General features: G+C 62.8%; 57 protein-coding genes (1 of these 57 only partly in view). 16 read left to right on the top strand and 41 right to left on the bottom strand.

Annotated features, from left to right (window positions below):
- From mnmH to SB753_RS32830, 8 genes are all read right to left on the bottom strand, one after another.
- Window positions 1-260, bottom strand: the start of a protein-coding gene (mnmH, locus tag SB753_RS32865; RefSeq protein WP_410804073.1) for a tRNA 2-selenouridine(34) synthase MnmH. The gene continues 808 nt to the left of window position 1, outside the view; the window shows 260 of its 1,068 coding nt (coding positions 1-260); it begins with the start codon at window positions 258-260; its stop codon lies beyond the left edge, outside the window.
- Between the two features lie 126 nt (window positions 261-386).
- A complete protein-coding gene (gene selD / locus SB753_RS32860; RefSeq protein WP_204523123.1) occupies window positions 387-1,451 on the bottom strand; it encodes a selenide, water dikinase SelD in 1,065 nt (354 codons plus the stop codon).
- A 111-nt stretch (window positions 1,452-1,562) separates the two neighbouring features.
- Window positions 1,563-1,883 (bottom strand): DUF1330 domain-containing protein, encoded by a 321-nt coding sequence (locus SB753_RS32855; RefSeq protein WP_410804070.1) that lies wholly within the window; start codon window positions 1,881-1,883, stop codon window positions 1,563-1,565.
- 110 nt (window positions 1,884-1,993) lie between these two features.
- Window positions 1,994-2,995, bottom strand: a complete 1,002-nt coding sequence (locus tag SB753_RS32850; RefSeq protein ID WP_410804068.1) for a transketolase family protein — start codon at window positions 2,993-2,995, stop codon at window positions 1,994-1,996.
- Window positions 2,992-3,837: a transketolase gene (locus tag SB753_RS32845; protein WP_027780300.1), complete on the bottom strand. Its 846-nt coding sequence runs from the start codon at window positions 3,835-3,837 to the stop codon at window positions 2,992-2,994. The genes SB753_RS32850 and SB753_RS32845 overlap by 4 nt, the downstream gene beginning before the upstream one ends.
- Window positions 3,838-3,875: 38 nt before the next feature.
- Window positions 3,876-5,204: an MFS transporter gene (locus SB753_RS32840; RefSeq protein WP_410804066.1), complete on the bottom strand. Its 1,329-nt coding sequence runs from the start codon at window positions 5,202-5,204 to the stop codon at window positions 3,876-3,878.
- A 76-nt stretch (window positions 5,205-5,280) separates the two neighbouring features.
- Window positions 5,281-6,030 carry an SDR family NAD(P)-dependent oxidoreductase gene (locus SB753_RS32835; protein WP_410804064.1) on the bottom strand — a complete coding sequence of 250 codons (750 nt, stop codon included), beginning with the start codon at window positions 6,028-6,030 and terminating at the stop codon, window positions 5,281-5,283.
- A gap of 209 nt (window positions 6,031-6,239) precedes the next feature.
- Window positions 6,240-7,136 carry a LysR substrate-binding domain-containing protein gene (locus SB753_RS32830; protein WP_087752993.1) on the bottom strand — a complete coding sequence of 299 codons (897 nt, stop codon included), beginning with the start codon at window positions 7,134-7,136 and terminating at the stop codon, window positions 6,240-6,242.
- A gap of 234 nt (window positions 7,137-7,370) precedes the next feature.
- Between SB753_RS32830 and SB753_RS32825 the strand changes: the two genes are divergently transcribed.
- On the top strand, window positions 7,371-7,598 hold the full coding sequence (locus SB753_RS32825) for a hypothetical protein (RefSeq protein WP_410804061.1): 228 nt from the start codon (window positions 7,371-7,373) through the stop codon (window positions 7,596-7,598).
- 45 nt (window positions 7,599-7,643) lie between these two features.
- Here the strand turns inward: SB753_RS32825 and SB753_RS32820 are convergent, their stop codons facing one another.
- The 16 genes from SB753_RS32820 to SB753_RS32745 form a co-directional block, all read right to left on the bottom strand.
- Entirely contained in the window at window positions 7,644-9,473 is a 1,830-nt protein-coding gene (locus SB753_RS32820) for an ABC transporter ATP-binding protein (protein ID WP_020071355.1), read from the bottom strand.
- A 129-nt stretch (window positions 9,474-9,602) separates the two neighbouring features.
- Entirely contained in the window at window positions 9,603-10,184 is a 582-nt protein-coding gene (locus SB753_RS32815) for a DUF3005 domain-containing protein (RefSeq protein ID WP_410804059.1), read from the bottom strand.
- 254 nt (window positions 10,185-10,438) lie between these two features.
- On the bottom strand, window positions 10,439-11,491 hold the full coding sequence (locus SB753_RS32810) for a TadG family pilus assembly protein (RefSeq protein WP_410804057.1): 1,053 nt from the start codon (window positions 11,489-11,491) through the stop codon (window positions 10,439-10,441).
- Between the two features lie 59 nt (window positions 11,492-11,550).
- A complete protein-coding gene (locus tag SB753_RS32805) occupies window positions 11,551-12,027 on the bottom strand; it encodes a TadE/TadG family type IV pilus assembly protein (protein WP_088175883.1) in 477 nt (158 codons plus the stop codon).
- 63 nt (window positions 12,028-12,090) lie between these two features.
- Window positions 12,091-13,047: a type II secretion system F family protein gene (locus SB753_RS32800; RefSeq protein WP_087752999.1), complete on the bottom strand. Its 957-nt coding sequence runs from the start codon at window positions 13,045-13,047 to the stop codon at window positions 12,091-12,093.
- Window positions 13,048-13,087: 40 nt separating this feature from the next.
- Complete coding sequence (locus SB753_RS32795) at window positions 13,088-14,071, bottom strand: type II secretion system F family protein (RefSeq protein ID WP_410804054.1); 984 nt, start codon at window positions 14,069-14,071, stop codon at window positions 13,088-13,090.
- A 41-nt stretch (window positions 14,072-14,112) separates the two neighbouring features.
- On the bottom strand, window positions 14,113-15,480 hold the full coding sequence (locus tag SB753_RS32790) for a CpaF family protein (RefSeq protein WP_410804052.1): 1,368 nt from the start codon (window positions 15,478-15,480) through the stop codon (window positions 14,113-14,115).
- A gap of 19 nt (window positions 15,481-15,499) precedes the next feature.
- The gene (locus SB753_RS32785) at window positions 15,500-16,711 is read right to left on the bottom strand and encodes a CpaE family protein (protein WP_204523114.1); all 1,212 of its coding nucleotides are present in this window, start codon (window positions 16,709-16,711) and stop codon (window positions 15,500-15,502) included.
- A gap of 72 nt (window positions 16,712-16,783) precedes the next feature.
- Window positions 16,784-17,128 carry a hypothetical protein gene (locus tag SB753_RS32780; RefSeq protein ID WP_410804050.1) on the bottom strand — a complete coding sequence of 115 codons (345 nt, stop codon included), beginning with the start codon at window positions 17,126-17,128 and terminating at the stop codon, window positions 16,784-16,786.
- A 21-nt stretch (window positions 17,129-17,149) separates the two neighbouring features.
- Window positions 17,150-18,877, bottom strand: coding sequence for a type II and III secretion system protein family protein (locus SB753_RS32775; protein ID WP_410804048.1), 1,728 nt, complete (start codon window positions 18,875-18,877; stop codon window positions 17,150-17,152).
- 78 nt (window positions 18,878-18,955) lie between these two features.
- Window positions 18,956-19,792 carry a Flp pilus assembly protein CpaB gene (gene cpaB / locus SB753_RS32770; protein ID WP_410804046.1) on the bottom strand — a complete coding sequence of 279 codons (837 nt, stop codon included), beginning with the start codon at window positions 19,790-19,792 and terminating at the stop codon, window positions 18,956-18,958.
- 39 nt (window positions 19,793-19,831) lie between these two features.
- Window positions 19,832-21,217, bottom strand: coding sequence for an ATP-binding protein (locus tag SB753_RS32765; protein WP_410804044.1), 1,386 nt, complete (start codon window positions 21,215-21,217; stop codon window positions 19,832-19,834).
- Between the two features lie 89 nt (window positions 21,218-21,306).
- Window positions 21,307-21,831: a prepilin peptidase gene (locus tag SB753_RS32760; protein WP_410804042.1), complete on the bottom strand. Its 525-nt coding sequence runs from the start codon at window positions 21,829-21,831 to the stop codon at window positions 21,307-21,309.
- A 94-nt stretch (window positions 21,832-21,925) separates the two neighbouring features.
- On the bottom strand, window positions 21,926-22,099 hold the full coding sequence (locus tag SB753_RS32755) for a Flp family type IVb pilin (RefSeq protein WP_027805140.1): 174 nt from the start codon (window positions 22,097-22,099) through the stop codon (window positions 21,926-21,928).
- A gap of 109 nt (window positions 22,100-22,208) precedes the next feature.
- A complete protein-coding gene (locus tag SB753_RS32750; RefSeq protein WP_020071341.1) occupies window positions 22,209-22,382 on the bottom strand; it encodes a Flp family type IVb pilin in 174 nt (57 codons plus the stop codon).
- A gap of 84 nt (window positions 22,383-22,466) precedes the next feature.
- A complete protein-coding gene (locus SB753_RS32745; protein ID WP_256972090.1) occupies window positions 22,467-22,859 on the bottom strand; it encodes a hypothetical protein in 393 nt (130 codons plus the stop codon).
- A 529-nt stretch (window positions 22,860-23,388) separates the two neighbouring features.
- On the opposite strand from SB753_RS32745, the gene SB753_RS32740 reads away from it, so the two are divergent.
- Complete coding sequence (locus SB753_RS32740) at window positions 23,389-24,351, top strand: ABC transporter substrate-binding protein (RefSeq protein ID WP_410804039.1); 963 nt, start codon at window positions 23,389-23,391, stop codon at window positions 24,349-24,351.
- A gap of 36 nt (window positions 24,352-24,387) precedes the next feature.
- On the opposite strand, the gene SB753_RS32735 is transcribed toward SB753_RS32740, so the two are convergent.
- The 5 genes from SB753_RS32735 to SB753_RS32715 all read right to left on the bottom strand — a co-directional run bounded on the left by SB753_RS32735 (window position 24,388) and on the right by SB753_RS32715 (window position 28,889).
- A complete protein-coding gene (locus tag SB753_RS32735) occupies window positions 24,388-24,786 on the bottom strand; it encodes a hypothetical protein (RefSeq protein ID WP_410804037.1) in 399 nt (132 codons plus the stop codon).
- Between the two features lie 11 nt (window positions 24,787-24,797).
- Window positions 24,798-25,466, bottom strand: coding sequence for an RraA family protein (locus tag SB753_RS32730; protein WP_410804035.1), 669 nt, complete (start codon window positions 25,464-25,466; stop codon window positions 24,798-24,800).
- Window positions 25,463-26,503, bottom strand: coding sequence for an amidohydrolase family protein (locus SB753_RS32725; protein WP_410804033.1), 1,041 nt, complete (start codon window positions 26,501-26,503; stop codon window positions 25,463-25,465). The genes SB753_RS32730 and SB753_RS32725 overlap by 4 nt, the downstream gene beginning before the upstream one ends.
- A 36-nt stretch (window positions 26,504-26,539) precedes the next feature.
- Window positions 26,540-27,862 (bottom strand): MFS transporter, encoded by a 1,323-nt coding sequence (locus tag SB753_RS32720; protein WP_410804031.1) that lies wholly within the window; start codon window positions 27,860-27,862, stop codon window positions 26,540-26,542.
- 127 nt (window positions 27,863-27,989) lie between these two features.
- On the bottom strand, window positions 27,990-28,889 hold the full coding sequence (locus SB753_RS32715) for a LysR family transcriptional regulator (protein ID WP_087753012.1): 900 nt from the start codon (window positions 28,887-28,889) through the stop codon (window positions 27,990-27,992).
- 79 nt (window positions 28,890-28,968) lie between these two features.
- Between SB753_RS32715 and SB753_RS32710 the strand changes: the two genes are divergently transcribed.
- Complete coding sequence (locus tag SB753_RS32710; RefSeq protein ID WP_410804029.1) at window positions 28,969-29,688, top strand: haloacid dehalogenase type II; 720 nt, start codon at window positions 28,969-28,971, stop codon at window positions 29,686-29,688.
- Between the two features lie 14 nt (window positions 29,689-29,702).
- Here SB753_RS32710 and SB753_RS32705 read toward each other — a convergent pair whose 3' ends face one another.
- The 7 genes from SB753_RS32705 to SB753_RS32675 all read right to left on the bottom strand — a co-directional run bounded on the left by SB753_RS32705 (window position 29,703) and on the right by SB753_RS32675 (window position 36,424).
- On the bottom strand, window positions 29,703-31,178 hold the full coding sequence (locus SB753_RS32705) for an NAD-dependent succinate-semialdehyde dehydrogenase (RefSeq protein ID WP_410804027.1): 1,476 nt from the start codon (window positions 31,176-31,178) through the stop codon (window positions 29,703-29,705).
- A 282-nt stretch (window positions 31,179-31,460) separates the two neighbouring features.
- Complete coding sequence (locus tag SB753_RS32700; protein WP_087753014.1) at window positions 31,461-31,790, bottom strand: hypothetical protein; 330 nt, start codon at window positions 31,788-31,790, stop codon at window positions 31,461-31,463.
- A gap of 86 nt (window positions 31,791-31,876) precedes the next feature.
- The gene (locus SB753_RS32695; protein ID WP_410804025.1) at window positions 31,877-32,095 is read right to left on the bottom strand and encodes a hypothetical protein; all 219 of its coding nucleotides are present in this window, start codon (window positions 32,093-32,095) and stop codon (window positions 31,877-31,879) included.
- Between the two features lie 136 nt (window positions 32,096-32,231).
- Window positions 32,232-33,590 carry an MFS transporter gene (locus tag SB753_RS32690; RefSeq protein ID WP_020071329.1) on the bottom strand — a complete coding sequence of 453 codons (1,359 nt, stop codon included), beginning with the start codon at window positions 33,588-33,590 and terminating at the stop codon, window positions 32,232-32,234.
- A gap of 349 nt (window positions 33,591-33,939) precedes the next feature.
- Window positions 33,940-34,284, bottom strand: coding sequence for a cupin domain-containing protein (locus SB753_RS32685; RefSeq protein WP_020071328.1), 345 nt, complete (start codon window positions 34,282-34,284; stop codon window positions 33,940-33,942).
- Between the two features lie 35 nt (window positions 34,285-34,319).
- Complete coding sequence (locus tag SB753_RS32680) at window positions 34,320-35,309, bottom strand: succinylglutamate desuccinylase/aspartoacylase family protein (protein ID WP_410804023.1); 990 nt, start codon at window positions 35,307-35,309, stop codon at window positions 34,320-34,322.
- A gap of 32 nt (window positions 35,310-35,341) precedes the next feature.
- A complete protein-coding gene (locus tag SB753_RS32675) occupies window positions 35,342-36,424 on the bottom strand; it encodes a tartrate dehydrogenase (protein WP_027780318.1) in 1,083 nt (360 codons plus the stop codon).
- 135 nt (window positions 36,425-36,559) lie between these two features.
- On the opposite strand from SB753_RS32675, the gene SB753_RS32670 reads away from it, so the two are divergent.
- Window positions 36,560-37,483: a LysR substrate-binding domain-containing protein gene (locus SB753_RS32670; protein ID WP_410804020.1), complete on the top strand. Its 924-nt coding sequence runs from the start codon at window positions 36,560-36,562 to the stop codon at window positions 37,481-37,483.
- Window positions 37,484-37,489: 6 nt separating this feature from the next.
- Here SB753_RS32670 and SB753_RS32665 read toward each other — a convergent pair whose 3' ends face one another.
- The 4 genes from SB753_RS32665 to SB753_RS32650 form a co-directional block, all read right to left on the bottom strand.
- On the bottom strand, window positions 37,490-37,987 hold the full coding sequence (locus SB753_RS32665) for an Lrp/AsnC family transcriptional regulator (protein ID WP_020071324.1): 498 nt from the start codon (window positions 37,985-37,987) through the stop codon (window positions 37,490-37,492).
- 53 nt (window positions 37,988-38,040) lie between these two features.
- Complete coding sequence (locus SB753_RS32660) at window positions 38,041-39,462, bottom strand: aspartate aminotransferase family protein (protein ID WP_410804018.1); 1,422 nt, start codon at window positions 39,460-39,462, stop codon at window positions 38,041-38,043.
- Window positions 39,463-39,647: 185 nt separating this feature from the next.
- Window positions 39,648-40,574, bottom strand: a complete 927-nt coding sequence (locus tag SB753_RS32655) for a 2-hydroxyacid dehydrogenase (protein ID WP_020071322.1) — start codon at window positions 40,572-40,574, stop codon at window positions 39,648-39,650.
- 6 nt (window positions 40,575-40,580) lie between these two features.
- On the bottom strand, window positions 40,581-41,459 hold the full coding sequence (locus tag SB753_RS32650; RefSeq protein WP_179214184.1) for a GNAT family N-acetyltransferase: 879 nt from the start codon (window positions 41,457-41,459) through the stop codon (window positions 40,581-40,583).
- 267 nt (window positions 41,460-41,726) lie between these two features.
- On the opposite strand from SB753_RS32650, the gene SB753_RS32645 reads away from it, so the two are divergent.
- From SB753_RS32645 to SB753_RS32595, 11 genes are all read left to right on the top strand, one after another.
- The gene (locus tag SB753_RS32645) at window positions 41,727-41,951 is read left to right on the top strand and encodes a hypothetical protein (protein WP_410804015.1); all 225 of its coding nucleotides are present in this window, start codon (window positions 41,727-41,729) and stop codon (window positions 41,949-41,951) included.
- Window positions 41,952-42,032: 81 nt separating this feature from the next.
- The gene (locus tag SB753_RS32640) at window positions 42,033-42,701 is read left to right on the top strand and encodes a haloacid dehalogenase type II (RefSeq protein ID WP_088175860.1); all 669 of its coding nucleotides are present in this window, start codon (window positions 42,033-42,035) and stop codon (window positions 42,699-42,701) included.
- Between the two features lie 27 nt (window positions 42,702-42,728).
- Window positions 42,729-44,003 (top strand): NAD(P)/FAD-dependent oxidoreductase, encoded by a 1,275-nt coding sequence (locus SB753_RS32635; protein WP_410804013.1) that lies wholly within the window; start codon window positions 42,729-42,731, stop codon window positions 44,001-44,003.
- A gap of 70 nt (window positions 44,004-44,073) precedes the next feature.
- Window positions 44,074-45,690 (top strand): ABC transporter substrate-binding protein, encoded by a 1,617-nt coding sequence (locus SB753_RS32630; protein ID WP_410804011.1) that lies wholly within the window; start codon window positions 44,074-44,076, stop codon window positions 45,688-45,690.
- Between the two features lie 143 nt (window positions 45,691-45,833).
- Window positions 45,834-46,787, top strand: a complete 954-nt coding sequence (locus SB753_RS32625) for an ABC transporter permease (RefSeq protein WP_020071316.1) — start codon at window positions 45,834-45,836, stop codon at window positions 46,785-46,787.
- A complete protein-coding gene (locus tag SB753_RS32620; RefSeq protein WP_087753023.1) occupies window positions 46,784-47,731 on the top strand; it encodes an ABC transporter permease in 948 nt (315 codons plus the stop codon). The genes SB753_RS32625 and SB753_RS32620 overlap by 4 nt, the downstream gene beginning before the upstream one ends.
- The gene (locus SB753_RS32615; protein WP_027780328.1) at window positions 47,731-49,575 is read left to right on the top strand and encodes an ABC transporter ATP-binding protein; all 1,845 of its coding nucleotides are present in this window, start codon (window positions 47,731-47,733) and stop codon (window positions 49,573-49,575) included. The genes SB753_RS32620 and SB753_RS32615 overlap by 1 nt, the downstream gene beginning before the upstream one ends.
- Window positions 49,572-49,886, top strand: coding sequence for a (2Fe-2S)-binding protein (locus tag SB753_RS32610; protein ID WP_020071313.1), 315 nt, complete (start codon window positions 49,572-49,574; stop codon window positions 49,884-49,886). The genes SB753_RS32615 and SB753_RS32610 overlap by 4 nt, the downstream gene beginning before the upstream one ends.
- Complete coding sequence (locus SB753_RS32605) at window positions 49,871-51,286, top strand: FAD-dependent oxidoreductase (RefSeq protein ID WP_410804009.1); 1,416 nt, start codon at window positions 49,871-49,873, stop codon at window positions 51,284-51,286. The genes SB753_RS32610 and SB753_RS32605 overlap by 16 nt, the downstream gene beginning before the upstream one ends.
- Window positions 51,283-52,452, top strand: coding sequence for an NAD(P)/FAD-dependent oxidoreductase (locus SB753_RS32600; protein ID WP_204523095.1), 1,170 nt, complete (start codon window positions 51,283-51,285; stop codon window positions 52,450-52,452). Before SB753_RS32605 ends, SB753_RS32600 begins: the two co-directional genes overlap by 4 nt.
- A complete protein-coding gene (locus SB753_RS32595) occupies window positions 52,449-52,859 on the top strand; it encodes a helix-turn-helix domain-containing protein (protein ID WP_410804006.1) in 411 nt (136 codons plus the stop codon). The genes SB753_RS32600 and SB753_RS32595 overlap by 4 nt, the downstream gene beginning before the upstream one ends.
- On the opposite strand, the gene prpR is transcribed toward SB753_RS32595, so the two are convergent.
- Window positions 52,816-54,873, bottom strand: coding sequence for a propionate catabolism operon regulatory protein PrpR (gene prpR / locus SB753_RS32590; protein ID WP_410804004.1), 2,058 nt, complete (start codon window positions 54,871-54,873; stop codon window positions 52,816-52,818). The two genes, SB753_RS32595 and prpR, sit on opposite strands and share 44 nt — an antisense overlap.
- A 178-nt stretch (window positions 54,874-55,051) precedes the next feature.
- Between prpR and SB753_RS32585 the strand changes: the two genes are divergently transcribed.
- Window positions 55,052-55,374 (top strand): citrate/2-methylcitrate synthase (locus SB753_RS32585; RefSeq protein ID WP_410804003.1); only part of this gene is annotated, 323 nt, incomplete at its 3' end.

Here is a 55,374-nt window from a genome sequence, read left to right as displayed (position 1 = left end):
CAGTTGCGCGGCCGGTCGGCGAACGTCGTTTCCAGATGAAGCGCGATATTGCGGGCCACCAGCGCCGCGCCCACCTTCGTGGCTTCGAACGGCGACACCTGCTTGTACATCGTGCCGACCAGCACGCGTTCCTCGTTGCTGAGCACCGGCGCGTTCATCGCGCCCGGAATGTGGTCTTCGGCAAACTCGAGAGGCGTGCGTACGTCGATGATTTCATCGAAATCACCTGCTTGATCGAGGCTGACGAGTAGGTTTTTCAAGGGCGTACGGAGGAAAAGCGGACAAAGCGGTGCCGGATAGACCGAAATTATCGCATGCGGCGCGATTGGCGGCAGCGCGCGGCTTTCTGCAGCCTTTCACCGCGCCTTGTCAGCCGCCGCCTTCTTTCAGATCACTTCTACGCGCCCTTCGCCTGCAACCATTTCGCCGATCACGCGAGCGTCGCCGAAACCGTCGGCGTGAAAGAGCGCCAGCACGTCGTTCACAGCGTCGGGTGAACACGAAACCAGCAGGCCGCCTGAGGTTTGCGGGTCCGTGAGCAAGGTGCGCGCGCTCGGCGGCAATGTCGCCGGCAACGAAATATCTTTACCGTAAGCATCCCAGTTGCGACCGGAGGCGCCCGTGAAAACGCCGGCTTCGGCAAAGTCGACTACGCCCGGCAGCCACGGCAGGTCGGCGTAACGCACGCGCGCGGTGAGCTTCGAGCCGCGCGCCAGTTCCAGCGTATGGCCGAGCAGGCCGAAGCCCGTGATGTCGGTGAGCGCGTGCACGCCGTCGAGCCCGGCGAGTTGCGCACCCGGCCGGTTGAGCTTGGTCGTCGCGCCGATCATGGCGGCGTAGCCGTTCGCGTCGAGCCGGTCTTTCTTCAGCGCAGCCGAAAGCACGCCGACGCCGAGCGGTTTGCCGAGAATCAGCACGTCGCCAGCCTGCGCGCCCGCGTTGCGCTTCACGCGCCGCGGATCGACCACGCCGATTGCTACGAGGCCGTAGATGGGCTCGACCGAGTCGATCGAATGTCCGCCCGCGAGCGGAATGCCGGCGTCCGCACACACCGACTCGCCGCCCTTCAGCACTGCCGCAATCACGTCGTGCGGCAGCACGTTGATTGGCATTCCGACGATGGCGAGCGCCATCAGCGGTTTGCCGCCCATTGCATAGACGTCGGAGAGCGCGTTGGTCGCCGCAATGCGGCCGAAGTCGAACGGATCGTCGACGATCGGCATGAAGAAGTCTGTGGTCGCGACGATCGCCTGCTCGTCGTTCAGCTTGTAGACGGCGGCGTCGTCGGCGGTATCGTTGCCGACTAGCAGGTCTGGAAAGAACGGCAGCGGCGCGCTGCGTTTGAGCAGGTCAGCGAGCAGGCCGGGGGCGATTTTGCAGCCGCACCCGCCGCCGTGCGACAGGCTGGTGAGGCGGGGCGAGGAGCTTGCTTGGGCTTGAAGGTCGATCATTGTGGCGCGAATTTGTGGCTTCGAATGATCGCATTATGAGGGTTGTCGACTCCGTGCGCTTCGGAGTTCCCCGCTGCGGAACCGCGGTGCCGGCCGAATTCGACGCGGAATTCAACGCAGAATGTCGGTCGCTTTGTGATGCCCGTCCACGCCTTCCACGAGGATTACCGGTCCGCGAGCATGCCGCATGCGCAACGGCAGGATGCGCCGGTACGCGTCCGACGCGTACCAGGCGCGCGCCGTCGGAAGGTCGGGAAACTCAATCGCGATCAGGTCGCCGTGCCACTCGCCTTCCACGACGTGCGGCCGTGCGCCGTGTACGATGAATCGGCCGCCGAATGGCGTAAGGGTTGCGTCGATACCCTCGAGGTACTCGACAATCTCAGCGCACATTTCAACGTCGTGCAAATGGGCAATCGCATACGCAGTCATGTTCACTCCTCCATGCATGAAGAAACCGGAACTTGCATGCTGCGTATGATTGCCCTCGCCCGGAGGCGCGTCGATTACCTCGCAGGTAATGGAATCCGCAATGTGCGGATCTAACCGAGCCAGCCCTTGATCGACTCGATCATCGCGGAGGTCGAAATACCATAGCGGTCGTGCAGTGTCGGCAGTGCTCCCGCAGCGAGGAATGCATCGGGCAGCGCCATCTGCCTGAACGGGCACGACACTCCGGCGCGCATCAGTTCGGCCGCAACGGCCTCACCCAGACCGCCAATCGTCGTATGGTTCTCCGCCACCACGACGAGCCTGCCCGAACGCTTTGCTTCGCGCACGATTGTCTGCGTGTCGAGCGGCTTGATGGTCGGCACGTGCAGCACGCCCACGCCGATGTTCTCGCGTTCCAGCGCTTTCGCGACTTCGAGCGCACGCATGGTCATGATGCCCGACGAGATCACGAGCACTTCGGCGCCGTCGCGCAGCATCTTTGCCTTGCCGAGTTCGAACGTGTAGTCGTATTCGTCCAGCACCGCAGGCACGTTGCCGCGCAAAAGACGCGCATATACAGGGCCCTTGTGTGCGGCAATGGCCGGCACCATCTGTTCGATGTCGAGCGCATCGCAAGGATCGACAACGGTCATGTTCGGCATCGCGCGCATCAACGCGAGGTCTTCCGCGGCCTGGTGGCTAGGACCGTAGCCAGTGGTGAGCCCCGGCAGCGCGCAGACGATCTTCACATCGAGGTTGTCTTCGGCAATGGCCTGGTGCATGAAGTCATACGCACGGCGCGTCGCGAACACGGCGTAGGTAGTCACGAACGGCTGCGCGCCTTCGTGCGCGAGGCCCGCCGCTGCGCCCATCAGCAATTGCTCCGCCATGCCCATCTGGTAGTAGCGCTCGGGGAATTCCTTCGCGAAGATATGCAGGTCCGTGTACTTGCCGAGATCGGCCGTCATGCCGACAACGTTGGTTTTCTGCCGAGCCAATTCGACGAGCGCGTGACCGAAAGGCGCCGAGCGCGTGAGCTGGCCTTCGCCCGCAATGGACGCGATCATCGCCGAGGTCTTCAGGCGCGGTTTGCTCATGGTTGCGTTGCTCATGCTTGTCTCCCTGCTTCGAGTGCTTCGAGCGCCAATTGCCATTCGTGCGCATCGACGCGGATAAAGTGGTTCTTCTCGCGCTCTTCGAGGAACGGCACGCCGCAACCCATGCGCGTATCGGCCACGATCATGCGCGGCTCCTTGCCGGGATGCTTGCGGGCCGCGTCGAACGCGGCGGCCACGGCGCCGATATCGTTGCCATCCACACGTTGCGTGAACCACCCGAATGCTTCGAGCTTCTCGACTAGCGGTTCGAACGCCATGATCTGTGTCGACGGTCCGTCGGCCTGCTGGTTATTCACGTCTACAACGGCGATCAGGTTGTCGAGCTTCCAGTGGCTCGCGGACATGATGCCTTCCCAGATCGCGCCTTCGTCGAGTTCGCCGTCGGAGAACAGCGTGTACACGAACGACTTCGAGCCCTTGCGCTTGAGTCCGAGACAGCGGCCGACGGCAATCGTCAGGCCGTGTCCGAGCGAGCCGCCGGACATCTCCATGCCGGGCGTGTAGCTCGCCATGCCGGACATGGGCAGACGGCTGTCGTCGCTGCCGTAGGTCTCCAGTTCTTCGGCGGGAAGAATGCCTGCTTCGAGCAGCGCCGCGTACAGCGCGATTGCATAGTGTCCGTTCGAGAGCAGGAAGCGGTCGCGCTCTTCCCACTCGGGATCTTCCGGGCGATAGCGCATTGCGCCGAAGTACGCGACGGCCAGTACATCGGCGATGTCGAGCGCTTGCCCGATATAACCCTGGCCCTGCACCTCGCCCATTAAGAGCGCGTTTCTGCGGATGCGGTAAGCGTGCTCGGCAAGCGATGCCGTCGACGCATTGGATGGACTGTTCATGTCGTCTCCTGAGGTTTAAGCGGAATAGTTGAAAAAGGTCAGCGGTTCACGGATTTCGCGGGCACGAGGAAGACCAGGCATGCGCCGAGCGTCACCGCAACCGAGATGAAGATCAGTCCCGCCGTCGAGCGGCCCGTCATGTCGTTGAGCCAGCCCACGATGGCGGGCGAAAAGAAGCCCGCAAGATTGGCGAAGCAGTTCACAGCCGCGATGCCGGCTGCGGCGGACATGCCGCCAAGCAGCGCCGTGGGCAGCGACCAGAACTGCGACGACGACGCGAGGATGCCGGCAGCCGCAATGCTCAAACACACGATCGACGCCGGCACGCTGCCGAGCGTGGGCAGGACCGCAAACCCCGCTGCCGCGATCAGCATCGGAATGGCCAGGTGAAGTCTGCGTTCGCGCCGGCGGTCCGCACTCATGCCGATCAGCGGCAATGCGACGATCGCGCAAAGATAAGGAATCGCGGTGAACACACCCACCCACAGCGGATCGGCGACGCCTGATTTACGGATGATCGTCGGCAGCCAGAAAGTCAGCCCGTACTGACCGAGCACGACACAGAAATAAATCGCTGCCATCAGCCACAAGCGACGGTCGCCGATGAACGAGCGAATCGAAATATGGGCAGTGGTGTGCACGTTATCGCCGGCGACATTGCGTGCCAGCAGATTCTTCTCCGACTCGGTGAGCCACTTTGCTTTGGCGATGCCGTCGTCGAGATACAGAAGAATCGCGACTCCAAGCACGAGCGACGGCAGAGCCTCGAGCATGAATAGCCACTTCCAGCCGGCCATATTCATTGCGCCGTGGAGCGAATGCATGATCCAGCCCGACAGCGGACCGCCGACTATGCCCGCAAGCGGAATCGCCATGAAAAAGAGCGACAACGCCTTGGCTCTGCGGGCAGCGGGAAACCAGTACGTCAGATAAAGAATGACGCCCGGCGCGAAACCCGCTTCTGCAACGCCGAGCAGAAAGCGCAAAACATAAAACGCGGTGGGCGACTTCACAAAGACGAACGACGCGGAAATCACCGCCCACGTCAGCATGATTCGCGCAAGCCATGTGCGCGCGCCGACACGGTGAAGCACCAGATTGCTCGGCACCTCGAAAAGAAAGTAACCGAGAAAGAAGATGCCCGCGCCCATGCCGTAGACGGTCTCGCTAAAGCGCAGATCGTTCAGCATCTGCAGCTTCGCAAAGCCGACGTTGACGCGATCCAGATACGCGCCGAGATAGCACAGCATCAGAAACGGAATCAGCCTGCGGCTTACCTTGGCGTAGGTGCGCGATTCGAAGCTCGTCGCGTCTGAGTGCGCCAACACTTCGCCGTCGATAGCAGAAGCGGTGTATTTCGATTTCATGTTTGTCTCCTTCCATGGGCCCCGGGTTCGCCCGGGTGCCAGGAACACAGCGCCGCCTCGCGGGCGAGCGCTGTCGTCAATGAATGAGCATGCCGCCGTTGACGTCGAGCGTGACGCCCGTCAGATACGTCGAGAGATCGCTCACGAGAAAAAGGCACGCGTTCGCGACATCGGCGGCGTCGCCTAGTCTGCCGAGCGGAATGCCTTTGATGATGTCCACGCGCATTTCCGCAGTCAGCTTGTCGCCGGTGATGTCGGTCTGGATGAGCCCCGGCGTGATCGAGTTGACGCGGATGCTGTCGGGGCCGAATTCGCGGGCCATCGCACGCGCGAGACCGAGCACACCGGCTTTCGCCGCGCTGTAATGCGGGCCGCCGAAAATGCCGCCGCCGCGTTGCGCCGACACAGACGACATGCACACGATGCTGCCGCGCTTCTGCTCCTTCATTGCAGGCAGTACGGCTTGCGACATGTAGAGCGTGCCGCGCAGATTCACATCGACGATTGCGTCGAAACCCCCGGCGCTAATGTCTAGCGTGCGAACGGGCTGCGTGATGCCGGCGTTGTTGACGAGTCCGTCTATGCGCCCATAACGTTCGAGCGTGGCGGTTGCGGCTTGCACGCACGCAGCTTTATTGGTGACGTCGCAAGCAAGGCCGAGATGTGCCGCGCCCAGATCGGCGGCGGCCGCTTTCGCGTCTTCTTCGCGCAGATCGAGAATCACGACGCGCGCACCCTGGGCGGCCAGTGCCTTCGCCGTCGCCTTGCCGATTCCACGCGGGGAAGCCGCGCCCGTGACGATAACCACCTTGTTCTCGAGCAGCATCACTTGTCTCCTGAGTGTTGATGTGATGGAGCCAGTGTCGGGCACGCCGCGCGTGGCATCAACGCAGTACGGCTCAACTATGCTTGAGAAATTTTCAGGTGTTCGGGAGGGTGGACGCGACGCTTGCTGCGCGCGGGTTGGCGGCCTGCGAAGCAATCCGCCGAATGAGCAGGGTGCTGGAATACCCTGGTGTCGATCTGCCGGTGTTTTTAAGCCGCGCGTTCTCTCTGACCGATTTCGCGGTCGATCCACGCGATGAATCGCGCGACCCGTGGCAACTCCGCATTTTGCGGCGGACATACCAGATGATGCGCGCCGACCTCGACCGCATGCGAGTGATCGAACACCGGCACGAGCGCGCCTTCCTTGATCCGTACCGACGCGAGCATCAGACTTTCGAGCGCGATGCCGAGTCCGAGCGCCGCCGTTTCGAGCGACATGTACGAGCGGTCGAACGAGAAATCGAACGTCTTGTGCGCGGCGGAGACGCCGGTACGCCCGAACCATTGCTTCCACTGAACGAGCGGCGTTTCCGAGTAGATCAGACGATGGGCGAGCAGATCTTCCGGCGTCTTTACCGGGTGGCTTCGCAAATAGGCCGGCGACGCCAGCGGCGCAATGAACTCGTTGCGCAGCGTCCGCACTTCTAGATCGCGCCAGTTCGCATAACCGTGACGAATGTCGATGTCGTAGTAACCGCTCGTGAACGACACATCCTCATATGAGCATGCGAGGTTCAACTGGATGTCCCCGTTCGCTTCCTGAAACGATGCGAGCCGCGGGAGCAGCCACATCAGCCCGAAGCTGGGGCTCGAATGCACGCGCAGAATGTCGACCTCGGTGCGGCTCGACGCGCGCTCGGTCGCGCGGCTCAGGTCCGCAAGAGAACCCGTGACGTCCGACAGATAGCGCTCGCCTGTCGGCGTAAGCACGAGGCCCCGGCCCGAGCGGTAGAACAGCGTCTGGCCGATGATCGACTCCAGATTGCTGATCTGATGACTCACCGCCGAAGCGGTCAGCCCAAGCTCCTCCGACGCACGATTGACGCTCCCAGTTCGAGCCACGCTCTCAAAGGCGATGATGGCTTTGACGGGTGGTATGCGCATGGTGAAGTCTTCTCAGTGCGGTTGTGAAAGTGTTCCGATGCTCGCCATACGAAGGCAAGCACAGTAGTGCGGTAAACCATGAACCGGTCTGGCGCAACGCAGCGAGCGCGCGAGACGCAGCCCCGATTATCCGTCAATTGCCAGTGACTGTTTCGCCGGTACGCGCTTTGCTGGATCGATGCAGGCGACGAAGCGGACCTGCGATCGCCGGCGGCAACGGCATGGAGGCGTGGCATGGGATGTGGCGCGAAAGGTGTCATGACGCTCGGGCAGGAAACAGATATTGCCGGCGAGGAAATGCTGAACATGCAGCACCTGGAAGCGAGCCCGGACGGCAAGTACGTTTTGCTGGTCGAAACGGAGCGCTCCGAATGGGGTATTCAACAGCAGACCAGTTACCGGATGCCCGCGAAGCGTCTCGTCGAGTTGATCAGGACAAAAGGCGAGCGCATGGACGGCTAGCCCTTGCCGCAAAGTCGTTTGAATGCGGCAGGAGGCGCAGGCGGATCAGTTCAGCGTAGGGGCGGGGGTGCGCCGGCCGTGGCGCGCCAGCGTATCGCGGTAGATGCCCGGCACTTGGGCAAGTTGCGCGGGCGTGCCTTCCTGAACGACGCGGCCGCGGTTCATCACGATGATCCGGTCGAACGACTGCAACGTCGACAGCCTGTGCGCAATCGCAATCACCGTGCGATTCTGCATGAGACGTTCGAGCGCGGCCTGAATGACGATTTCCGAAGCGGTGTCGAGCGCCGAGGTCGCCTCGTCGAGCAGAAGTATCGGCGAGTCCTTCAGGATTGCACGCGCAATTGCGACGCGCTGGCGCTGTCCGCCGGAGAGCTTCGCGCCGCGGTCGCCGGCTATCGTGTTCAAGCCGTCCGGCAATGCCCCGATAAAATCCATGCAGCTGGCGTCTTCGCATGCGCGCCTCACGTCGGCTTCGCTTGCATCCGGGCAGCCATAGCGGATGTTGTCGAGCAACGAGCGATGAAGCAGCGTGACGTCTTGCGGCACCACCGAGATCGCCGCTTGCAGGCTTTCCAGCGTCACTTGCGAGATGTCCTGGCCGGAAATGCGTACGCATCCGGTGGCCGGCTCGTAGAAGTGCTGAAGCAGCGCGAGCACCGTCGATTTTCCCGCGCCGGACGGCCCGACCAGTCCCACGCGTTCCCCTGCCTGGATGTGCAGCGTCAACTCGTTCAATACCGGCCTGCGGCCCGGATAAGCGAACGAGACGTTGTCGAAATCGACTGTCGCCTCACGCACCGCGAGCGGTATTGCTTTGGGCGGTTCCGGCATCGAATAGGGCGTCAGCAAAGTTTGCGATGCTTCCGCGAGGCGCGCCACGTGCTGCGTTAAATCGACGAATGCCACCGCCACGTCGCGCGAACCATGCAGAATTGAAAAGCCCAAAGAGCCGACGAGGACCACGTCGCCGGTGCTCGCTCTACCTTGCGTCCAAAGCCACACGGTCCAGCCGAGCACGCCCGCCGACAGCACCACGGTGGCGAACGCATGCAGCAGGCGCAGCTTTTCCAGATACAGCAGACTGCGCTTGCGCGCAACGGCCTCGGCTTCGAGATGGCCGTCGAAGCGCCGTTGCTCCGCGTTGACCGCGCTGAACGCACGCACGAGCCCCATGTTGCCGATTACATCGACCAGTTCGCCGTCTACGGAAGCCGCCTGGCTCGCGAACGCCTCGTGCCGCGACGTGCCCTTGCGCGCGAGCCAGAACAGACACGCGCTGAGGGCTGCCGAAACGGCGACGAGCGCGACGCTCATCGGAACGCTCACGGTGGCCACCATCACGATCGCGCCGATCACGGTCAGCGTCGGCGGCAAGGCGGTCCATGCCACTGTGTTTTCGATGATGTACACCGCGTTCGCCGTGGCCGACACACGGCTGGATAAAACGCCCGGCTGTTTGTCCGCGAAAAACGAAGGCGCATGTCCCGTCAGATACTCGAACATGTCCTGGCGGATGTCGCCCGTCACGCGCACGAATGCGCGTGCCGCGACCCAGCCGGCGACGCGCCACATCAGGTTGTCCGCGAAAATGAGGCCGACGAGGACGGCAAACGCGTACTCGACCGTCTGTGGATGCGCGCGCCCTTGCGGCAGCGCGTCGATCAGATTGCGGATACCGTATTGCGACGCGAGCGCGAAGCCGACCGCGGCCACGACGCTGACGAGCATGATGACGTGGGCCACTTTGTGACGCGCGACATAGCGCCAGATGAGACGGACCGGCCGACCCGCATAGCGGGATAAGACGCGTGAGCGCCGCCGTCCGCGCACGCGGCTAGCGCGACTCCGATCGCTCCGATCGACGAGTTCCATGGTGCCTTCCCGAACTGGTGCGCCGGCAGGCGACAGCGGTGTGCTTCCGGGGAGGGAGGCGCGCCATGTGTCCGGCGAAAACGCTGCGCAAGGTCCATGCCTTGCGCAGTCCCGCCGGATTACCGCAGCTTACGTTGGCTCGTTGCCGCTTGCCCTGCGGGCGTCGAACTGTATGACGTGTTCTGCGAGCGAGCCGTTCCTTCGCTCGATGTAGACAGTGCCGCGATACGACACTTGCCAGCCGTCGCGCGCCGCAATCAGCGGCATGTTTCCGCCGGCGCGGCTGTCTATGCCGCCCAGGCCCATTGCGGGCGCGGGAACGTTGTTTTCGAGCGTGGCGTTCGACGAGATGACATTGTCGTGCCACGGCGACAGTCCTCGCTTTGCTTCAAGACCTTTGCCGTCGGTGTCGACGGTGTTATCGGTCGACGCCGTGTTGGCCGCGTCCACCGAGACCGTTCGGCTGCTCGCGCGGTGCACGGGGTCGGGCGAATCGGCGGTCACCGCGTCGAGATCGATAGGCGGCAGATTCTGCGTGTTGTCGTTGCGCCGCGTCGGCTCGGCCGCGCCGGCGTTACTTGAGCTGCCGAACTCTTTCGCTTGCGTATGAGCGTCTGGAGAAGCCGTTCCGGCTGCAGGGGTATGCACCGGACTCTTTGCGGCCATTTCGTTCTGCTGTTTCTGCGTGGGATTGTCTTCCGCGTTTTGCATGTCGCTACTCCTGCCGTTGGGGACTCCCCGGTCGGAGCGCGCGCAATGTCTGCCGCTCTTTCCGTTCCGCGAAGTCCGCTGCAACCCTCGTGTAAACGCATCGTATGAAAGGGTTACTTGAAGCGTTGAAAAAAATGACCGGCGCCGGTCTCGCGGACGACGTATGTCACCGCGATGGCGGGCGCCAGGCTATACAGTCGCAGCGAACGTTCCCGGCAGGTGGATTCGCGGCGTGCGAGGTTGGGCAATGTTCGCTAGTTGGCGAGACTCGGCGCTGTGACGGCGCCGTAATACGTCGCGGCGCCGGAGCCTCCGCTAGCCGACGGCGCCTTGTAGCCCGCAATGAAATGGCCGTAAATGTACGGGTTGCTGCCGTTCACCGCACCGTCGATATGAAAAGGCGCGAACCCGACGATGGGCACGGGGCTGCCCGTATCGAGCGTGTCGACCACCGGCAGCAGAACATCGGCGGGAGCAGGCACCGAGTTGTAGATCGTATTCTTCACGCCGGATTGAATCCATGTCGTATCGCCGATATTGAGCGGCAGCGGATTGCCGTTGGCGATCAGATTGCGGATCGATGTCACGTCCTGAACGTTGTACTGAAACGATGTCCATTGCCCGGAGCCCACGCTCGCCGCGCAGCCGGCATAGTGGTAAGTCGATCCTATGCTGAACTCCTGAGGGCGGCCGGTTGCGGGATCGTTTACCGGTTGTCCCGTCGTTGCATTCCAGTAGGCCGTATAGAGGCACTTCGAGATGGCTGTCGGAAAAAGTGCGCCGGGCGCGGCGTAGCCCGGCGCCGAGATGACCGCCACAGCCGTTGCGCTGATCGGCATTGTGTTGATGCCGATGATCGGCGCCAGCACGAGCGGAAGCGGTCCGCCGTTCTGCCCGGCCGCGCGGCTTACCGTCACTCGCACGGCGGGTTTGTCGTAGGCGCCCGGCGACGGCACAGGCAGCGACTGCAAGCCGGCGGGTGTGCCCGTCACGTTCCAGTAGCCGCTCTGAACCTGGGCCGTCAGTAGTAGCGAGCCTTCGGCCCGGTTCAGCGTGATCGCGGATTGTACCTTCATTTCCGCCTGCGTCCAGTTCGGGGTCGCGTAGTTCGGCCCGAGCGCTCCAGCGCCGGCAAGCGCCGCCGCATCGGCAGCGTTCTGCAGTTCGTTGCGCACGACCCACGCGCGGCCCAGGTCGACCGCGAGCGCAGTCGTGCCGATCAGCACGGTCAGGCACAGCGCGGTCATCACCGCTACGGCGCCGCGTTGCCGGTTCCGCGCCGGCGCAGGATTTCTTCGGGGTCTCATGTGAACCTCCATCGCGTGTGGATTGCGCCGGGCAGTGGCGGCCTGCCGGTTGCGCGTCGTTATTCGTAGTTCATCGTGGTGATGGCGGTGATGGGCACCGAGCCCACCAGTTGACTGACGATCGTGCCGAGCCCCACGCCGCTATACGAATAGGTGAGCGTGACCTTGAGCGGCTGACCGGTCGTCGTGCCCGACGATTGATCTACGGCTACGCTCACCGGCGACGGCGACGCGCCAAAGCTGATCAGATACGTCGACGCATAGTTCTGCGCGACAGTGGTGATCTGAGCGGCCGTGAGTGGCGGTACCTTGTACATCACGCCGGCGCGTGCAGCTTCGCGGCTCGCATTGGTGATCACCGCCTTGTCGTACAGCGCAATGCTGAACTCGACCATGCCGAACACGATCAGCAACAGCAGAGGCAGGACGAGTCCGAACTCGACCACGGCGACGCCCGCCTCGCGGCGCCGCCCGCGTCTGCGCGAGGCCGGGCGCGTTCCGGAAAATGATGAAAAGTGCGTTGTTTTATGGCTCATTTCTCTTCCCCTGTGCGCGTTGTTGTTTTCAACCAATGCGTGCGCCGCGTGCCGATGAATGCGTCACGTGCCGAGCGTCGGCAGCAAAATTCGGTAGATGTGGATGAACGCCGGTCCCATCAGCACCGTCATCAATGCGGGGAAGATGCAGAAGATCAGCGGGAACAACAGCTTCAATGCGATCTTGGCGGCGCGTTCCTCTGCGCGCATTCTGCGGCGCGTGCGAAGCGTGTCGGACATCACGCGCAACGAAGCGCCGATGCTCGTGCCGAAGCGATCCGCCTGGACCAGCATCGAAGCGAAGTTGTCGACGTCCTCGACACCCGTGCGCAACGCGAGGTTGCGCAGCGCCTTTTCCTTCGTGAAGCCGGAACGCAGTTCGAGCAGCATCAATTGCAGTTCGCTTGCGACTTCGGGACTTGCGAGCTGCATTTCGTTGGCTACTCGCATCAGCGCGGCGTCCATACCGAGGCCCGCTTCCACGCAAACCGTCAGCAGATCGAGCGCGTCCGGGAAGCCTTCGACAATCGCGCGCTGACGCCGCGCACGGCAGCGCGCCAGTATGATGTTCGGCGTGTAGTAGCCGATCGCCGCGAGTATGGCGAGGATCGTTGCGCTCACAGCGTACTGTCCGTTGACGACCGGCGTGCGCATCAATGCGATGAGACCGATAAGCGGCAGCAGCAGTGCGAGCACGGTCTTCGCCGCGAAATAAAGCCCGGCCGCCGTCGATGAGCGCCAGCCCGCGTTCATCAAACGCAGCCGTAACGGCGAGTCTTCCCAGCCGTCCTTTGGAATGGACAGTTGCGAGATCGGCCGCGAGATCTCCGCGATTTTCTCGGCCCATCCCGAGCCGGCCGAAGACTGCGTTTGCCGCGACAGCGACACGCCTCCGGCCTGCTGGATGCGGCGCTGCATATCCTTTGGCGTCATCCACCACATGAGCGCGACCACGCCGGCGAATGTGGCGACGAACACGCCGCCGAGCAGCAACAGGGTCCCTGAATCGAGCGTTTCCATCGTGACTCTCCAATTGGGTTCTCTTCACGCACGGCCGGCGTTATACGCGAATCCGCACGATTCGCCGCATCCACAGCACGCCGAACAGCATCGACACGAACACCGATTCGATGACCTTGAGCCCGGCGGGATCTTCCCAGAGCACCGAGAGAAAGCTCGGGTTCAACAGATTCATCGCGCCCGCCGCTGCGAACGGCAACAGGCCGATGATCCATGCGGACAGGCGCCCTTCGGCGGACAGCACGCGCACCTGATCGAACAGACGCAGCCGGTCGCGAACCAGCGACGCAATGCTGTCGAGAATCTCGGCGAGATTGCCGCCGGTCTCGCGCTGGATCAGCACCGCGATCACGAAGTAGCGCAGATCGCGAACCGGCACGCGCGTCGCAAGATTGAGCAGTGCTTCGTTCATCGTGACGCCGTAATTGATTTCATCGAAGACGGTACGGAACTCGCCGCCCGTCGGTTCGGCGAACTCGTTGCCGAGCATTCCGATGGCGCTTGAAAACGAATGGCCCGCTCGCAATGCGCGGCTGATCATGTCGGCGGCCTCGGGCAACTGCCGCTCGAGAACACGCAGACGCCTCGCGCGGGCGCGCAGCACGCGCAGTGTTGGGAACGCGAGGGCCGCCGCGGCGGCGAGCACCATGACGAGCGTCGGCACCGGCACTGGAGAGAAGCTGGCCGCGAGCAATACGACAATCACGGCCGCCACGCTGTGCATCACGAGCCGCCCGACCGTGTGGCTCAACCCCGACTGAACGACGATCCGGTCGATCGCATGGATACGCGGCACGCGTAACATCAGCGCATGGAGCGGCGCGGAATTGCTGAGCATGCGCTCCTTCAGGATGGACAGGCGCTCGCCGTGCACATGCGCGCCCGCCGACAGCGCTCTGATGCGCTGATCGAGGCGTCGCGCGGCGGGCCCATGATGGCTGTTCCACCATTGATACACCCCTTCTATACCCAGAACCACCGCAACGAAGAGCAGGAAAGCGAAGGCGTAAAAGATCGGATTCATAGATGCCTCACAAAGATAAGCCGCGTGCACCGCGCCGACCGTTACGCCGTATCGAAGCGCCGTGCCGGATCGTAGAGCTGGTCGGGCAGCGCGATGCCGAACGCCTGCAACCGCTCGGTGAATTTCGGTCTTACGCCGGTCGCGCAGAAGTGGCCGCGCACCGTGCCGTTCTGATCGATGCCCGTTCGTTTGAACGTGAAGATCTCCTGCATATTCACCATCTCGCCTTCCATGCCTGTCAATTCCTGAATGCTGACGACCTTGCGCCGGCCGTCGGTCAAGCGGGCCACCTGGACCACCACCGAGATCGCGGACGAAATCTGCTGGCGCAGATTCTTCGGCGACAGGGCAAGGCCGGCAAGGCTGATCATGTTTTCGAGGCGCGTCAGCGCGTCGCGCGGCGTATTGGCGTGAATTGTCGCGAGCGATCCTTCGTGGCCGGTGTTCATCGCATTGAGCATGTCGAGCGCTTCGGCGCCGCGTACTTCGCCGAGGATGATGCGATCCGGCCGCATCCGCAGCGCGTTGCGCACGAGCGTGCGTTGGGTGACTTCGCCGCGTCCCTCGACATTCGGCGGCCGCGTTTCCAGACGCAGCACGTGCTGCTGGCGCAGTTGCAACTCGGCTGCGTCTTCGATCGTTACCACGCGCTCGCCTTCGGGAATGAAGCCCGACAGAATGTTCAGCAGCGTGGTCTTGCCGCTGCCCGTTCCGCCCGACACCAGCACGTTGACCTTTGCCCGCGTGAGCGCATCGAGCAGTTCGGCCATGGGTGGCGTGAGGCTTTGCGACGCCACCAGGTCGCTCATCTGCAGCGGGTTCACTGCGAAACGCCGGATCGACATGAGCGGTCCGTCCACGGCGGAAGGCGGAATGATCGCGTTGACGCGCGAGCCGTCAGGCAGGCGCGCGTCGACCATCGGACTCGATTCGTCGATGCGCCGCCCGACCCGCGAGACGATCTTCTCGATCACCTTCATCAGGTGCGCGTCGTCGTAGAAGGTCACGTCCGTGAGTTCCAGTCGTCCCCCGCGTTCGACGTACGTCGTGCGGTACGTGTTGACCAGGATGTCCGATACGCTCGGGTCGCGCAGCAGCGCTTCGAGCGGACCGAAACCGAACATCTCGTCGTGGATGTCGGTCATCAACTGCCTGCGTTCGAGGTCGTTGACGGGCGCCTTGTCTTCTTCGAGGATGCGCGCGATCAGCCCGCCGATTTCCTGACGCACCTGCTCGGCCGGCAGCCGCGCGAGACGTTCCAGTTCGACCCGATCGAGCACGGCTTCGTGAATCTTGCGTTTGAGCGTCTGGTAGGCGGCGCGCGCGAGACCGAGCGGGGCGCGCATGCCCGCCTGGCGTTCCGGCAGCGCATGGACCGTTTGTGACGACATCTGTTCGCGTAGTGACATGAGATTCTCCTGGCTGACGTTATGACGCCGTCGACTGCCGCTGCGTGGCCGAGCGGCCGAACAGCCGGGCGAGCAACGGGTCATCGCGCTTCTTCTGCGGGACGACGCCTGTCGACTGATTGACGATGCTTTGTGCGAGCGCCTGTATGCTGCGCGTGAGCGCGCTGTTGCGCGCATTCTTCAGCAACGGCTCACCGAGGTTGACGGCTTCGGCCGCCGCTTGGGGGTCGTCGGCGATCAGATGCGAAGGACGCCTGCCGAGCACCTGTTCGAGCGCGCTCGCGGCTCGCTCGTCGTGGCGGCGGTGCCGGTTCAATAGCAGGCGCATCCTGTCGGGCGAATACGCGAGCGACACCAGCATCTCCTGCAGACGGCGGCCCGCGCGCACATACGGCATGCTTGCCTGCAGCACCAGGTGAATCTCGGCGCTGCGATCGAGCGCAACGATGGACAGCGCATTGATGCTCTGGCCGAGATCGAACAGCACGACGTCGTAACGCGGCGCCGCCACGCCGAGAATCCATTCAAGCTGTTCTTCATGAATCTCGAGCGCCTTCAACGGATCGCCCGCGCCGGCCAGCACATGAAAGCCGGGCGTGACGTGCGTGAGCGACGCATCGAGAAACGCGGCGTCGATGCGTTCGATCTGCGCGCAGATTTGCGGCAACGTCGACGGCGGCTCCTGATCGCTTACGAGAAACGCGGCGTCGGCGAACATCTGGTTCAGGTCGACGAGCAGCACCCGCTTGCCGTGCAGCGTTGCGATCGCGTGGCCCACGTTCGCTGCGATCAGGCTCGTGCCTGCGCCGCCCTTGCACGAAATGAACGACACCATATGCGTTTCGTGGCGAGTCTCGTCGGCGTGCGGGGCCATGGCACGCTGCACGGCGGCGCCGAGCGCGCGTGCGTCGAGCGGCCAGTTCAGCACGTCGCGAACGCCCGCGCGCATCGCGGCGATCAGCGTGTCGGGCGACGTCTGCGGCAACAGCAACAGACACGTGAGGCGTGGATAGCGGTGCACCAGCAGGTTGACCGAATCGAGTTCGGCGCGCTCGATCGACGCCGCGTCGATGATCAGCACGTCGAACGCATCGAGACTGTCGCCGCGCTCCAGCAACGTGGAGGGCGCGCCTTGCATGCGGGTCGTCGTGCAATTGCCGCAGTCAGTGACGAAGCGAACGACCTCGGACATTCGGCCCGTGTGCTCGGAGTTGATGAGGATATTGATCATGATGTTGTCGTCCGCGGAATTGTTGCCGGGTTGGCCCTGCGACGGCTCGCGCCGTTGCAAGCCTCACGTTGCCTACTCGCCGTTTGCAGGCGAAGGCATGGCCGCGCCCGCGCCCGCACCGCCGGCCGAGCTGCGGCCCACGCCGATCACGAATGCATTGGCGGACGTTGTCGGTGCCTTCAGCGACGCGTTGTAGTTCGATATCGCCGCGACCGCGGCCTTGCCGTCCACGCCCGCCGTCGACGGATTTTTGGAGGCCGCGTCCGGGTCGATGATCTGGGCCTCGGTGTAGCTGCGCACCGATTCGCCGAAGTGCCGGTCGAAGTCGGGCGTCGTCGACATGCAGCCGTTGAGCGCGAGGCACGCCGGCAGGAGTAACGCGGCCCAGCGCAAGGAGGAAATGGTGTGGTTCGTCATGACGTTCTCCGAGGGGTTGCGTTAGTTGTGAGCGGCAATTTGCGCGGCTTTCGCCTCAGGCAGCGGTGTGCTCGCCGCTGCCGGATTCGGCACCATCGCGGAGACGGGCGGCTCGGCGGCGGGAACGACTGCAGGAACCTGCGGTTGCGACGGTGCCGGAGCCATCGTCGGCGACGGCGCAGGGGCAGGCATCGGCGGCGCGGGCTTGTTGTCGACAGCCGGATCGCGGCCTTCCATGTTGCCCATCAGATAAACGTCGGCCTCGTTCGGCGTTCTCAGGCGGTCGGTGGGCAGCGGCAGATTCGCCGCCGTTTGCAACGGCTTCACGAGGTGCGGCGTGATGATGAACACGAGTTCGGTGCGGTCCTGCTGATACGACGTGCTTCTGAAGAGCGCGCCCAGCACCGGTACTTCGCCGACACCCGGAATGGCCTTCAACGTGCCCGACGCGTTGTTCTTGATCAGGCCGCCAATCGCGAAAGTCTCCCCATCGTTCATCTGCACCGTGGTGGAAGCGCGGCGCGTGGTGATCAGCGGCAAGATCGTCAGATTGTTGGTATTCGTCGCACCGACGGTGACGCCGGTGGATGACAGCTCCGACACTTCCGGCGCCACCTTCAGATTGATGCGGCCGCCGGCGAGTACAGTCGGCGTGAACTTCAGGCCGACGCCGAATTCCTCTTCCTGCAAGACGATGGTCGCCACGCCGTTCAGGTTGCTTTGCGGAATCGGAATAAAAACCTTGCCGCCTGCGAGGAATGTCGCCTCCTGCCCGCTCAATGTGACGAGATTCGGCTCGGCCAGAATCTTCACGAGGTTATCGCCGTGCTGTCCGTCGATCGCGACATTGAATGGCCGGTTATTCGCCTTGTTCACGTCGACGATGCTCGACACGCCCGCGAGCAGGCTGCTGATCAACGCGCCGCTCCACGAGCCGAAGCCGCCCTGGATGTTCATTGCCGAGCCCAACTGGTTGAGCACTGTCTTCGACACTTCAGCGACCTTCACTTCGAGCATTACCTGTTGCGGCGAGTCGACGCTCATCATGTTGAGCACCGTCGCGGCCTTGGCGTTGCCATTCGACGCGCCGTTGGCTGCCGGCAGCGAACTGCGTGCGTATGCTTTGGCGATTTCCTGTGCCTGATTGGCGGCCTGTGCATTCGATACGCGGCCGGCGAGCACGAGGTCTCCCGCGACCGTCGAGACGCGGATGTTCGGCTCATCAGGCATGAGTTGCGACAGCGAAGTCTGCAGGCCGCCGGAATCCGCGTTGACTACCACGTTGATGACCTCGCACGCGCCGCTCTTGCCTTGCACGATCATGTTGGTGGTGCCGACCGCCATCCCGACCACGTACAGCGTTTGCGGCGACACCATGGTGGCCTGCGCGATCGACGGATTGCCCAGCGTGCGATTGCGCACCGGTTCCGCGGTGTGCATCAGCGTCGACTTGCCGATTGGCACTACCACCGTGCTCTGCTCGTTCTGCGTGCGGCTGCATGCAGGACCGCGGGCGGCGGCGCTTTGCATTGCGCTCGCGGGCTGCGCTGCTGTTGGATTCATGCTGATGGTCATTTGCACCGGGCCGCGCGGCATGGGCACGGCAACGCCTTTGCCGGACATGCCGGGATCGAGCGCTTCCTGGGCGTGCACCGCCTGCGTACCGAGCAGCGATGCGCATATCGTTGTGGTCAGCAACGCGGCGCGCATCCCGCAGCCGTTCATGAGTTTCCGTTGACTCGATTTCATTTCTTTATCTCCCCGTAGCCCCGTTGCGAGCGAACTGTCGTGCGCGACACGCGGCGGCATTGCCCGACTGTTATGTGATCAAAAGCATTCCTGACTACCTTGCGTTCCGGACAGCACGCCGACGCAGTCGCGCTTCGGCGCAGGGCGGGCCGTGTATTTGACGCGCGCAGGCGCCGCCGCGACAACGGGCGCGGATGCCGGCGCGGCGGGCCTGCCTAGCAGCGTGACCTTAGTCGCGCCGCCGGTGGGCAACGCGCGGTCGTCGATCTGATTGCGCAGCACCAACGACAGGCTGCCGACGCTGCGCGCGAGATCGAGTTTTTCGGCCTGGTCAGGCGTCACTTCGAGTGTGACCGCGTTGACGACCTTGGGCTGCGTGTCGTCGCGGCTGACCTGCTGCGCGACGGCAAGCACGAGAATCTTTTCGAGGACGATCTTCGAGATGCTCTGCTGCGGGTCGGAGTTTTTCGCTTCGGGTTCCTGGGTGTTGACGATCACGTCCACATAGTTGCCGGGCAGTGCGAAGCCCGCCACACCCACGACATCGTTCACGCGCACCGTGATCGCACGCCTGCCTTCGCCGATCACCGCCGAGAGGCCGCCCTTGGTGCCTTGCGGAGCGAGCTTCGATTCGATCACCGGCTCGCCGGGTTCGAGGCTCGTGCGCACCACACGTCCGTCAAGTGCTTTGGCATCCTTGAACGCGCCGGGCGGGACGCTTGCGGACGGCCAGTTCACCGTGCGGATCATGTTCGGATTCAGCGGCTGCCCGAGACTCACTTCGGCGGTGGCCACCGCAATCGGCGTGACGGCCGACGACGACGCCTGCAGCAACCATCGCGAGGCGAAACCGACGGCGGCAAGACCCGCGAGCAGAGCCATTCCTAACATCACAATTGCGCGACTGGTCTTCATGTTGATACTCCTTTCATGAGTTGCGATGGCACCTGCTGATCAGACGCCGGCGTACCGTTTGCCGGCTTCCCCGGCATGGGATAAATGCGTGTCTTCATGTTCCGGCGCGCTGCCGAAATAGCTGTGCCATGCATGCGCCAGACGGTATTCGGTGACGACCGGTACATCGCCGTGATAGAGCGCGAACGAACGCAGCACGGCGAGAAGATCGGCCGGATAACAGGCGAGAAGCGGTGTCCGGCTGCGCAGATGCAATTGGTGCAGCAGGTACTCGAACACGCCGGGTGCCTGTTCAATGTCGTGGGCTGCGCATTGAGCGTCGAAGAGGCGCCGGTAGTCGTCGAGGCACAGCGGGCCGACATGGAGCTTCGAGCCGAGCCTGCGCAGAAAGGCGTTGTCGTTCAGTTCGGCGGGGGTGAGGTTGGTCGAGAAGACGGGCCACACATCGAACGGGCTCACGAAGCGCGCGCCCGATTGCAGCGAGAACTGATCGACGCCGCGATCGAGCGGCGTGATCCAGCGATTGAGCAGATCGGCGGGCGCGACGCGCTGGCGGCCGAGATCGTCGACGACATACATGCCCATGTTCGCTTTCATATGCGGCGGCGCCTGATAAAAGCCGCTGTTCGCGTTGTACTGAAGATCGAGCATCGCCAATGTCAGTTCGCCGCCGGACATCACCACCGGCCGTTCGCATACTCGCCAGCGGCGATCGGTTACGTGAGGCAGGGCGTTAGCGCAAGCGTCGCGATGAATCAGCGGATCGTGCAACTGGAGGACATCGCCCGCTACGTGAATCGCATAGGGAACCGGCACAGCGCCTTGCAGCAATTCCCCAAGCCGTTCGGCGAGGTAGGTCTTGCCGCCGCCCGCCGGGCCATAGAGCATGACCGGGCGGCCGGCGTTCAACGCGGCGACTGCGGAATCGATCAACGGCATATCGGCGATCAGGTCCGGGAACGCGGCGCGCACGTCGTGCTGCGCAATGCGGATGCGTTTTACCGAATACGCGTTGACCATGCTCACATACGCCTGGAGCGTGACCGGCGCGGGGCCGCAATAGGTGGAGCGGCTTGCTTCGTGAGCCGCGAGAGCGCGGCCGGCATCGGTGAGGCGCAGATAGACATCGGTATCGGCGGCACCGCGATGGGCAATTTCGACAAGATGTTCGCGCACCAGGAAGCCGATCGTTTCTTCGAGTGCCGCTGCTGTCAGGCAATGCCGCGTAATGAGATCGCCGAGCGACGATTTGCCGTTCTGCAAAAGGGACTTCAGAACCAGATGCGCGACGAAGAGCGCGGGCAAGCCGGTGTCCGCAACAGTGCGCGGCGCGCGCAATACCGTGTCGTTCGTGCAGCTCTGGCCGGCGTCCATGTCGAGAGGTGCGCTCGCTGCCTGGGCTGTGGCCGTAACGTTCGTGTTCATGTCCTGCTCCCCGGTGCCGCGCGCTATTTTGAGCACGGCTTTATCGCTTCGGATGCCGTATCGTCGTCCGGCACGCGGTTGTGATTCCGTTATGCCGTTGCCGTCAGCAGCACCGAAATGGTTCCTGCTGCGATGGCTGCGCCGTAGGGCACCGATCCCACCGATTCGATGGAAGCCGCGCCTGTTTTGCGCAACGCGGGCTGGACAATGACGCGAAGATTTGCCCACACCTTTCCCAACTGATGACGCCGCCCGGTGCGCGCAAGCATCCATATGCCTCCGATCACACACGTGGCGAGAGCCGCATGGAACACGAGCAGCGGCCCAATCCATGCGCCGACCATCGCGAGCAGCTTGACGTCGCCGGCGGCCATGCCGCGCACGAGATAAAACGGCAGAAACAGCGCGAGTCCCACAACGGCGCCCGTGAACCACGCGCCGGTACCGTCGCCGAATCCCTTGAGCCAGCACTGCACAAAGAGCGCGCCGAGCAGACCGGCGCCGACCAGCATGTTCGGAATACGCCGGCACTGGATGTCCGTACTGGCGGCAGCGACCACGAGCGCGATGACGCACGGGGCGATCGGTGGCAGGACGTTGCTGGTAATCAACATGGCAAGCTCTCGTCGGCAATACCGCAAACTGAAAAAGGGCGGTGCGATGGACGACGGCGCGAACGCGGCACGCCCATCGGCACTTCGCGCGAAACTAGGCCAGATAGCCGGAGATCGCGATGAACTTCGCCTCGAGGTTCGTCCCGATGGCCGTCACACCGACGATGATGGCGAGCGCGATGAGCGTGGCGATGAGGCCATACTCGATTGCGGTGACGCCTTCTTCGTCGTGGGCGAATGCGTCAATGGATTCAATGAGCGATTGCATGATCAACTCCCGTTCAACTGGATGGCGGCCTTGCGGGCCGGGCAGCGGCTAACGGCGGTGGCGGCGGACGGTACGCTTGCACGATTCGTCCGCCGGCACCGGCCCGTATTTACGCGAGCTTCCCTGCGATGAAGTTGAACTTCGCGTTGAGATTGGTACCAACGGCCGTCGCGCCAACGATGATGGCGAGCGCGATGAGCGTGGCGATCAGGCCATATTCGATGGCGGTCACGCCGTCTTCATCGCGAATGAATGCCTTGGCGCTGTTGATAAACGATTTCATGATTGATCTCCCTTTAGGATGGCTAACTTAAATGTCATCGAATAACTACGGTTTGGGTACAACGTACTGCTCACTACAAGGGTGCTACAGAAAATGGCGTCCGGGCGATGCGGATGAGAACGGCCGGGTAGGAGCCGAAAACGGCCCGCTACGATTTGTGTGCTGGCTGTGCCGCGGCGCGACTGTCAGCGGGATTAGCTTGCGGGAAACAGGGAACGTAAGCGGCGCATTGAATATGACCGCGAGATGCGATGCCAGAAGACGACGCGCGATGCGCACGGCACACCGCAAGCCCGTTTGAATGAGGATGAGAGACTGCATCTTCTGGTACTCCTTGTATTCTTTTATTTCGCAGCCGGATCGTTCTTCTCGCCGCTCGTTCTCGAGCGTTTGAGAGAAGCCCCCGTTGGCAAGACCTGGTCGATGGTCGTGTCGCCGGCTGTATGAAAAGATAAAGGCAAGGAGTGGGCCAGTCATGGTCGATTCCATAGCGCGCCGGGGTTGCAGCCCGTTGATCGCACTTCGCAAGATGCCGGCGCGCGTAGTTCTGACCGAGTTGAATCACTTCTGCCTCATCGGCAGGTCATTCTTGCCGCGGTGGAAAATCGCGCTTTCAGGCCATGGCTGTGCTGTGCAGCCCAAATTTAGGGATTTGACCCAGGTGCGTCGTTCGCGGCATTCCCCGACGAATTGAGGTGGTTTTTTGGCCGGCATCGGACCGAATCGTTTCAACTTTGAATCGCGGGTAGTCAAAGCGGCACTTCAAACGGCACAGTGGCGGTTTTTTGCGTGTACTGGAGCACTCACATACAAGCCTCGCAACGACCTGCATGCCCTTCTACTTCGACGCTCATCGCGCGCGCCCGACGCCAAAGCGCGCCGGCAAATAACGTTATCGAAATCGATTCATTCCCATGCCGCGCGCGGCTCGATACGCTGACGTATCGACCTGACGTGAGGGCTTATGGCTCATTCCGCTCCAACTTCTTTTTCAACGCGACGGCGCATGCTGAAACTGCTGGGTGCCGTGCCCGCCTTCGCGGCGACCGGCGCTTTGCATTCGCAACATACGCTGGCTGCGGATCTTGCATCGACCACGCTCGTACTCGGTGACCAGGCCGGCGGCACCCGCGCGCTCGTCGAGGCGGCCAAAGTGCTCGACGGTGCGCCATACGCTTTTCGCTGGGCGAATTTTCAGGGGGCGGCGCCGCTGTTCGAAGCGCAACGCGCGGGCGCCGTCGATCTTGCACCGGCAGGCGATTTACCGGTGCTCGCAGCGGCGGTTGGCGATCCGACGCTGAAGATCGTGGCGACCCGCGTGGGTTCGGGTGCGCAACTCGGCATCCTTGTCCCGCCGAACTCCGCGATACGCACGGTTGCCGACCTGAAAGGACGCACCGTGTTTGTGTCGTCGGCACGCGGCAGCATTTCGCAATTCCAGTTGTATGGCGCGCTCGCCGAAGCGGGCTTATCGAAAGACGACGTGACGGTGCGCTTCATTTTGCCCGTCGATGCATTTGCGGCGTTCGCTTCCGGATCCATCGAGGTGTGGGCGACATTCGATCCGTACTACGGCATTGCTGTCCAACGCGGCGCCCGCATTTTGCGCGACGGCACTGGCATCAATAGCGGGCTAGGCTTTATTACCGCGTCAGGGGCGTCGCTTGCGGACGGGGGCAAACGCGCGGCTATCGCCGACGTGCTGTTGAGGCTGCAACGTGCGGGCGACTGGGCATTGGCAAACCGAGATGCATACGCACAGATTTATGCGACGTTGACGCGCTCTCCGCTCGATGCCGCGAAAGCAATCACGCGGCGCGCGTCGCTCAGACAGCATTTCATCAACGATAAGGATATTGCCGCGCTTCAGAAAGTGGCCGACAGTGCGAACCGCGACGCGATTTTGCCGCGCCGCGTTGACGTTCGGGCGATATCGGAGACAGAGATCGCTCGGCTGGCGAGCGGCTAGGGCGCTACAGCGTTACTGCGTTATTGCGCTCGGGCTTTAGGGAAGCAATGGCACGTCTTCAATCAAATCGGCTTTCACCGCGCGAATTCTGCGATCGACAAAATAGCCGCCGCCTTCGGTGTAGTGCAGATAGAGACGTCCGCATAAGACGCATTTCCACACTGCACAGCGGTTGTACGGAAAGTAGCGCGGCGCAATGGGCGCGTCGGCCGACCAATAGGTTGTCTTGTCCGGCAAGTACTCGCTGAAAGTCGGCTCGACATAGTCTTGCGGCAGCAGCGTGCCGATTTCCTCGAACTGCGTTTCGTCGAGAGAAAGCGGTTGCGACTGCCAGCCGTCGAGCGGCGTTTTCATGCACGCGCATGGCCCGGTGACGCGCGCCTCTGCGGCACGCGCCAGTTCAACAAGCATTTCAGCGTTCAGATATTGCGCCATGAGGCTCACTGTCAGGTGTTCATCATCCTGTCGCGTTGAGGGGCAACCCACGAGCGGTCGAAGTTGCCTTCGGCAATCGACTTCAAGGCTGCCATCTCTTTCGCTTGTTGGCGGCGCGCGCCTTCGATAACAGCTTCGGCGTCGGCGGCCGCGATTGCGAGCAGGCCGTCTTCATCGCCGACAATGATATCGCCTGGATGGACCACCATGCCGCCGACGGTGACAGGCACGTTGATTTCGCCAGGTCCGTTCTTGTACGGACCACGATGCGTGACGCCGCGTGCGTACACCGGAAAATCGCGCTGACCTAGCGCGCCGACGTCGCGTATCGCACCGTCTATCACGAGTCCCTCCACGCCCAGACTCTGAGCGAAGCTCGCCATGATCTCGCCCATCAGCGCCTGGGTCAGGTCGCCGGCGCCGTCGATCACCAGCACGTCGCCGGGTCTGCAGAAATCGAACGCGCGATGAATCGCCAGGTTGTCGCCGGGCCGGGTATGCACCGTGACCGCGGTGCCCGCAAGAGGTTTTGGCCGGTGATACGGTCGCAAACCGAGCATGCCGCTCGCGCGTGCCATGTTGTCGCTGAGGAGCGACACCGCAAGTTCGCGCAATGCACCGAGAGTCGCCGCTCCAGCCTGGGGTGCCGACTCATACTCTCGCCATCCGATTGGGTTCATACAATAGCTCCTTGCGCCGCGAGTTGCCGGTCGAGCTGACGCGAAAGCCGCGGATACACGGCGCGCGCGTTGTCCTCATATATACGTTGGCGCTCCGCGTCGCTAAGCCATTCGATTGCATCGATATAGCGGCGCGTATCGTCGTAATGATGTCCGGTCTCCGGATCGATGCCTTGCACCGCGCCTATCGTTTCCGATGCAAACAGAATGTTTTCAACGGGGATGACTTTCGCGAGCAACTCAGCGCCCGGTTGGTGATAGACACAGGTATCGAAGAACACGTTTTTTAGCAGGTAATCACGCAGCAACGGTCGCTTCATGTCCTGCGCGAGACCGCGATAACGTCCCCAGTGATAAGGCACTGCGCCGCCGCCGTGTGGAATGATGAAACGCAGCGTGGGAAAGTCCGCGAACAGGTCGCCAGTAAGCAACTGCATGAACGCGGACGTGTCGCCGTTGATGTAATGCGCACCGGTTGCATGGAAGTTCGGGTTGCACGACGACGACACGTGGATCATCGCGGGCACGTCGAGTTCGACCATCGTTTCATAGAGCGGATACCACGAGCGATCCGTGAGCGGCAGACCCGACCAGTGTCCGCCGGATGGATCGGGATTCAGATTGCAGCCTATAAAACCGAGTTCTTCGACACAGCGCCGCAATTCGTCAATACAGTTCGCGGGCGGCACGCCTGGCGCTTGAGGCAACTGGCATACGCCCACGAAGTTGCGCGGAAACAGCGAACACACGCGATGCACGAGGTCGTTGCATTCGCGTGACCATTGCGCGTTTGCTTGCGCGGTGGCGAGATGGTGACCCATGCCCGCGGCACGCGGCGAAAAGATCGTGAGGTCGGTGCCGCGTTCGCGTTGAATGCGCAACTGGCCCGTTTCGATGCTCTCGCGGATTTCATCGTCGCTAATGTTGGGGCGTGCGGGCGGCGTGTGGCCGTCCTTTAACGCGGCAATCTGCTGCGTGCGCCAGGCTTCGTGCTGCGGCGGCGAGGTCGTGTAATGCCCGTGACAATCGATGATCATGGTTTGCAATGCCTTTGCTTGTTGTCGCGATGTCCGTTACGCACGCGGCGCGGCGTCGCCTGTGACGAGCGATTGTGTTTCGTCTTCCGATGCCGTGACACGCATCACCAGTGCGATGACCGTGGCCACGAGCAGGAACGCTGCAATCGTCAGCAAAGCGAGCTTGAAGTTGCCGGTTGCGCTGCGCACGAGGCCGATACTCCATGGGCCGACCAGGCCGCCGAACTGCGCAATGGTGTTGATGAGCGCGATGGTCGCGGCGCCTGCCGCGCCGGTTCTGAACGACGACGCAAGGCTCCAGAACAGCGGATTGCCCGCGTAGATAAACAGGCCGGTCACGCACAACAGCACGTAGGCGATCACCGGATTCGGCGCATATGCGCTGCCGGCAATGGCAAGCGCACTCATTCCGTACACGAAAGCAAGGTGTTTCTTCCGGTCGCCGGTGCGGTCCGAGCTGCGGCTGATCAGGAAAGTGCCGAGCACGCCGAGTAAAGGCGGCGCGGCGGACAGAAAGCCGACTTCGAGATTAGTAAGGTGTCCAAGGCTTTTGACGATCTGCGGCAACCACAGGAACAATCCATAAATGCCGACCAACGCGCAGCCGAACAGGCAAGCCAGACTCCACACACGAATGTCGCCCGCCACGCGCAGAAGCGGAAAGTGCGTGTTGCCGCCCAGGGCCTCCCGTTCTGCGGCGAGCGTGGATTCGAGCCAGCGCTTTTCGTCGGCGGAGAGCCACTCGGCGTCGGCCGGGCGCTCGGTCATGATGCGCAGGGTGAGAAGACCGAGCAGCATTGCCGGCACGCCTTCAAGAATGAACATCCACTGCCAGCCGTGCAAACCGAGAATGCCGTCCGCGTAGGTCATGAGCGCCGTGGAAATAGGCCCGCCCAGCACTGCCGAAAACGACCCGGCAATGATGTAGCCGCCCACCGCTCGCGCCCGGTAGCGCACCGGAAACCACTTCGTCAGATACACCGCGACGCCCGGCAAAAAGCCTGCTTCCATGACGCCGAGCAAAAAGCGCAGCACGTAAAAGCTCGTGTCGTTGAACACGAACGCAGTCACCGCGGCCACTGCGCCCCACGTCAGAAGAATGCGTGCGATCCAGCGCCGTGCGCCGACGCGATGCAACAGCAGGTTGCTCGGCACTTCCAGCAACATGTATCCGACAAAGAAAATGCTGCCCGCGAAACCGAACACAGCGGGACTAAAGCCCAACTGCTTGTTCATGTCGAGTGCGGCGAAACCGATGTTGATGCGGTCGAGGTAATTGAAGAACATCATGGCGAAAAGCAGGGGCATCAGGCGCCCATATACCTTTCGCATGGTTGCGGCTTCGTCGATCGGGTTCATGCTGTCTCCTACCTTGCGGCGACGGCGAGTGCGCCGTCCCTGCGTTCTTGTCATATGTGCAGGCAATGATAAGAACGGGCGGGTGAGCAGTCCAAGACCGGTTGCTTATGCTTCTATAGGCTTTTGCTTATAGTGCGGTGTTCTCAAGCGGCGGCGGAAGGCAGGCGAGGAACGCACGCAAGTGCGGCGACGCGTCGTCGGAGCGGAAGGTCGCGGCAAGCGTCGAGCGGTATCTGGAAGCCGGTCCTGTCAGGTGGCGATAGACAACGTCGCTACGGCCCAGACGCGCTACCGACTCGCCAATGAACGTGACACCCAGCCCAGCGGCCACGAGCGCGATAGCGGTTTGAATCTCATACGCCTGGTGAGCGACGAACGGCGTCAGTCCGGCATCGCGATACAACGATAGAACCGAGCGCTTGAACTGCGCATTCTGATGCTTTGGGTAAAGGATCAATGGTGTATCGGCGAGATCGGTGATCTTCAAGCTCTTGCGGGCGGCGAGCGGATGGCCCGGCTCCAACGCGGCCACCACCCGTTCGCGCAGCAGCGGGTACGACGTGCATCCTTCGATGGCCAGCGGCTGACGGCCAATGCCGATGTGAATCCGCATGTCGCGAAGCGCATCGGTCTGTTCTTCGGTGAGCATTTCGAAGAGCTTCAGTTCCACCTGCGGATACGCTTGATGAAACGCTTTGAGCGCGGGCGGCAGAATGCTGTACATCGCCGAGCGCGTGAAGCCGACGCTGAGCCAGCCGCGCCGGCCTATGCCGATTTCCTGCGTCGCGAGGCTCGCCTGCTCCAGAGCACCGAGTATCTGGCGAGCCTCTGTACACAAGTAAAGTCCCGCTTCGGTGAGCGTGAGCGGCCGTCGAGCGCGATCAACCAGTTGCGTGCCGAGCCGCTCTTCGAGCGAGCGGATCTGTTGGCTCAGCGCGGGCTGCGCAATGTGAAGCCGTTCAGCAGCACGGCTGAAATTAAGCTCCTCGGCGAGAATCACGAAGCACTGCAGGGCCCTAAGATTCATAGCGATTCTGTTTGACGTCGGTACGCGCAGAATACCCTACACTGTTGCGTGTGATCCGCAAAAACGAGGAGCGCAATCAATGCGACTGACTGACTTCGACACGTTGACGTTCGATTGCTACGGCACGCTAATCGACTGGGAAACAGGCATTTTCGAAGGCTTGCGGCCGCTTCTCGAACGCGTCGAGCAAACGCTGACACGCGACCAGGTACTCGAAGCACACGCGCGACACGAGTCGTCGCAGCAAAAGTACACGCCTTACCGGCGGTATCAGGAATTGTTGCCGATCGTCTATAAGCGCCTCGCTGAAGAATGGCGCGTGCCGTACACACTCGACGACTGCATGGCTTATGGCAGATCGATTCAGAACTGGCCGGCATTCGACGATTCAGCCGCGGCGTTGCAGTACCTGAAGCAGCACTACAAGCTGGTCATTCTTTCGAACGTGGACAATGAGAGCTTTAGCTTTAGCAACGCAAAGCTGCAGGTCGAATTCGATGCAATCTTCACCGCTGAAGATATCGGTTCATATAAGCCGTCACCGCGCAATTTCGAGTACATGCTGGAGAAGCTCGGTGAACGCGGCATCGTCAAGGGCAAGATTCTTCACACGGCGGAAAGTCTCTTTCACGATCACAAGCCGGCGAATGAGTTCGGACTTGCGTCGTGCTGGATCTATCGCCGGCATGCCAAAGAGGGCTTTGGCGCGACAATGGACCCGGGCTCCCAGCCGAAGATCGACTTTCGCTTTAACAGCATGGCCGAGCTGGTGGAAGCCCATCGCAACGCTTTGGTTTAACGCGAGGCGAACGCTTACTGGTCGAAGCCGCCCTGGCACAGGTACTTGATCGACAGATAATCGTCGAGTCCGTACTTCGAGCCTTCGCGGCCATAGCCCGATTCTTTTACGCCTCCAAACGGCGCCGCTTCGCTCGACACAGCGCCTTCGTTGATACCGATTACGCCTGCTTCCAGCCGGGTGGCGACACGGTCGATACGCCGCACATCCTGCGTAAAGAAGTAAGCGGCGAGGCCGAACGGCGTGTCGTTCGCGAGACGCACCGCTTCGGCTTCGTCGCTGAAGCGGAACAGCGGCGCAACCGGTCCGAAGGTCTCTTCGCAGCACACCAGCATGCCGTCATTCGCGTCGGTCAGCACAGTCGGTGCATAGTAGTTCGGGCCCAACTCTGTTAGGCGTTTGCCGCCGGTCAACACTTTTGCGCCTTGTTTTACGGCGTCTTCCACGTGACGCGCGATCTTGTCGATTGCGCGTTCGTTGATCATCGGGCCGATCTGCGCGCTCGGGTCCGTTGCAGGCGCAACCTTCAGGGCCGCCACGCGTTTCGCGAGCAGATCGGCGAAACGCTCATAGACACCGGCTTGCACATACACGCGATTCGGGCATACACACGTTTGCCCGCCATTGCGGAACTTCGCTGCCATCAGACCGGTGACGGCGGCGTCGAGATCGGCGTCGTCGAATACGATGAAGGGCGCATTGCCGCCCAATTCGAGCGAGAGCTTTTTCAACGTGGCGGCGGACTCGCGCGCAAGATGCTTGCCGACTGGCGTCGAACCGGTGAACGTGATTTTGCGAACGCGGGCATCGGCGAGCCAATCGGCCACCGCTTCGATGCCCTGGTCGCGCGAAGCGGACAGCATGTTCAGCACACCGTCGGGCACGCCGGCTTCCTGTGCGAGGGCGGCGAGCGCGAGTGCGGTGAGCGGCGTGTCTTCGGCGGGCTTGGCGACCACCGTGCAACCGGCCGCAAGGGCCGGCGCGATCTTACGGGCGATCATCGCGAGCGGGAAATTCCACGGCGTGATCGCGGCCACGATGCCGATGGCTTCCTTCACCGCACTCATGCGTTTGCCGCGTTGCTGCTGCGGAATGATGTCGCCGTAGATGCGCGTCGCCTCGTCTGCGAACCACGCGACGTATGACGCGCCATACGCGACTTCGCCGCGGCTTTCCGCCAGAGGCTTGCCTTGTTCCGTCGACATCAGCTTGGCGAGGTCTTCGGTGTTCTCAACGATGAGCGCGTGCCAGCGGCGCAGAATCTCAGCACGTTCGCGCGGCAGCTTGCCGCGCCATGCGGGCAACGCGCCGGCCGCGGCGTCGGTGGCGGCGCGCGCGTCTGCGGCACTGCTGTTCGCCACTTCGACGATCGTGTCGCCGGTCGCGGGATTAGTGACGGGAAAGCGCGCGCCGTTCGCGGCGGCGATCCATTTTCCGCCGATGAAATTCAGCGGGCGAATCAGTTCATTGCGCGTCAATGCGAGAGACATTGCGTTGCTCCTTGGGTTGCCGTTTTGACTGTATCGGGCGTACGGTTTCTGTAAGCGCGCAGCAGGTGTAGAGCAGCGCGAAACTGGTTCCATAAGCCGATGCTACGCGCGTCCGGCAATCAATGAATCGCCTCAAAAAGCGGCCCACGGTGTGCAGATTGTTTTTTTCGGGCGCCTACAGCATATTCTGCTGATTGCGTTGGGAGTAGCGCGTTCGATACGGCCTGTCGACGCGCGCACGACAAGTTGCGACCGCCCGCGTAGCATTCACGGTCGCAGGCGTTAGTGCGCTAACGCCTGTTCGTTGCGCGCCGTCGCGCACTCGGACGTGAACGCCATGCTGGCCTGGTCGGGCGTCATGCGCGGCGCGCTGGGCGCATAGATTTTCTCGATGATGGCGGCAAACGTCTGGCGGTCTGCATCGTCGCGATAGTACTTTGCGGCCTGATCGAGCGCCTGCGCTTTGGTCTTCTTGTGCGCGCGCCACGAAGCGACCTGGCCGGCGATATCGCCAATCGCAAAGCACTGATTGCTGACCGTTTGTGCCACGGCCTGAACGGCCGTTTGAGCAAGGCATCCCGCAAGCAATGCCGATATCACCACGCGTTTCATGACGACGAATCCTGTTGGGCGCAAAGGCCGCAGTTTAACGCGGTAGCGAGTCCTTGCTGCCCGCGTCGATTCGTCGCTGTGGGCGACTATTTCTTGTCCGGCTCGGCTTCGGTGTCGGTGCCTGTTTTGCCATTGCTCCTGTTGGCGACCTCGCCCGTTTCGTCGAGTTCGTCATCCAGGTCGTCGTCGTTTTCATCAGCCGGTGGATCGGATGCCGCCGCCATGCCGAAAAGTGGAACATGGCGAACAGGCAGCGAATAGGCCGGAGTGCCGGCAAGGGAATCGGCAAGAGAATCGGGGTTCATGTAGTGTGCTCCATAAGATGGTCAGCATCACTTGCAGCAAGCCCCGACCCCGGCAGAGCAGGTTGCAGCTTGAAAAGAAAAAGCCGCCTCGAAAGGCGGCTTGTCTGCACCAGCAACGCACTTCCGTGCGAGGCGCTCAGTGTCCGAACGACTCCGCTTTAGGCACCGATGCATTCGCCACATGCGGCCGCGCCGCCTGCTTGATCAGCAGCGCGATGCACGCGATCACGCCGGCCACGGCGATCGTCGCGAAGATGCCGGCGAACGTGAAGTGACGGCGCGCGAGTTCCGCTACGAGGAACGAACCGGCAATGCCGCCGAAGCGTCCAATACCAAGCATCCACGCGACGCCCGTGCCGCGGCCTTGCGTCGGGTAGAAAGCGGCAGCGAGTGCGGGCATCGACGATTGCGCGGTGTTCATCAGCACCCCTGCAACGAACACGATAAACACGAGCGCGCCGACATTGCCCACCGCCTGGCCGATGAAATACACGCTCACGGCGGTCAACGCATAGCAGGCCGCGATGATGCGGTTCGCGTTGAAGCGATCCATCAGCACGCCGCACACAACCGCGCCTACGCCGCCGAGCGGGAACAGCGCGGAAATCAGCGTCGCGCGTTGCGGCGTGAGGCCGGCGTCCTTCAGCAGAATCGGCATCCAGTTGATCGACGCGTAGAAAATTACGAGGCCCATGAAGTACGTGATCCACAGCATCAGCGAGCCGACGATGTACGCGCGCGACAGCACTACGCCCGCGCCCTTGCCGCCCGTTTGCGGCGCGGTTTCCGTCATCATGAACGAGTCCGCCTGCGCGGCTTCGCTCGAAATGCGCGACAGGGCGGTGCGAATCCGCGCGACCGGCTGATTGTTGGCGACCATGTAGCGAACCGACTCCGGCATCTTGATCACCAGCAGGACGAGCAGGAGAAGCGGGGCGATACCGCCGAGCATCAGCACGCTGCGCCAGCCGAAATGCGGAATCATCCACGCGGCGAGGAACCCGCCGAATGCCGCGCCGAGCGGGAAGCCGCAAAACATCAGATTGATCACGGTCGCGCGGCGGCTGTCCGGGCAGTACTCGCCCATCATCGTGACGGCGTTCGGCATGGCCGCACCGAGGCCGACGCCGGTGATGAAGCGCAGCACCGTCAGATATTCGATGCTCGTCGAAAATGCCGAACCGAGGCAGGCGGCCCCGAACAGCAGCACCGAACCCAGCAGCATTCCCCGCCGTCCAAGCCGGTCGGACAACGGCCCCGACACCAGCGCGCCGCATGCAAGGCCGAACAACGCCGCGCTCAGTACGGGTGCGAGCGCCGGTTTCGCAATGCCCCATTCCGCGAGTAGCGACGGCGCGATGAAACCGATGGCGGCCGTGTCGAAACCGTCCAGCAGGACGATCACGAAACACATGAAAAAGACCAGCCACTGGAACGGTGAAAATGGATGTTCGTTGAGGAAGGTCTGAACGTTCACAGCGTTGCTGCGATTCATGATGCGTCTCCTGACTGCAAAAAGGCTCGTCGCAGCGAGCCTCGTCTTACTTTACGATCGCGTGCCGTTGGGCGGCGCGCAATGCCTGCGCCTGCAACTCTGTCGGCTTCATCCATGCATGGTATGCGGACAGGGTTGCCGTCGCTATCAATTTATTTGTTCGTATATAGAACTACGATTCTCTCAGCGAACAAGTGCCACTGTAAGTAATTTGATAACGGCAGGTCAACGCGGGATTACCCGACACTGTGGCCGGGGCGCGTCGAAAGGAAAGGGCGGTGACGAAGCAGAGAATAGCGCGGAGGCCGCGGCGCGTGTGAGCGCGCCGGGTAGAAACTGCAAGAGTCGATCAGAGGATCACATAGACCTTGCGCATAGTCTCGTCCACTTCCCAAAGACCTTCGGTATTGGCCTCGAAAAACAGCGTGTCGCCGCTCGCAAAGTGGACCGTCTCCTCGTTGTCCGGCGTAAAGCGCCCATGCCCGGCGATGATGTGCATCACTTCGGCCTGCTTGACCGAGCGGCGGTAAGTGCCCGCCGAGCATTCGAAGATGCCGGTGTCGATGGTTTCCGTTCCTTTGATCACCCGTTGGACGCCCGAGACGCGGATCGGCGTGGTGCCGGGCAGTCCAGCCGTGCCCCAGTCCTCCAGATTCTGCAGATTCACGCTTTGTTTGATTTGTTGAACCTTCATGGCTTTAGCCGCCTTATATAAATGCACGCGCCCGCTTACTGGCCGCTGGTTGAAGTGTTGGCAATGGTTTGTTCGATCTTGCCGAGGCGCACGACCGTCACGCCGGGGCGCAGTTGGCGCAGCGAAGGCATGACGAGCATGCAGTTGTCGTAAGGCGTGGTGACGGCTTCGCCGTTGGACCAGCCGATGACAGCGCCGGCTTCAGGAAAGATTTCGAGCCCGGTGTACGGCCCGGCGAAACGAAAGTCCATGCTCGTTGCGACGACCGGTTCCGTTACGCGCACGATGTGCTGCACAGGCGGCAACGGCGCGAGCCAGTCAGGCGGCAGATCGCTTTCGTCGACCACACCGGCGAGCAGCAGGAAACGCGCAGTCGTGTCGCGCGCCACCGCCACGGCAGTCTGTTCCCAGTGCTGCCCGCATTCGATCAGCAACGCGTTCTTCGGGCTGGCCGCATCGCCAAAGCCTTCATAGTCGCGCATGCGGCGGCCTTCCGGATGGCCTTCGTCGCAGATCACGGTGGCCGGTGTACCGAGTCGCGTGGCGAGATCGATGCCTTTTTGCAGCGGCCCGGCCACGATCAGCGGCTTGCTCTTCTCGTGCATCGAGTGCAGGTCGAGCAACAGGTCGACGCTGTCAATGACCGGCCGCATCGCCCGCGCGCGTGTTAGTTCGCTGGAGGTTCGCGACACATCGTCGAGCATGGCGGCGGTCCAGACGCGGTTGAAGTCCTGATCGACGAACCGGGCGGCGTCCGGCCTCGCGGGATCGAAGCTCAGGTAAGCCGCGACGTTCGCGAACGCGAGCGTGAGGCGTCCGCGCCGCGGGCGCAACGCGCGTCGCAGCAGGTCGTCTATGACAATCGCGCCACACACTTCGTTGCCGTGCGTGAGCGCGTTGATCATGACGTGCGGGCCGGGCACGCCGGAGTCGAACGTATGGACATAGGCAATGCCCGACGGCGATTGTTCATGTGCCGAGATGTCGGGGAACTCGACCTCGATGGGATAGGTTTCCATGCTCATGCGAAAGGGTCCTGGCAGAAAGATAGAGAGCTTCAGCCGAGTTTCGCGGCAATGGCCTGACCGACTTCGGTCGTGTTCGCCTTACCGCCAAGGTCGCCGGTATGCGGGCCTTCAACCAGTGTCGCTTCGATCGCAGCCAGAATCGCGTCGTGCGCCTCGCGTTCTTTGCCCTCGTGATTGCCGAGGAAGTCGAGCATCATCGCCGCGGACCAGATCATCGCGATCGGATTGGCGATGTTCTTGCCGGCGATGTCCGGCGCCGAGCCATGCACCGGCTCGAACAGCGAAGGAAACTTGCGGTCCGGGTTCAGATTGCCGGACGGCGCGAGCCCAATCGTGCCCGTGCACGCGGGACCGAGATCGGACAGGATGTCGCCGAACAGATTGGTAGCCACCACCACGTCGAAACGATCCGGGTTCAACACGAAGCGCGCGCAGAGAATGTCGATGTGCTGCTTGTCCCACGTGACGTCCGGGTACTGCGCCGCAATGCCGGCCGCGCATTTGTCCCACCACGGCATGCTGATCGCAATACCGTTGCTCTTTGTCGCAACGGTGATCTTCTTGCGCTCGCGACGTTGCGCGAGATCGAACGCAAACTTCAACACGCGTTCGCTGCCGTGCCGCGTGAATACCGATTCCTGCAGTACGAACTCACGCTCCGTGCCTTCGAACATCACGCCGCCTACCGACGAATACTCGCCTTCGGTGTTTTCACGCACGATCCAGAAGTCGATGTCGCCGGCCTTGCGACCCGCGAGCGGCGACGGCACGCCGGCAAAAAGACGCGCCGGGCGCAGGTTGATGTACTGGTCGAATTCGCGGCGGAACTTGAGCAGCGAGCCCCACAGCGAAATATGGTCGGGCACCGTGTCGGGCCAACCCACCGCGCCGAACAGAATTGCGTCCGCCGATTGCAGTTGCGCCTTCCAGTCGTCGGGCATCATCTGGCCGTGCTTCGCGTAGTAGTCGCAGCTCGCCCATTCAATGTGCTGATACTCGAGTTCGATGCCAAAGCGCGCTTTCACCGTGTCGAGCACGCGAAGCGCTTCGGGCATGACTTCGACGCCGATGCCGTCGCCGGGAATGACAGCGATCCGATATTTTTTCGACATGTTGTGCTCCTCCATTAGGGCTAGTACTGATTCGATAACGGTTATTCTATTCCTGCTGTTTGGCTCTAAAATGATCGCTTTAGTTAAGCCACTGTGCACGATTCGTGTACAAACCTCCACGCCAGTGAGCGACCTATGAACGCCGCCCCGTCACCCGATCTCGGCGATTTGCGCGTGTTTTGCGAAGTCGCGCGCAAAGCCAGTTTCAGCGCGGCGGCGGAGGCGTTGTCCGTGTCCGCAGCTTATGTGAGCAAGCGGATCAATGTGCTGGAGACTACGCTCGGCACGCGTTTGTTGCACCGGTCTACGCGGCGCGTGGCGATCACGGAAGCCGGCGAGCGCGTCTATACGTGGGCCGAGAAGATTCTCGACGACGTCGGTCAGCTGGTGGAAGACGTGTCGACTACGCGCCGCATTCCTGGCGGCAAGCTGCGTATATCCAGCAGCTTCGGTTTCGGCCGGCGCTTCGTTGCACCCGCACTCGCGGGGTTTTCCGAGCGTTATCCGCAGTTGAGCGTGCGCCTCGACCTGTTCGACCGGCTCGTCGATGTGGCGGGCGAAGGCTTCGATCTGGACATTCGTATTGGCGACGACATCGCGCCGCATCTGATCGCGCGGCGGCTCGCGTCGAATCATCGCGTGCTATGCGCGTCGCCCGACTACCTCGCGCGGCATGGCGCGCCGCGTCAGCTAGCCGATCTGTCGTCGCATGCGTGTCTCGCGATCAAGGAGCGCGATCATCCGTTCGGATTGTGGCGCTTGACCGTCCGCGGCGAAGCGGCGTCGATCAAGGTCACGGGACCGTTGTCGACCAATCATGGCGAGGTGGCGGTGCAATGGGCGCTGGCCGGACGCGGCATCGTGCTGCGTTCGATGTGGGACGTGCGGCCGCTGCTGGAAAGCGGGCAGTTGCAGCAGGTGTTGCCGGAGGTGACGCAGCCGGCGAACTTGTGGGCGGTGTATCCGGCGCGGCTCGCGCAGTCGGCGAAAGTGCGGGTCTGCGTGGACTTCCTCAGCGAGGAATTCGCCCAGTGGAGCCCGCCGGATCACAGCGCCTGACTTTGCCTAATGATGATTCTGCGAGAACAACGTTTCGAGCGGATAGTGGCTCTTCACGAACGGCGACTTGATGATCACGTAGCTGAAGTACTTTTCAATGCCGATGTCGCGTTCCAGTAAGCCTTCAATAATGCTTTGGTAATGGCTCACGCTGCGCGTGACGAACTTGAGCAGGTAATCGTAACCGCCGCTTGCGAGATGGCACTCCACGATCTCATCGACGTCGCGAATCGCATTCACGAACTTCGTGAAATCTTCACGCCGGTGATCGGCGAGCGTGACTTCGGTGAAAACGATCTGCACGTCGCCCAGCTTTTCGAGCTGGATCTGCGCACCATAGCCGATGATGTAGCCGGCTTTCTCGAGGCGCTTGACGCGAATCAGGCAGGGGCTGGGCGAAAGGCCAACCGCATCGGCAAGCTCGACGTTGGTTATGCGGCCTTTCTTCTGCAACTGCGAAAGTATGCGCAGGTCAATACGGTCCAGCTTGCAATCGCTGCTCATCGTAACGTTGTAGCTCCGGCGGTTGGGGTAAGGGGCTTAAGGCGCCCTCTACTCTAGCATGCAGCGGCAGTACTTTTGACCTGGTTGTTAGCCGCGTTTTTGCCGCTTAGCGCGGCCCGAACGTCGGGTTGCGCGAGCACGTCGTCCAGGGTTTTTTCGAGCCGCTCGAACATCATGTCGAAGTCCGATTCGGTGTACGAGAGCGCCGGTGCAAAGCCGAGAATGTTGTCGCCGAACGCGCGGAAAATCAGGCGGTTTTCATATGCCGCAGCGGCAATGCGCTCCGACAGCTTGAGTGCCGGGTCGAATTGCGCCTTGCTGTCCTTGTTGCTGACGAGTTCGAGCGCGCCGAGCAAGCCGCGGTGACGCGAGTCGCCCACCAGAGGATGCTCGAGCAACGCGTCGAGACCGCGCGCAAAACGCGGGGCGCGCGCTGCGCCGTTCGCCAGCAGCCCGCCTTCGTGATAAAGCCGCAGCACTTCGAGACCGATTGCCGCGCTGACCGGATGCGCGGAATACGTGTGACCGTGGCCGACAATCGCTTCGGCGTCGCCATCGGCAATGCCCTGATAGATTTCGTCAGACATCAGCACGGCGCCCATCGGCGCGTAACCGGCGGTCAAACCCTTCGCGACGGTCATCAGGTCCGGCTCGACGCTTTCGCCCTGGCATGCGAAGAGCGGACCCGTGCGGCCGAAGCCCGTGATCACTTCATCCGCCAGGAAGAGAATGCCCGACTTGCGGCAGCTTTCGCGCATTGCCTTCAGCCAGCCGAACGGCGGCACGATCACGCCGCCCGAGCCTTGAATCGGCTCGCAGAAGAACGCGGCGACATTGTCCGCGCCGAGTTCCGCGACCTTCGCTTCGAGCGCGGCGACCGAGGCTGCGATCAGCGCGGCGTCGTCGGCGAAATTGCTGCGGTATGCATACGGCGAGGGCAGGTGATGCTGGTTCGGCAACGGCAGATCGAAATTGCGGTGGAACGCGGGCAATGCAGTGAGCCCCGCTCCCATGCTGGACGACCCGTGATAGCCGCGTTGCAACGCGATGATGTGCTTCTTCGACGGGCGGCCCGTCGCGTTGAAGTAATGCGTGATGAAGCGGATTGCCGAGTCGACCGCGTCCGAGCCGCCGAGTGTGAAGTACACATGTTGCAGCGACGCCGGCGCCACGCTCGCCAGTTTCTGTGCAAGTTCGATCGCAGGTTCAGAGCCAAAATGGAAATAGCTCGTCGCGTAGGGCAGCTTTTTCATTTGCGCGGTGGCGGCTTCGACAATGCTCTGCTGGCCGTAGCCCACGTTCACGCACCACAAGCCGGAGAAGGCGTCGAGCAGTTCATTGCCGGCCGCGTCGCGCAGAAACGCGCCGCTGGCGGATTCGAGAACCGTGACGCCGCGAGCTTCGTGCGCACGGTAGTTGATGACAGGGTGAATCAGATGCTGGCGGTCGGCTTCAATGAGCGATTGAATCGGCATGGTGGGTTCTCGTCGCGGGAAAGGGCTGTTGACGGTTCCATACTACTGATCCGGGGCGATCGCCCGCTTGCCTAAACAATTGCCTGAAAAGCGCGCGCGACGCGTTTTGATGCATGCCCTTAGCATTTTGTGCTGCGGACGTTGAAAAGTGCCGCCGGGCATGTGTTCAGTGACATGTGTGCCGCTTAATAGCCACGCGTACGGTCGATCTGACCGAGCATCGGCAGACCTTCGCGATGACGGCGCAAGTTGTCGAGCACCACGTCGACGGCGGTATCGGGCCGCGTGGCGCTGGCGATATGCGGCGTGATCCGCACGCGTGGATGCGTCCACAACGGATGGCCGGGCGGCAAAGGCTCAGGATCCGTCACGTCGAGAATCGCGTTGAGGAGTTGACCGCTGTCGAGTGCTGCGAGCAGATCCGGCTGATTCAGTTGCGGGCCGCGCCCGGTTTGAATCAGCGATGCGCCGCGCGGCAGCCTGGCAAACAGGCTCGCGTCGAGCAGACCGCGTGTGGCGGAGGTGAGCGGCAACAGGCAAACCAGTATGTCGGTGCGCGCGAGAAACGCGTCGAGCGAGCCTTCGCCCGCATAACATTCGACGCCTTCTATTTCACGCGGCGAGCGGCTCCAGCCCGCGCATGCAAAACCGAAAAGGCGCAGCCGTTCCAGAACCGCGGTGCCGAGCACGCCGAGTCCGAGTACGCCGATGCGCCGTTGCGCAGCCGGCTTCAGCGGCATTTCGCGCCACACTTGCTGTTGTTGCTGAAGGCCGTAGTCGAACAGATCGCGATGAATCGTCAGCGCGGCCTGTGTGACGTATTCGACCATTCCTTCCACGATCCCCGGTTCGATCATCCGCACGACCGGCACATGCGCCGGCACGCCCGACAGATCGAATTGATCGATGCCCGCGCCCACTGAAAACACCACTTCCAGATTGGGAAACGTGAGCGTGGGATTGGCAGGCGGTTGCCAGGCGGCGAGATAGCGGATCGCGGCGGGATCGCCGTGATCGGGCCAGATATGAAACGGTAGGTCGGGCGCCTTCTCGGCGAAGAGTTTCGCCCATTGCGCCCCACGCGCCGGGTCTGCTTTATAGAGGAAGGCCATGACGGGTCAGAAAATCGCCTGATTGATGATGCCGTACTGCACGCAACCTGTCGCCTTGGCCGCCACGCTTTCCGGCGCTGCGTTGCGCACCATTCTGACGACGGTGTCCACGCGCGGCAGGCCGAGCTGTTCGAGCCATTCGGTCAGACCGCTATCGCCCGGTGTATCGACGCGCACGAAGACGCCCTCATTGAGCGCGAGCCAGTGGCTGATGAGCGCCTTCGCGCGGCTCGCGTCGCCGGAATGAGGCGCGACCACCGGGCCGATCGCAAAGCCGCGTCCGAAGCGGCGAAAGAGCGCGAAGCCGACGAGTTCGCCGTCGCGGTCGAGCGCAATGCCGTCGGCGTTCTCCAGCAGCGCGGGCAGGACCTCGCTGCGATCGAGGCCGCTTGCCTGCGAAGCCAGTTCCACGAGCCGCGCGGTGTCGCTTGAACCTAACGGACGCAGACGCTCGCCGGGCGGCAACGACACGAGCGGTGGCTGAAATGCCGCGCCCTGATGCTGGTCGAGCGTGCCGGCCGCGCGGAAGCCGAGCTTTTCGTAAAGCGGCTGACCGGCGGGGGTTGCGTGCAGGAACGTGATCCGGCCGCCGAGTTCTTCCAGCACAAGCTCCATCAGCTTTCTGCCGATGCCGCGTCCTTGCCGCGCCGGCGACACGATCACCATGCCGAGCGACGCACGGTCCGCGCCGTACTTCCAGCAGAGCGCCGTGCCGATCACGCCGCTCGCGTCTTCCGCGACGAAACCCACGCCGAGTTGCACGACGAATCTCCAGTCATCGGCGCGATGCGGCCATTTGAGTTCGACCGTCAACGCATGAGCGGCGTCTATGTCGTCGAGGGTAAAGCGTCTATAGGTAATCGAATCGGGCACGCCGCACTCCATGAATGGCTAAAGGCTTACGCGTCACTTTGTCATCCAGGGCGCGGTGTGACTAGGACGATCTTTCTATGTGACGCGCTTCAGAGGGCCGCATTGCAATTCGATGCAAAACACCAGGTCTGCACGTGCATTACAGGCGGGTTCTGCTGCGCGGCGAATTTTGTCGGCGACATATGCCGGGCACGCGGCTCTACGATTTTGTCATTGCGATGACCTGCTACCAACGCATCGCAGGCGGTTTGATTCAGTCACCACTCAGGACCCTCTCTCATGGACAGCTTCAATCCGGACGATGTCGCGATTCGCAGCGGCCATTTCATCGGCGGCAAGCTTGGGGGCAATGACGGGCGCCGGCGTCCACGCCCGGCCCACGCGAGCCAAGCCTGGCAAGGCTTCCAGCCGGTAACCGCAGACTGTGCTGCGCAACGGCCTCAAAACGAATGGTTTGTGTCACAAGCAGCGCGCGAATCAGGAACATCTATGTTTTTGCGCTGATTAAATCTTTTACAGGAATGAGCTTTCCCTGTTTTCGCCAATGAGCTCGACGCGAGTTCACCATCACGATAGGACTGCACCATGATCGAATTCGAACCGAAATACATTACCTTCGACTGCTACGGCACGCTGACCAGATTCCGCATGGCCGAGATGACGCGCGAACTGTACGGCCACATTCTGAAGGCCGACGACCTCGAAAAGCTGGTCGCGTTCTACGCCGGCTATCGCCGCGACGAAGTGCTGGGCGCATGGAAGCCGTATCGCGATGTCGTGGTGAATGCGCTGCGCCGTGCGTGCGCGCGCATGAATGTCGAATTCAATGAAGCCGGTGCGCAGAAGATCTATGAAGCAGTGCCGACGTGGGGTCCGCATCCGGACGTGCCCGAGGGTCTTTCGCGCCTTGCAAAGAAGTACAAGCTCGTGATTCTGTCGAACGCGTCGAATGACCAGATCCAGAGCAACGTCGACAAGCTCGGCGCGCCGTTCCATGCGGTGTTCACGGCAGAGCAGGCGCAATCGTACAAGCCGCGTATGCAAGGCTTCGAGTACATGTTCGACAAGCTGAACTGCAATCCGGAAGACGTGCTGCACGTGTCGTCGAGCCTGCGTTACGACCTCATGACCGTGCACGACATGGGCGTTAAGCATAAGGCCTTCATCAACCGCGGTCATGAACCGTCGACGCCGTATTACCAGTACTACGAAGTCGACGGCATTCCGGGGCTGGCCGCCGAACTCGGCCTGTAAGCATCTGCCGATCAAAGGACACACCGGATGAAGCTCGAATCCTATTGGCTCGACACCGCGCCGCCGTTCGTCACGGCGTGTGAAGGCCCGGTCGACGGCCTCGCCGACGTGGTGGTGATCGGCGCGGGTTTCACCGGCTTGTCGGCGGCGCTGGCGCTGGGCAAGCGCGGCGCGTCGGTAACGGTGGTGGACGCTGGGCGCGTTGGCGGCGGTGCATCCGGCCGCAACGGCGGGCAGGTGAATACGGGTGTCGCGCAAGACTTCGTCGCGCTCGCCGCGCAACTCGGTATCGAGCGCGCCAGCGCGTGTTACCGCGCGTTTGCCGATGCCGTCGACACGGTCGAGCGTTTGATCCGCGAAGAGCAGATCGACTGCGACTACCTGGCGTCCGGCAAGCTGAAGCTTGCGTCTAAGCCGCATCATCTCGCGCATCTGGAAAAGACCGCCGATCTGATTCGGCGCACGGTCGATACCGACATTGAACTGATCGACGGAGACCGTATTCGCAGCGAGGTTCAGTCCGACAGTTTTCATGGCGGATTGCTGCAACGTCACGGCGGTCAGATGCATATGGGCAAGTTCACGGTCGGGCTCGCCGAGGCCGCGGTTCGTCGCGGTGCGAAGCTGTATGAAAACGCGGCGGTCACGTCGATCGTGAAAGACGGCGGCGCGCATCGCGTCGTCACCACGCGCGGCGAAGTGCGCGCAAAGCAGGTGTTGATCGCAACGGGCCCGTCGCGCCATGGACCGTTCGGCTGGTATCGGCGGCGTCTTGCTCCGGTCGGGTCGTTCATCGTGGTCACCGAGCCTTTGCCGCCGGACCTATTGGCGAAGGTGTTGCCGAACCGGCGCGCTTATACGACCACGCGCCTGATGCACAACTACTTCCGCGTGACGCCCGACTCGCGTCTGCTGTTCGGCGGCCGCGCGCGTTTCACGGCGTCGGAACGTCCGTCCGATGCGAAGAGCGGGCGCATCCTGCAACAAGGCCTGGCCGTGATGTTTCCGATGCTGTCGAGTGCGCGCATCGACTATTGCTGGGGCGGTCTGGTGGACATCAGCGCCGACCGTCTCCCGCACGCCGGGCAACACGACGGCATTTATTTTTCGATGGGTTACAGCGGCCACGGCACGCAGATGTCCACACACATGGGTCAGGTGATGGCGGACGTCATGGACGGCCGCGAAGACCGCAACCCGTGGGGCGAGTCGGAATGGGCCGCGATACCGGGCCACACCGGCAAGCCCTGGTTCCTGCCGCTCGTGGGGACGTACTACCGTATCAAAGACATCTTTTATTGAAGTCCTGTTCTTGTGTTTGTTATTGAGCCCCACGCAGTCATCACAACTGCCCACCTTGCGGAGAAGTTCGATGGATAAGGAAAACTCGAAACATGGCGCTTATGACCTCGGTAACGGGTTGGAGCAATTGACAGCCCGGGGCGCCTCGCGACGCGATGTGCTGCGCGCGATGGCCGCTGCCGGGATGATGTCGATGACGGGCGCCGGGCTGCTGAGCGCAAGCGGCGCTGCTCTCGCGCAGGCGGCGCCCAGGCAGGGCGGCAAGATTCGCGTGGCGACACAGTCGGCGTCCGCGTCTGACACGCTCGATCCCGCGAAAGGGGCGCTCGCGACCGACTACGTTCGTTGCAACATGTTCTACAACGGCTTGACCGAACTCGACTCGCATCTGGGCGCGAAGATGGCGCTCGCCACGTCGCTCGATACGAAAGACGCGACCGTGTGGGTCGTCAAGCTGCGCAACGGCGTGCAGTTTCACGACGGCAAGTCGCTCGCGCCCGCCGACGTCGTCTATTCGATCATGCGCCATAAGGACCCGGCGACAGCGTCGAAGGCCAAGACGCTCGCCGATCAGATCAAGGAAGTAAAGGCCACGGGTCCGGACGAAGTGACGATCACGCTCGAAGGCGCGAACGCCGACTTGCCGGTGATCCTCGCGACGTCGCACTTCCTCATCATCAAGGACGGCACCAAGGACTTCAAAACGGCTGTGGGCACCGGTCCGTTCAAGGTCAAGGAATTCTCGCCGGGCGTTCGCACGGTCGGCGTGAAGAACGAGAAATACTGGAAGCCGGGCCTGCCGCATCTGGACGAGATCGAACTGATCGGCATCGGCGACGAATCGGCACGCGTGAATGCGCTGCTTTCCGGCGACGTGCAGCTGATCAACGCGGTCAGCCCGCGCTCGGCGCCGCGCATCAAGGGCTCGTCCGGCTTCTCCGTGCTGGAAACGAAAACCGGCCAGTACACGGATCTGGTCGTTCGCGACGAAGGCGGCATTACCGGCACCGACGATTTTCGGCGAGGCATGATGTACCTGCAGGATCGCGAGCAGATTCGCCGCGCGGTCTTTCAGGGCTACGGCGCAATCGGCAACGATCAGCCGATCGATCCGACCAACAAGTACTACCTGGCCGGTTTGCCGCAGCGCAAGTTCGATCTGGACAAGGCGAAGTATCACTTCCAGAAGGCCAAGGTCGGCAGCACGCCGATCCAGATTTTCGCTTCGCCGGCGGCTGAAGGTTCGGTCGAAATGGCAATGCTGCTTCAGCAGGTCGGGCCGCAAGCGGGCTTGAACCTGCAGGTCACGCGCGTGCCGGCGGACGGCTACTGGTCGAATCACTGGATGAAGCATCCGCTCGGTTACGGTTCCGTCAACGCGCGCCCGAGCGCCGATGTGCTGCTCACGCAGTTCTTCAAGTCGGACGCGCCATGGAACGAGGCGAACTGGAAGAGTGCGAAGTTCGACCAGTTGCTGGTTGCGGCGCGTGGTGAACCGGACGACGCCAAGCGTAAGCAGATCTACGGCGACATCCAGGTGCTCGTGCATGAAAACGGCGGCATCGGCATTCCGCTGTTCCAGAGTTCGCTCGACGCCTATACGAGCAAGCTCAAGGGCCTCGGCTCGATTCCGCTCGCAGGGCTGATGGGTTTTGCATTTGCTGAAAACGTCTGGCTAGAGGCGTAATGTAAAGGCGCTCCGGTTCGGTGAACCGGGGCGCCGTTTCCCCCGCAATACGCAATGCGCGCAATCCGCGCCATACGCGCCAAACGTGCACGGCCCGCCGTTGCGACGCGGCGCGCATGCTGCAAAAAAGGAGGCGACTTTCAATGAAAGCACACGCGCAACGACTCATTGCCGCGCGCCTCGGCCTCGCGCTGCTCACGCTCCTGCTGGTCTCGGCAATCGTGTTCGGCGTGACGGGCCTGCTTCCCGGCGACGCCGCGCAACAGGCGCTCGGCCAGGCGGCCACGCCGGAGGCCGTCGCCGCCCTGCGGCATCAGTTCGGGCTCGATCAGCCCGCGCTGCAACGCTACTTCGAGTGGCTCCTTCATATTGTGACCGGCAACTTCGGCACGTCGTTGTCGAACAATCTGCCCGTTAGCCAGTTGATCGCGACGCGCCTGCCGAACTCGCTCGTGCTCGCCGGCTTGACCGCGGTGGTGTCGGTGCCGGTCGCGCTGGTAATCGGCATCGCGTCGGCGATGTTTCGCGGCTCGCTGCTCGACCGTGCGCTCAATGTGCTGACGCTGTCGACCGTGGCCGTTCCCGAGTTTCTCGTCGCGACGGTCGCGGTGCTCATTTTCGCCGTCAAGCTACGCTGGCTGCCCGCGCTGTCGTACCTGTCCGAGGTGAATTCGTTCGGCGCGCTGCTGCGCATCTACGCGATGCCGGTCATGACGCTGTGCTGCGTGATCGTCGCGCAGATGGCACGCATGACGCGCGCCGCCGTGCTCGATCAGCTCAACTCGTCGTATGTGGAAATGGCGTTGCTCAAGGGGGCGTCGCCGGGCCGCGTGGTGTTGCGGCACGTGCTGCCGAACACCATTGGGCCGATTGCCAATGCGGTCGCGCTGAGCCTTTCGTATCTGTTCGGCGGCGTAGTGATCGTCGAGTCGATCTTCAATTATCCGGGCCTTGCGAGCCTGATGGTCGACGCCGTGACGAATCGCGACATGCCGCTCGTGCAAGGCTGCGTGATGGTGTTTTGCGCCGCGTATCTCGCGCTCGTGCTGATCGCGGATCTGTGTCAGATCGTATCCAACCCGAGGCTGCGTCGATGATGAGCCGACCCAACAATCCCCACGTTCCTCACGCCGGCACCGAGCTATACGACGTCAGCCGCGATGAACTCGTCGCGGAGACGCCACCCGTCGAAGTGGCGAGCGCTAAGCAGAATGTGTTGCAACGCCTCGTGCAGCGCTTTTCGGTGCTCGGCCTGCTTGGCCTGCTCATGGTCCTGTTCTGGCTGCTGGTCGCTTTCGTCGGACCGCTGGTCGCGCCATACAAAGGCGGCGCGCTGACGTCGACGGAAATCTTCGGCCGCTATAGCGCAGCCTATCCGCTCGGCACGGATTATCTCGGCCGCGACATGCTAAGCCGCATTCTGTACGGCGCGCGCTATACGGTGGGCCTCGCGCTCGCCGCCGCGTTGCTCGCGAGCGTAATCGGCACGTTCTTCGGACTGCTCGCGGCGGTGTCGGGCAAATGGGTGGATGAAGTGTTGAGCCGCCTGTTCGATGCGCTGATTTCGATTCCGAGCAAGGTGCTCGCGCTCGTCGTGATCGCCGCGTTCGGATCGTCGATCACGATGCTCACCACGGTTGCCGCGCTCGCCTACATTCCAGGCGCGTTTCGTATCTCGCGTTCGCTCGCGTTGAACCTGATGGGCCTGGAATACGTGCAGGTGGCCCGCGCGCGGGGCGAAGGCCTGCTGTATATCGCGCGCGTCGAGGTGCTGCCGAACATGATCCATCCGATGCTTGCGGATTTCGGGCTGCGCTTCGTGTTCATCGTGCTGCTGTTGAGCGGCCTGAGCTTTCTCGGCCTCGGCGTGCAGCCGCCTAACGCCGACTGGGGTTCGCTCGTGCGCGAGAACATCGGCGGCTTGTCGGAAGGCGCACCCGCAGTGCTGATGCCGGCGGTGGCGATTGCCACGCTGACCATCGGCATGAATCTGCTGATCGACAACTTGCGGCGTCGCAGCCGTAGCCACGGAGACGCATGATGGCCGACCGGCACATGATTGAAGTGAAGGGGCTGCGTGTCGTCGCGGGCGCGGCGCACGGGCCGATGACGGAGATCGTCAAGGGCGTCGACTTTTCGGTGGCGAAGGGCGAGGTGCTCGCGCTGATCGGCGAGTCCGGTTCGGGCAAGACGACCATTGCGCTGTCGCTGCTCGGCTATGCTCGCGCGGGCTGCTCGATCAGCGGCGGCTCGGTGCGCATCGGCGACGTCGACGTGCTGTCGCTCGACGCCCGGGGACGCCGCGCGTTGCGCGCGCGCACCGTCGCGTATGTCGCGCAGAGCGCGGCGGCCGGCTTCAATCCGGCGCGCACGATCATGGATCAGGTCACCGAGCCTGCGCTGCTGCATCAGTTGATGACCAAAGACGCCGCGCGGACCAAGGCAATCGGGCTCTTTCGCGCGCTCGCGTTGCCTGCGCCGGAAACCATCGGCGAACGTTATCCGCATCAGGTGTCCGGCGGTCAATTGCAGCGCTTGATGGCCGCGATGGCGCTGATTACCGATCCGGCTGTCGTCGTGTTCGACGAACCGACTACCGCGCTCGACGTCACCACGCAGATCGAAGTGCTCGCCGCCTTCAAGAAGGTGGTGCGCGAACTCGGCACGACTGCTGTGTATGTGTCGCATGATCTTGCCGTGGTCGCGCAGATGGCCGATCGCATCGTCGTGCTGAACGGCGGTGCAGTGAAGGAGAACGGCGCGGTCGCCCAGGTGCTCGACGCGCCCGTCGACGCCTACACTCGCCAGCTGCTCGCCGCGACGCGCCGCCCGGAAGCGTCATTCGACACGCCGCCAGAAGAAGCAAAGCGCGTGGCGCCGCTGCTGGAGATCCGCGGACTGTCTGCGGGTTATGGCCGCATCGACCGTTCCGGCGTGCCCGCCGTACGGGTGCTCGACGACGTGAGTCTCACCATTGCCCGCGGCAGCGCGCTCGGTGTGATCGGCGAATCGGGCTCGGGCAAGACGACGCTCGCGCGCGTGGTTGCGGGGCTCGTCGACCGCGCACGCGGCGACGTGCTGTTCAATGGCGAGCCACTGCCGGCGCAACTGTCGCGGCGCACGCCCGAGCAGTACCGGCAGATCCAGATCGTGTTCCAGAACGCGGACACCGCGCTGAACCCGAGCCATTCGATTGCGGACATTCTGGGCCGGCCGCTCGCGTTCTATCACCATCTGCGTGGCGCTGCTGCAAAGAAACGCATGCTCGCGCTGCTCGATCTGGTGAAGCTGCCGGCTTCCATCGCGACTCGCACGCCTGCCGGTTTGTCCGGCGGCCAGAAGCAGCGCGTCAATCTGGCGCGCGCGCTCGCCGCCGATCCCGCGTTGATTCTCTGCGACGAAGTGACCTCCGCGCTCGACACCGTGGTCGGCGCGGCGATTCTCGATCTGCTCGCCGAGTTGCGGCGCGAGCTTGGCGTGTCGTACATGTTCATCAGCCACGACATTTCCACCGTGCGCGCGATCTGCGACGAAGTGATCGTGCTGTACGCAGGTCAGCGCGTCGAAGCAGGACAGCGCGACGTGCTCGCCGCGCCGCCGTATCACCCGTACACGGAGTTGCTCGTGGATTCGGTGCCCGAACTGAGGCCCGGCTGGCTCGACGCGCGCCGTCACGTGGCTGCTTGCGCATTGCCCGCGATGGGCGAGAGCGCCGACGTGCCCGAACTCTGTTCGTTCCGGTCACGTTGCCCCGTGCGAATCGACGGTATGTGCAATATGACCGCGCCGTCGCTCAAGAAACTTCCTTCCGGCGCTGAGATTCTTTGCCATCATTCGGCGGCCGAGCTCAGCCGTTTGCAGACCCTGGAGACGATCCCGGCATGAACCAGCGATTTGTGCGGCTCGCGGAAACCGGTCGCAAGACCTTCCCGATTACCGTCGACGGTGTGCTACGCGAAGCCGCCGAAGGCGACACGCTGATGGTCGCGTTGCTCACGAGCGGAAGCACGTTGCGCGATTCCGAATTCGGCGATGGCCGCCGCGCCGGTTTCTGTCTGATGGGCGCCTGCCAGGACTGCTGGGTGTGGACCGCGAAAGGCGAGCGTGTGCGCGCATGCAGCACGCCGGCGGCACCCGGCATGTCGATCGTGACCAAACTGGCCGAAGCCGGGGAGGGCGTATGGCCCCGCGTGTAATCGTGATCGGCGCGGGACCGGCGGGGGTGCGTGCCGCTGAGGCGCTTGTCGAAGCCGGGCTGCGTCCTACCGTTATCGACGAAGGCCGGCGCGACGGCGGACAGATATACCGGCGTCAACCTGAAGGTTTTTCGCGCAGCTATGACACGCTTTATGGCACGGAGGCGGAGCGCGCCGCTTCGTTGCATCAGAGCTTCGATTCGCTGAGAAGCAGGCTCGACTATCTGCCTGAGACACTCGTCTGGAATATCTCGGCGAATGCGGTGCACACAGTGAGCGGCACACGTTACGGCACGCTGCCGTTCGACGCGCTGATCATTTGCAGCGGTGCAACCGATCGGCTGATGCCCGTCAAAGGCTGGCATCAGGCGGGCACATATAGCCTTGGCGGCGCGCAGGTCGCGCTGAAATCGCAAGGGTGCGCAATCGGCTCGCGCATCGTCATGATGGGCAGCGGGCCACTGCTGTATCTCGTGTCCGCGCAATATGTGAAGGCGGGCGCGCAGATCGCGGCGGTGCTCGACACGTCGACCTTCATGCAGCGCGTCGCCGCGTTGCCGCGCTTGCTCGCGATTCCCGCAGCGCTCAAGAAGGGCATTGCGTTGACGCGCGTGTTGTCGAAAGCCCGCGTGCCGGTTTATCGCGGCGTGCAGCCTCTGGAGATCAAAGGTTCCCCGCAAACGGGCGTGAGCGCCGTGGAAGCGGCGCTGCCGGGCGGCAAGCGCATCGAGTTAGCGTGCGATGCGGTCGCGCTCGGCTATCACTTGCGCCCCGAAACGCAACTCGCGGATCTGGCCGGTTGCCGCTTTGTTTTCGACGACGAAGCGCAGCAGTGGCTCGCGCAAGTGGACAACGACGGCCGCAGTAGCGTCAAGGGCGTCTATCTCGCGGGCGACGGCGCGCGCGTGCGCGGCGCGGACGCGGCGGAACGTTCCGGCCGCCTCGCGGCGCTCGCCGTCATGCACGACCACGGCATGCAGACGGGAAGCATGCAAGACATGGAAGGCTTGCGCGCTGAACTGGCGCGCTTCTCACGCTTTGCCGCGGGCTTGCGCGAAGCGTTTCCGTGGCCGGCGAAGTTCGCTGCGTCGCTGCCGGACGAGACCATTGTTTGCCGCTGCGAAGCGATTACTGCGGGCGAGTTGCGTCGCGTCGTATGCGAGACGGGCGCGCGGGAAGCCAATCGCGCAAAGGCGTTTTCGCGCGTCGGCATGGGGCGCTGCCAGGGGCGCTATTGCGCTCACGCGGGCGCGGAGATCATTGCGGCGGCCGCTTGCGTGCCGTTGTCGTCGGTGGGACGGTTGCGCGGCCAGGCGCCCGTCAAGCCGCTGCCTGTTGCACTCACCGAGGCACTCACCGAGGCACTCACCGAGGCACTCACCGAGGAGGTGACGCAATGAGCGCGGCCAATCGCAACGAAGCGGACGTCATCGTGATCGGCGGCGGCATCATGGGCACCACGACGACGTTCTTCCTGAGCCGGCGCAATCGCTCGGTGATTCTGCTGGAACGCGGACTGACCGGGCAGCAGGCGAGCGGTGTGAACTTTGGCGGCATTCGGCGGCAAGGCCGCGCATTGCCGCAACTGGCGATGGCCAACCGCGCGTTGCGTACGTGGCAGCGTTCGGTTGAATTGCTCGGCGACGATGTCGAGTTTCTGCCGGTCGGCCATACGCGCGTGTGCTATCACCAGAAAGACGTCGAGAATTTCGAGCAGTACGCGATCGACGCGCGCGCTCACGGGCTGGAGCTCGAAGTGCTGCACGGCGAAGCGATGTTCCGGCGCTTTCCCTTTCTTGGACGCGAAGTGCTGGCTGCGTCCATCTCGCCGCTCGACGGCCACGCGAATCCGCGACTGGCCGCACCCGCATTCGGACGCGCGGCGGCGCGGCTCGGCGCGCAGGTGATCGAGAACACGGAGATCGTGCGCGTCGAAAAAGACGGCGACCGTTTTCGCGTGGAAAGCGCGCAGGGCGACGTATACCGCGCCGCGCAACTGGTCATTTGTGCGGGCGCCTGGGCGACGCGTCTTACCGAACAATTCGGCGAGGGTGCGCCGCTTACCGTGAGCGGCCCGCAAATGTGCGTGACGGAGCCGGTGCCCTACGTGTTCAAATCGTCGATGGGCGTGTTCACGTCCATCAAGCAGGAAGGCATCTACTTCCGGCAGATTCCGCGCGGCAATATCATCGTCGGCGGCGGTCCCGCCGGGCCGGCCGATCCGGTGACGAGCCGCGCGTCGGTCCTGCCTCAGAACACGGTACGTCAGCTCGCGCAGATGCGGCGGCTCGTCCCCGCGCTGGCGCCGTTGCATGTGATTCGTGTGTGGAGCGGCGTCGAAAGTTATCTGCCCGACGGCGAACCGGTGATCGGTCCGAGCAGCAAGGTCGACGGTCTTTTCTATGCATTCGGCTTCAATGGCGCCGGGTTTCAGATTGGCCCGGGTGTCGGCGAGACGATGGCGGAACTCGTCGATACGGGCAGCACGCCGATTCCACTGGACAAGTTCGCCATTCAGCGTTTCGCAAAAGAAGCGGCGCCTCGCTCGAGCATCGTGACGTCATGAAACAGTCCATCAGCCTTAATGCCGCGCGGGCCTTCATCGAAGCTCATTTCAACGAGCCGGTGACGCTCGCGCAACTCGCGGCACTGTCCGCGCTCAGCGTGTCGCGCTTCGCGACGGTGTTCCGGCAGCAATACGGTTCTTCGCCGTATCGCTATCTGTGCGGCGTGCGGATTCAGCGTGCGCAGACGATGCTGCTTGAAGGCGTGCCCGGCTCGGTGGTAGCCACCGAGGTCGGTTTCTTCGACCAAAGCCATTTTGGCCGGCACTTCAAACGATGCTGCGGCATGACACCCAGCATGTTCATTCAACGCGCGACGGCCAATACTGGCATTGCGGGCAAGCAATGCAACGTGAGCGCGAAAGCTAGCGCGGTGCGTTCAGCTTCCGCCATAAGGTCGTCTTGCTGATGCCGAGCGCGTCGCAAACGGCGTCGCGGTCGCCGCCGTGCGCGGCAAGGGCGGCACGAATCTCGTCGGCTTCCACATGACGGCTGCGTTCGCGCAACGTGAGCGCGGCTTTCTTTGAACGCGTGTGGTGCGGCTCGGTGATCTCGGGCGCGATGGTGCGCAGCATGTCGCGTGTAATGAGCGGTTGCGCGATTGCAGCGTTCCGGCTTGGGCTGGTTTGTGCTGCGGCGTCCGCATGTAGGCCCACGTTCGTCTCGGTCTCCATCTCGGCAAGCTCGACCGCGATGCGCTCGACCACGTTCTGCAATTCCCGCACGTTGCCGGGCCACGCATAGCGCTGCAACGGCTCCGCGAGCCCGGCAAGAACGCGTTCAGCAGCGGCGGCGTCGGGCAGACGCGCGGCAAGCCTCAGCTCACGCGCTGCGGCTTGCAATAACAACTCGACGGCGAGCGGAATCAGATCCGTTGGACGCTCGCGCAGCGGCGGCAGCGCAATGCTGAGAATGTTGAGCCGGTAGTACAGATCGGCGCGGAAAGTACCGGCTTCGATACCCGCGGTCAACGCACGGTGCGTCGCCGCGACGACACGAATGTCGACGCGCGTGGGTTCCGTCGAGCCGAGCCGCACGACTTCCCGCTCCTGCAGCACGCGCAACAACCGGCTCTGCAACGAGAGCGGCATTTCGCCGATTTCGTCGAGGAACAGCGTGCCGCGATGCGCGACTTCAATCAGCCCCGCCTTGCCGCCTTTGCGCGCGCCGGTGAACGCGCCTTCTTCGTATCCGAACAACTCGCTTTCCAGCAAGGCTTCGGGGAAGGCGCCGCAATTAATGGCGACGAACGCGAAGTCGCGCCGCGCGCTCAGGTGATGCATGCTTTGCGCGACCATCTCCTTGCCGGTGCCGCTCTCGCCGAGAATCAACACGGTGGCGTCCGACCTTGCGTAACGCTGCACGAGCGCGCGCACCCGTTGCATGGACTCCGACGCGCCGACCATGTCTTCGAGCCGATACCGCGCGCTGAACTGCTGCACACGCTGACGCGAGCGCAATGTGCGGTCGAGCCGCTCGACCGCGCGCGATTCCTGGAACGTCAGCACCGTGCCCGCCGCTGCTCCGCTCGTTGCAAGCGGCCCGCGATGCACGACATAGCTCGCGCCGCGCACGGTGCAAAACGCGTCGCCGTCCGAATCGGGCAGGCTGCCGTCGAGATCCGGTGCAAGCTCGAGTAACGCGCGGCCCACTGCATTTGCCGCGTCGATACCGAGCACGGCGGCAAGACGCTGGTTCATCGCTTCTACGCGGCCTTGCGAGTCGAGCGCGACGACGCCGTCGCGCAGGTGTTGCAGCAGATTGTCGAGCCGTTGACGGCGGATCGTTTCGCGCCGCGTGGCTTGCGCGACTTCGAGCGCCGTGTCGAAACCCGCGCGCACCGACGCGCGTGAGTAGAGAAACACAGCGCCCATGCCGGCGTTCGCGGCCAGGTCGGTCACGAGACCTGGGCCGACCACCACGTCCACGCCCCGGTCGCGTAGATCGAGCACGACGCTTTCCGCGTCTTGCGCCGACTGATGCGAGGCGAACGTCACGTCGAGCCCGAATGCGGTGACGAAGCGGCGAATCTCGTCGGGCGTATTGCCGTGCGTGACCAATGCGACTTTCGAGCCGTCGCGGCGAGCGCGCGCGAGCGCGTGCATTACGTCGAAGCCCGTTGGAGTGATCATCACGACCGGCACGGCGACGCGCGTTTTCAGATAAGCGCCGTTCGAGCCGCCCGCGATGACGACATCGGGACGCGACGCGCCGGCGGCCTCGATTTCACGAACGGCGTCTTCGAAACCTTGTGCAACGATGCGCAGGTCGGCGCGCTCCACATATTCGCCGGCGATGTCGAAAAACAGGTCGCGCAGGCGGCTGATGCTGAGCGCCCAGATGCGCGGGCGCTGGATGGGGTCGAAGGGGGTTGTGCTCACGGCAGTGGCGCGGTGCGCTCCCGATTGGCTAGATACGGTCATTATGCGCGCATCCATTTCAAAAATGAAATTCGCCTATTTCATGAGTGAAATAATCGGCATTTCGCAGAAGGCGGGATCTCCGCCGAAACAGGCACTTAGCGCCCGCCGCAGCGCATGGCCCAATCTTTGCATTTGACGACCCGTTCAAAAACGTAGCGTCGCAACTGGAGACAGACTGATGAGCGAAGCAGACAACGGCACGCCGAACGCGGGCGCATTCAAACCGAAGAAATCCGTCGCGCTGTCCGGCGTGACCGCGGGCAACACGGCACTCTGCACGGTCGGCAAGACCGGCAACGATCTGCACTATCGCGGCTACGACATTCTCGACATCGCGGGCAATTGCGAGTTCGAGGAGATCGCGTATCTGCTCGTGCACGAAAAGCTGCCGACACAGGCCGAACTCGCCGCCTACAAGACCAAACTCAAGGCGTTGCGCGGCCTGCCCGCCAATGTGAAGGCCGCGCTCGAATGGATTCCCGCAGCCGCGCATCCAATGGA

Origin of the sequence: Paraburkholderia sp. SIMBA_053 (genome assembly GCF_046534895.1) — a bacterium.
GTDB lineage: Bacteria > Pseudomonadota > Gammaproteobacteria > Burkholderiales > Burkholderiaceae > Paraburkholderia > Paraburkholderia caledonica.
Note: the sequence above shows the minus strand (reverse complement) of the source record. Positions and strands in the feature narration are given on the sequence as shown.

What these genes read in the sequence shown, in the direction of transcription:
- SB753_RS32660 (WP_410804018.1), bottom strand. Translation starts at nt 39,462, where the DNA reads ATGCCGATTCAATCGCTCATTGAAGCCGACCGCCAGCATCTGATTCAC.
- SB753_RS32775 (WP_410804048.1), bottom strand. Translation starts at nt 18,877, where the DNA reads ATGAAATCGAGTCAACGGAAACTCATGAACGGCTGCGGGATGCGCGCC.
- SB753_RS32780 (WP_410804050.1), bottom strand. Translation starts at nt 17,128, where the DNA reads ATGACGAACCACACCATTTCCTCCTTGCGCTGGGCCGCGTTACTCCTG.
- SB753_RS32615 (WP_027780328.1), top strand. Translation starts at nt 47,731, where the DNA reads ATGGCCGACCGGCACATGATTGAAGTGAAGGGGCTGCGTGTCGTCGCG.
- SB753_RS32830 (WP_087752993.1), bottom strand. Translation starts at nt 7,136, where the DNA reads ATGCGCATACCACCCGTCAAAGCCATCATCGCCTTTGAGAGCGTGGCT.
- SB753_RS32730 (WP_410804035.1), bottom strand. Translation starts at nt 25,466, where the DNA reads ATGAACCCAATCGGATGGCGAGAGTATGAGTCGGCACCCCAGGCTGGA.
- SB753_RS32670 (WP_410804020.1), top strand. Translation starts at nt 36,560, where the DNA reads ATGAACGCCGCCCCGTCACCCGATCTCGGCGATTTGCGCGTGTTTTGC.
- SB753_RS32825 (WP_410804061.1), top strand. Translation starts at nt 7,371, where the DNA reads ATGGGATGTGGCGCGAAAGGTGTCATGACGCTCGGGCAGGAAACAGAT.
- SB753_RS32755 (WP_027805140.1), bottom strand. Translation starts at nt 22,099, where the DNA reads ATGCAATCGCTCATTGAATCCATTGACGCATTCGCCCACGACGAAGAA.
- SB753_RS32800 (WP_087752999.1), bottom strand. Translation starts at nt 13,047, where the DNA reads ATGGAAACGCTCGATTCAGGGACCCTGTTGCTGCTCGGCGGCGTGTTC.
- SB753_RS32645 (WP_410804015.1), top strand. Translation starts at nt 41,727, where the DNA reads ATGGACAGCTTCAATCCGGACGATGTCGCGATTCGCAGCGGCCATTTC.
- cpaB (WP_410804046.1), bottom strand. Translation starts at nt 19,792, where the DNA reads ATGAAGACCAGTCGCGCAATTGTGATGTTAGGAATGGCTCTGCTCGCG.
- SB753_RS32815 (WP_410804059.1), bottom strand. Translation starts at nt 10,184, where the DNA reads ATGCAAAACGCGGAAGACAATCCCACGCAGAAACAGCAGAACGAAATG.
- SB753_RS32845 (WP_027780300.1), bottom strand. Translation starts at nt 3,837, where the DNA reads ATGAACAGTCCATCCAATGCGTCGACGGCATCGCTTGCCGAGCACGCT.
- SB753_RS32650 (WP_179214184.1), bottom strand. Translation starts at nt 41,459, where the DNA reads ATGGAGTGCGGCGTGCCCGATTCGATTACCTATAGACGCTTTACCCTC.
- SB753_RS32630 (WP_410804011.1), top strand. Translation starts at nt 44,074, where the DNA reads ATGGATAAGGAAAACTCGAAACATGGCGCTTATGACCTCGGTAACGGG.
- SB753_RS32840 (WP_410804066.1), bottom strand. Translation starts at nt 5,204, where the DNA reads ATGAAATCGAAATACACCGCTTCTGCTATCGACGGCGAAGTGTTGGCG.
- SB753_RS32600 (WP_204523095.1), top strand. Translation starts at nt 51,283, where the DNA reads ATGAGCGCGGCCAATCGCAACGAAGCGGACGTCATCGTGATCGGCGGC.
- SB753_RS32605 (WP_410804009.1), top strand. Translation starts at nt 49,871, where the DNA reads ATGGCCCCGCGTGTAATCGTGATCGGCGCGGGACCGGCGGGGGTGCGT.
- SB753_RS32795 (WP_410804054.1), bottom strand. Translation starts at nt 14,071, where the DNA reads ATGAATCCGATCTTTTACGCCTTCGCTTTCCTGCTCTTCGTTGCGGTG.
- SB753_RS32735 (WP_410804037.1), bottom strand. Translation starts at nt 24,786, where the DNA reads ATGGCGCAATATCTGAACGCTGAAATGCTTGTTGAACTGGCGCGTGCC.
- SB753_RS32725 (WP_410804033.1), bottom strand. Translation starts at nt 26,503, where the DNA reads ATGATCATCGATTGTCACGGGCATTACACGACCTCGCCGCCGCAGCAC.
- SB753_RS32620 (WP_087753023.1), top strand. Translation starts at nt 46,784, where the DNA reads ATGATGAGCCGACCCAACAATCCCCACGTTCCTCACGCCGGCACCGAG.
- SB753_RS32675 (WP_027780318.1), bottom strand. Translation starts at nt 36,424, where the DNA reads ATGTCGAAAAAATATCGGATCGCTGTCATTCCCGGCGACGGCATCGGC.
- selD (WP_204523123.1), bottom strand. Translation starts at nt 1,451, where the DNA reads ATGATCGACCTTCAAGCCCAAGCAAGCTCCTCGCCCCGCCTCACCAGC.
- SB753_RS32665 (WP_020071324.1), bottom strand. Translation starts at nt 37,987, where the DNA reads ATGAGCAGCGATTGCAAGCTGGACCGTATTGACCTGCGCATACTTTCG.
- SB753_RS32750 (WP_020071341.1), bottom strand. Translation starts at nt 22,382, where the DNA reads ATGAAATCGTTTATCAACAGCGCCAAGGCATTCATTCGCGATGAAGAC.
- SB753_RS32855 (WP_410804070.1), bottom strand. Translation starts at nt 1,883, where the DNA reads ATGACTGCGTATGCGATTGCCCATTTGCACGACGTTGAAATGTGCGCT.
- SB753_RS32740 (WP_410804039.1), top strand. Translation starts at nt 23,389, where the DNA reads ATGCTGAAACTGCTGGGTGCCGTGCCCGCCTTCGCGGCGACCGGCGCT.
- SB753_RS32625 (WP_020071316.1), top strand. Translation starts at nt 45,834, where the DNA reads ATGAAAGCACACGCGCAACGACTCATTGCCGCGCGCCTCGGCCTCGCG.
- SB753_RS32710 (WP_410804029.1), top strand. Translation starts at nt 28,969, where the DNA reads ATGCGACTGACTGACTTCGACACGTTGACGTTCGATTGCTACGGCACG.
- SB753_RS32635 (WP_410804013.1), top strand. Translation starts at nt 42,729, where the DNA reads ATGAAGCTCGAATCCTATTGGCTCGACACCGCGCCGCCGTTCGTCACG.
- SB753_RS32690 (WP_020071329.1), bottom strand. Translation starts at nt 33,590, where the DNA reads ATGAATCGCAGCAACGCTGTGAACGTTCAGACCTTCCTCAACGAACAT.
- SB753_RS32715 (WP_087753012.1), bottom strand. Translation starts at nt 28,889, where the DNA reads ATGAATCTTAGGGCCCTGCAGTGCTTCGTGATTCTCGCCGAGGAGCTT.
- SB753_RS32655 (WP_020071322.1), bottom strand. Translation starts at nt 40,574, where the DNA reads ATGGCCTTCCTCTATAAAGCAGACCCGGCGCGTGGGGCGCAATGGGCG.
- SB753_RS32835 (WP_410804064.1), bottom strand. Translation starts at nt 6,030, where the DNA reads ATGCTGCTCGAGAACAAGGTGGTTATCGTCACGGGCGCGGCTTCCCCG.
- SB753_RS32790 (WP_410804052.1), bottom strand. Translation starts at nt 15,480, where the DNA reads ATGTCACTACGCGAACAGATGTCGTCACAAACGGTCCATGCGCTGCCG.
- SB753_RS32805 (WP_088175883.1), bottom strand. Translation starts at nt 12,027, where the DNA reads ATGAGCCATAAAACAACGCACTTTTCATCATTTTCCGGAACGCGCCCG.
- prpR (WP_410804004.1), bottom strand. Translation starts at nt 54,873, where the DNA reads ATGACCGTATCTAGCCAATCGGGAGCGCACCGCGCCACTGCCGTGAGC.
- SB753_RS32745 (WP_256972090.1), bottom strand. Translation starts at nt 22,859, where the DNA reads ATGACTGGCCCACTCCTTGCCTTTATCTTTTCATACAGCCGGCGACAC.
- SB753_RS32640 (WP_088175860.1), top strand. Translation starts at nt 42,033, where the DNA reads ATGATCGAATTCGAACCGAAATACATTACCTTCGACTGCTACGGCACG.
- SB753_RS32760 (WP_410804042.1), bottom strand. Translation starts at nt 21,831, where the DNA reads ATGTTGATTACCAGCAACGTCCTGCCACCGATCGCCCCGTGCGTCATC.
- SB753_RS32820 (WP_020071355.1), bottom strand. Translation starts at nt 9,473, where the DNA reads ATGGAACTCGTCGATCGGAGCGATCGGAGTCGCGCTAGCCGCGTGCGC.
- SB753_RS32700 (WP_087753014.1), bottom strand. Translation starts at nt 31,790, where the DNA reads ATGAAACGCGTGGTGATATCGGCATTGCTTGCGGGATGCCTTGCTCAA.
- SB753_RS32595 (WP_410804006.1), top strand. Translation starts at nt 52,449, where the DNA reads ATGAAACAGTCCATCAGCCTTAATGCCGCGCGGGCCTTCATCGAAGCT.
- SB753_RS32785 (WP_204523114.1), bottom strand. Translation starts at nt 16,711, where the DNA reads ATGATCAATATCCTCATCAACTCCGAGCACACGGGCCGAATGTCCGAG.
- SB753_RS32705 (WP_410804027.1), bottom strand. Translation starts at nt 31,178, where the DNA reads ATGTCTCTCGCATTGACGCGCAATGAACTGATTCGCCCGCTGAATTTC.
- SB753_RS32720 (WP_410804031.1), bottom strand. Translation starts at nt 27,862, where the DNA reads ATGAACCCGATCGACGAAGCCGCAACCATGCGAAAGGTATATGGGCGC.
- SB753_RS32680 (WP_410804023.1), bottom strand. Translation starts at nt 35,309, where the DNA reads ATGAGCATGGAAACCTATCCCATCGAGGTCGAGTTCCCCGACATCTCG.
- SB753_RS32685 (WP_020071328.1), bottom strand. Translation starts at nt 34,284, where the DNA reads ATGAAGGTTCAACAAATCAAACAAAGCGTGAATCTGCAGAATCTGGAG.
- SB753_RS32850 (WP_410804068.1), bottom strand. Translation starts at nt 2,995, where the DNA reads ATGAGCAACGCAACCATGAGCAAACCGCGCCTGAAGACCTCGGCGATG.
- SB753_RS32765 (WP_410804044.1), bottom strand. Translation starts at nt 21,217, where the DNA reads ATGAACACGAACGTTACGGCCACAGCCCAGGCAGCGAGCGCACCTCTC.
- SB753_RS32695 (WP_410804025.1), bottom strand. Translation starts at nt 32,095, where the DNA reads ATGAACCCCGATTCTCTTGCCGATTCCCTTGCCGGCACTCCGGCCTAT.
- SB753_RS32610 (WP_020071313.1), top strand. Translation starts at nt 49,572, where the DNA reads ATGAACCAGCGATTTGTGCGGCTCGCGGAAACCGGTCGCAAGACCTTC.
- SB753_RS32810 (WP_410804057.1), bottom strand. Translation starts at nt 11,491, where the DNA reads ATGAGACCCCGAAGAAATCCTGCGCCGGCGCGGAACCGGCAACGCGGC.